Here is a 57257-nt window from a genome sequence, read left to right on the forward strand (position 1 = left end):
CTGTTTGTGCCAACGATTAGAGCCTTTCTTTCTGCGTGATAGAATACGCTGTTCCTTCGCTAATTTTCCCAAGGCTTGGCGATAGAAACGAGGGTAATTGGCTGTCTTACCTTCTTCGCTATCGACGAATAAGCCATTCATGGAAAAATCTAATCCAACAACAGCTTGTACTTCTTTTTGTGTAGGTTGATGTTCGTATTCAGTGAGAATAGAAACATAGTATTTTCCTGTTTTTGTTCGAGAAACCGTACAAGACTTGAGAATATGATGTGACGGGATTTCCCGATGTTGTTTCATTTTTACAAGTTTCAGTTTCGGTAATTTGATATAGCCATCCAAAAGCATAATGTTTCCGTTGACCACGTTGGTTGTGTAGGACTGTCTCGCCTTGCGGCTTTTGAACTTAGGAAATTCAACACGACCAGAGAAGAAGTTTTGGTATGCCTTCTGTAAATTCAGTTGAGCGTTTGCCAACGCAAGGCTATCGACTTCTTTGAGCCATGCAAACTCCTTTTTGTACTTGGCAGGAGTCGGAAATTTTTGCTTTTTCAAGGCTTCTTTGTCGTCCTTGAACTTCTCATATGTTTCCTTTCGTTCAGCCAACATTTTATTGTAAACGAAACGAACGCAACCGAAGGTTTTCGCAAGAAATTGCTCTTGTTCTTGTGTTGGGTACAGACGGAACTTATATGCTTTGTTTGCCATATCGAATCACCTCACTTCAATGGGCGCATCACCCGTTGTGAGTAAGCAAAAGCTTCTCAACATCGTGATTCCATTCTACTTATATCATAGCAAAAAAAGACAACTTTAGGCTACGCCTAACCGAAATTCATCTCCCACTTTCACTGGTGCTGGCACACCTTCACGTTTAGAAGTGGGAGACTTCTTTCGGAGGGAAGTTAAAATTCCTGTTGATGATAAAACTTTTAGACATTTCTATATTAAAAATTTTAGTAGAAAAAAGAAGGAAATGATCGAATAATGGAGAATATTATTTAATGGTAAATTATGCTTTTCTTTTTTAATCATGATTATTATTTAAGAAGGAAGATTATCTATGAATATAAAAGAAGTATCTATGGAATTAGAGAGACAATTTCGTGCCATCAAAAATGTAACAGGTGCCCATGTAGACTTTGATGAGCAGGGAGAGGTTCATGCGATTGGGGTCTTTAGTGATGGGTTACGTCATCCAAAGGATATCAAGCGTGACGTAGAAGAAACCTTTCGCAATGTAGCTGGATATCGCGTTAACCATAATAAGATTAGTATCGTAGAACAGCAATTTGTAGAAAATCCGATAGAGGGTAATCGCATTCGTTTTTTGACCGCTTACCAGGTTCAAAAGACAAATGGTCTTATCGAAGGAACGGTTCAATTAGAATATAACGATCAAATTATAGTTGAGAATGTTACTGCCCATTATTTTGAGATGGAGTTAGAATATATTATCGCAAATGCAGCTGCCTCTGCGTTGATGAGGGTGGCGACGGATTATAGTATACGGATTGATCAGGTTCGTGAAGTTGCTATGGGTCAAGTCGATGTCATTGTTGTCACACTTACTGTGATTCATCGACCATCTGGAGCAGGGAATCTATTTGTAGGTTCTGTCGTCAAAACTAAAGATTTATTATCTTCGGTTGCTAAGGCAACCTTAGATGCATTAAATCGAAGAATCTACCACATGATTTAGTTTTTCAGTTTGCATAGCATAACAAGAGCAGAGCAGAACAACGAGATGAGCCGAACTTGAAATGGGAAAAAATCTATTTTAAGGGAGGTCATCGCCATGTTAAAAGTGATCAAAAAGATCGTTAAATCCAACAATGATACAAAAGTTTCTGTTGGAGATCGTTTGGGTTGGGCTTAATTTTTTAAATTATTATGTTATGCTATGCATTTCTATAAATTGAGGTGTTTTTATGAGATTAAACTTAAAAATATATTTAACAGGTATTTATAGCTTGTTTCTTATTTTGTTACTTATTACATGGAATGGTTTAAATATTAAACAAATCATTGAAATGATAGGTTTTGTTATTTTAATGGTTTTATTTAATTCTGAAATTGTTAGAGATTTGCAAAGCAATCTTTATTTTTTAATTGTTTTACCATTTGTCACGCCTGTAATGGTTTTTTTGGATCCTTTTTATGCAATGGTTTTTATTTCCGTTTCGGCAATGGCTATTTATCATAAACAAGTATGGTATAAAAAATTATTTAATGTTACGATGTACGGAATATCAATTGCAATTCCTACGTTAATTTTCCATTCCATATATCCAGATGCTAATAGCAATCAAACTATTTTTACTTTTGGATTTTTCCTAACAATATTACTGCTTTCCTATCTTAATACTTTATTAAATAATATTTTTATCTTTATTGTTGTGTCCTTAGAAAAAGGGAAATTTGATATAAATGGCTTTATTAGCCTTATATCATCCACAAAATCTGCACTATTAACAGTTTTTATTGGTCTAATCAATGTCGTTTTATTTTATTATACAAATCTCGTAGGCGTCGCTATTTTTACCTTTCTCGTCTATTTTATCAAACCTGCCTTACAGTACAGAGAGGTCTTTGATAACGAGCTTTCTACCTATACTAATTTTGTATTACATGTACTTAAACAGATGGATCCGATTACCCACACCCATTCAGAACGTGTAAAATTCTGGACAGTATTATTAGCGACCAAAATGGAGTTACCTCAATCAGAGATACGTCAGCTTTCTCAGGCTGCATCTTGGCATGATATTGGTAAAATTGAAGTTCCTATAGAAATTATAGATAAACCATGGAAATTGACACAGGAGGAATATGAAATTATTAAGAGTCATCCAGAAAGAGGATATCAATTAGTGAAAGATATGCACTTTTTTAAAAAGTTCTTACCTGTCATCCGCCACCATCATGAAAAATATGATGGGACAGGCTATCCTTTGGGATTAAAAGGAGAACAGATTCCGTTGCATGCTAGAATCATGGCAATCACGGATGCCTTTGATGCGATGACAGCTGATCGATCCTATCGTATGGGTATGTCGATGAAAGATGCGGTTGATGAATTGCTTCGATATTCTGGAACCCAATTTGATGCCAAAATCGTTAGTATTTTTGTAGAGGCGTTACAAGACGAATACGGTGAAAACTATGAGAAATTTGACAAAAAAATCTTGATGAACCTGAACGTCTCATGACAGGCGTTCTTTTTTATTTTATAAACTTTTGTGGTAAAATATGCATAATATAAAGAATAAGGGAGCTGTAAAAATGAACGATTGTATTTTTTGTAAAATTGTAGATGGTCAAATTCCAGCAAACAAAGTATATGAAGATGAGAACTTTGTCGCATTCCATGATATTCATCCAAAGGCAAAGGTTCATGTGTTGGTGATTCCCAAAAAACACATTCCAACATTTATGGATGTTCAGGAGGAGGATCTTCCTTTAATTGGCCAATTGCACCAGACCATTCAAAAAATAGCGAATCAACTTGGAATTGCAGAGAGCGGTTTTCGATTGGTAAATAATTGTAGAGATCATGGAGGCCAAGAGGTGTTCCATATTCATTATCATGTTTTGGGTGGAGAGAAATTGCCTGTCTGATGATGAAAGGTTGACACTACTAAATTTACTATAATATAATTAAATTTGTTAGACTTTGCGAAAACAAGGTCTGTTGCATGGTAATTGTGGAGGGAGGGAAAGTGAATGTCAGAAATTCGCGTTAGAAAAAACGAATCATTAGATAGTGCTCTTCGTCGTTTTAAACGTACAATTTCAAAAGATGGCGTATTGGCAGAAGTTAAAAAACGTAAACACTATGAAAAGCCAAGCGTAAAGCGTAAGAAAAAGTCTGAGGCTGCGCGCAAACGTAAGTATTAAGGAGGGCTAATCATAACATGTCGTTAATGGATCGTATAAGTGAAGATATGAAACAAGCGATGAAGAACAAAGATAAATTAAAACTATCTGTCATCCGTATGATTCGTTCTGCTATCAAGTATACCGAAATTGAAAAGCAAACAACGCTATCTGATGAACAAATACTTGACGTTCTGACTCGTGAAGTAAAGCAAAGACGCGATTCCCTCCAAGAGTTTGAAAAAGCAGGTCGACAAGATCTGGTTGAAAATGTGCAAGCAGAACTTGAAATTCTAAAACAATATCTTCCTCAACAGCTATCTGAACAAGAACTTCGAAACATCATCCAAAGTGTAATCGAAGAAATTGGAGCAAAAGGGAAATCAGATATGGGAAAAGTAATGAGTGCAGTGATGCCTAAAGTAAAAGGTCGTGCTGATGGGAAACTCATTAATCAGCTTGTACAGGAATATTTATCATAAAGAATAGAAAAAATGACGACTAGAACTCTCTAGTCGTTTTTTATTTCCCTTATTTTGTTGGGAAAGTGAAACCTAATTGAAAACCAAACGTATGTAAATTCATCAAGGAAAGGGGGATGTTTTTGAAACGAAACTTAAGTCTTTTTTTATCTATTATTTTTTTAGCTACTGTTTTAACATTTATTCCTAAATCATCAATCATTTCTGCAGAAGAAAAACAACTCGTTTATGTCATTCCTGTTGAGCAAGGGATTGAAAGAGGATTAGAGCGTTTTTTAGAACGTGCCTTTTCTGAAGCAGAAAATGCTTTTGCAGATGCCATTATTTTAGAAATCAATACATTAGGCGGAAGTGTGGATGCGGCGATAGGAATAGGTAAATTGATTCAAAAAGAACAGATCCCTGTATATGCTTATATTAAAGGAGAAGCCATTTCAGCGGGCTCTTATATATCTTTAAATGCCGACAAAATTTATATGGAACCTAATAGCCATATTGGTGCTGCAGCAGTGAGAACCATTTCCGGGCAACAAGTAGACCCTAAGATCACTTCTTGGTGGGCTAGTCATATGATTGATGCAGCTAAACAGAATAATAAAAATGAAGAAATTGCAAGGGGAATGGTAGATCCTGCTGTTGAGATCCCAGGTCTGTCTAAAAAAGGCCAATTGATCACATTAGATTCAGACCTAGCACTAAAATATGGAATTGCCGACGGGATCGTTCAAAGTCGAAAACAGCTTTTAAATACCATTGGTTTGGGGTCGGCAGATACTTATGAGGTTGGTTTAACACCTGCTGAAAGATTAGCTCGGTTTTCTACGAACCCCTATGTGATCCCTATTTTATTGATCATTGGATTAGCAGGGATTTTAATTGAACTATTCATTCCTGGATTTGGTATCGCTGGGTTAATCGGAATATCCGCATTTAGCCTCTACTTTTTTGGGCATTATTTTGCTGGTTTTGCTGGCTGGGAAGATATCATTTTCTTTATCGTTGGATTTATTTTAATGGTGGTTGAGCTATTTGTTCCAGGCTTTGGCATTTTTGGCGCGCTAGGCGTGATTTCTCTTTTTGCAGGCATTATTTTTGCTGCTTATGAGACTTCTTATGGTTTAATAAGCTTAGTTATAGCTGTTGTAGTTAATTCCATCCTCTTCTTTATTCTATTTAAATACTTTAAACACCGAGGATTATGGAATCGATTTATTTTAAAAGATGAACAGAAAAAAGAAGGAGGTTATATTTCTCATACAAAGGATAAAACAATAGTTGGTCATAAAGGAAGAACATTAACTAAATTAAGGCCATCTGGGGTAGCATTGATTGATAATAAAAGATATGATGTGGTTAGTGAAGGGGTTTGGATTGAAGCGAACCAAGAGATTGAAGTGATTTTTGTTGAAGGAACTAGAATCATTGTTAGAGAAGTAAAAAAATAGTTTTAGGAGGTTTGTCGAATGGGTTTTGGTCCAGAAATTACATTACTCGTATTTGTTGCCTTTGGGATTATTATCTTATCTGTATTTTTCACCTTTGTTCCAGTGATGTTATGGATTTCTGCTCTAGCTTCAGGGGTTCATGTAGGAATCTTTACACTAGTAGGAATGAGACTGCGTAGAGTAATTCCCTCAAGAATTGTAAATCCCCTCATTAAGGCGAGAAAAGCAGGGCTAGTGTTAGGAACAAATCAATTAGAAGGACATTATCTTGCTGGGGGAAACGTGGATAGGGTCGTAAATGCTTTAATTGCTGCTGAAAGAGCAGATATAAGTTTAAGCTTTGAACGAGCAGCGGCCATTGATTTGGCTGGTAGGGATGTATTAGAGGCTGTTCAGATGAGTGTTAACCCTAAAGTGATCGAAACACCAATTGTGGCAGCTATGGCTAAAGATGGAATTGAAGTAAAAGCAAAAGCGAAAGTAACAGTTCGGGCAAATATTGATCGCTTAGTGGGTGGAGCTGGTGAAGAAACCATTATCGCTAGAGTTGGCGAAGGAATCGTCACAACAATTGGTTCCTCTGAAACTCATAAACACGTCTTAGAAAATCCAGATGCAATCTCTCATACAGTTCTTCAAAAAGGACTTGATGCTGGAACAGCTTTTGAAATCCTATCCATCGATATCGCTGACGTGGATGTAGGCAAAAATATCGGTGCTCAATTACAAACAGACCAAGCTGAAGCAGATAAACGTATCGCACAAGCCAAAGCAGAGGAAAGACGGGCGATGGCAGTTGCTTCAGAACAAGAAATGAAGGCAAAGGTACAAGAAATGAAGGCAAAAGTAGTTGAAGCTGAAGCACAAGTTCCATTAGCCATGGCAGAAGCCTTACGCAATGGCAAACTTGGTGTAATGGACTATATGAATATGCAGAATATTAACGCAGATACTGAGATGAGGGAAGCATTTAGTAAGTTAAATGACCCAAATCAAACGCCTCCCAGTGGGAAATAGGTGATCAAAATGGATCAATTTGTGAAGGACAAAATGTTGAAGAAGCAATGGACTGAGAGGGAAATTGAAAAAGAAATTGAAAGTGAAAAAGAAAATTTAAAGAAGACTACTGAATACCCAACCTATACTCATCCTGTTATTCAAGGAATCATTTGGTCAGAAATATTGAACCCACCACGGGCAATTAGACCCTATTCACCCCTACACCGTACAAGATCATAGATTGAATTTAAGAAGCTGTTGAGAAATCAACAGCTTTTTTAAATATTATAAAAAGTATAACTTTGTTCCCCTTATCATTTGAATTTGTATATTCCATAAGCAGCGACCTTTGGGAGTATGTTTTCTTACAAATTAATCGGAATAAGCTTCAAAGGAAATCTTCGCTTTTGTGGGATTGTTATATTCATAAATTCCAAAAAAAAAGCATATGGGTGTAACAAGGAAGAGAGGGGGCAAAGCATTGAGAAAGTTAAGACAAAAAATTAAACAATTGACTGCAAATCAATTGGAACTTCCAAAAGATGTTATATTTGATTTGCCTCGCATCACCATGATTGGTTCCTATCAAATCTATATTGAAAATCATAGAGGAGTTATTCAATTTACTGATCAATTTTTACATCTACGCTTAAGTAAAGGTGAATTAAGATTAGTTGGAAAACAACTTGTGATCCGAACCATATTACCTGAAGAGGTACTAGTAGAAGGTATTATAAATGAAATTCACTATATTGATTAGGAGGAGTCTTTTTGAATGTTCGTGGATTAAAATGGACTAGAGGTTACGTCGTATGCTCACTCAAAGGAAAACATATTGAATTATTTATTAACATGACAATCAAAAAACAATTAAAGATTTGGAACATAAAAATCGTAAATGATTCACAGGCCGTATTCTCGATTAGCCTTGAGGACTTTTTTAAATTAAAACCGATATTGCAAAAAACCTATACTCGAATCCATATTCTGCGTAAGGTAGGGTTACCTTTCCAACTAGCCAAGTTAAACAAAAGAAAGGGAATCGCTACCGGCTTTTTATTATTTTTTGTGATGATTTATCTTTTATCTTCTATGGTTTGGACGATCGAAATAGAAGGCAATCAAACTATGACAGATGAAGAAATATTTCAAGCGATTGAAAAGCTAGGGATACATAGAGGAATGTTTAAATTTCAACTCCCAGAAGATACAGTGATTCAAGAACAACTAGGTTCAAATTTAGAACAAGCCTCATGGATTGGGGTAAAATTAAAAGGAACTCATTTATTGATCACCATAATGGAGAAGGTGAAACCAGATGAAAAGCCATTAGTTGGCCCAAGGCATATTATATCTAGCAAAAACGCAGTTATTTATCGCATTTTAGCTGAAAAAGGAATCCCACAGGTAAAAGTGAATGATCGCGTAAAAAAGGGTGATCTTTTAATCTCTGGAATTGTGGGAAATGTTGAAAACCAAGAGGCTCAAGAACTAGTAGCAGCAGAAGGGGAAGTCTTAGGAGTGGTTTGGTATGAATCCACCGTTACGATTCCATTAAAGCAGGAGTGGAAGGAATATACGGGTAATCGGGTTGAACGGAAGTATCTTATGCTTGGGAATCGAGTATTAAGAGTAAAGGGAGCGAAGGAAATTCCTTTTTCACAATCTCAAAAACAGTATGATTTAAAACAGATATCATGGAAAAACTATGTTTTACCAATCGGTTTTCTTGATGAGACCATTTTAGAATACCATAATCAACAACGAGTTTTATCTGTCTCTGAAGCGATCAAATTAGCAAAAAATCAAGCAAGACAGGATTTACGAACGAAAATTGATGAAGACAGCAATTTTAAAAGTGAAAAAGTTTTGCACCAAAGCACAGAGAATGGTAAAGTAACAGTAAAGATACTTTTTGAGGTGTTAGAAAATATCGCAACAACACAACCAATAGTTCAAGGAGAATGAGGGCATTTGCAAGTAGACGTATATACAAATCGAATTGCGCTAGGAGATATGGAAGAACGACAAAATTTATTTGGGCCACAAGATCAATGGTTAAAAATTATTGAAAAAGAAACAAATGTTCATATCTTAACTCGGCATGAGAATCTTGTGCTTCAAGGGGATCAAAAAGAAGTAGACCGTTTGACAAAGTTATTTGAAGTTCTGGTCGTTTTAGTAAGAAAAGGATACCGACTCTCTGAAAGAGATATTTATTATGCATTAGAACTCGCAAAAGATGATTTATCAAACGAATTATTAGACCTTTATGATGAAAAAATCATGGTAACCTATAAAGGAAAAGAGATTCGAGTAAAATCTTTGGGACAGAAGCATTATGTTTCAACGATTCAAAAAAAAGATATTGTCTTTGGAATAGGTCCAGCAGGTACTGGGAAAACGTACTTAGCAGTTGTCATGGCGGTGTCGGCATTAAAAAAGGGTGAAATACGGAAGATTGTTTTAACTCGCCCAGCCGTTGAAGCTGGGGAAAACTTAGGCTTTCTTCCTGGTGATTTACAGGAAAAGGTGGACCCTTATTTAAGGCCAATTTATGATGCGTTATATGATTTACTAGGTGTAGAACAAGTAAATAAACTGTTGGAGCGAGGAATGATTGAAATTGCCCCTTTAGCATATATGAGGGGTAGAACATTAGAAGATTCATTTATTATTCTAGATGAAGCGCAAAATACTACACCTGAACAAATGAAAATGTTTTTAACACGTTTAGGGATAGGTTCTAAAATGGTAGTAACCGGAGATATTACACAAGTCGATTTACCAAGTAAAACGAAATCAGGTTTACGTGAAGCGGAAAGAATTCTTAAATCTATAGACGACATTGGTTTTATTTATTTAACTGAACATGATGTGGTTCGTCATCATCTCGTTCAAAAGATAATTCTTGCTTATGAAAGAGATACACAAAGTCCTTCCTAAAAAGGGGCGAAAACGAAATGGGAAAAAAGCAAAAAGTGAAATGGAATATGGTTAAAATGATGGAAGGTTGGGGGAATCATCCTTCCATTCGTTTCTTCATGTATATTGGGTTAGGAATCATTATGTATTTGTTACTAATTGGACAAGTTATACCTGAAACCTATGAACTAAAAGAGGGGCAGATTAGTCAGGTTACTTTAACTTCACCGATTCGTGTAGAAAATCAGTGGGCGACTGAACTTGCAAAGGATAAAGCAGCAAAATCAGTTCCTGATCAATATACAAAGGACGAAAATATTGTTAATGACCAAATTAGCCGATTGGAGCAAATGTTTACAGACATTTTAACGATAGCAGAAAATAAAGATCTATCTAAAGAAGAGAAGGAAGCTGCTTTAAGAGACCTAACTAGCTTATCTTTTTTAGACGACGCTTTATTCAAAGAACTATCTAGTTTAAATGTTGAAAAGATAAAAAATATTCAATATATCTCTAAATCTACGTTGGATATTGTGATGAATGATGGAGTGAACATTAAAAAATCAAATGAAGCTTTTGAAGAAGCGGCTCAAATCATTCAAAACAATCCGTTTGATAATGAAGATAAAATCAAACATTTGGCCAATGAAATGACAAAATATTTTATTAAACCGAATGTATTTTATAATTCGGATCAAACTTCCCTTTTACGAGAAAAAGCAAAAAGTGAAGTCGAACCTGTTATCATTAAAAAAGATGAATTGATCGTAAAACAGGGCCAATATATTGATAAAGAAATTTATGAAAAATTAAAAGCAGCAGGACTATTAAAGGATACTTCAACATTATGGCCCTATTTTGGGTTATTGATGTTCATTTTACTCATTTTATTGCTTCTTTTCTTTAGTATTGAACGGATGAATCCTTTCTTACATCAAGATAACCGTGCACTTCTCTTATTATTTACGATCTTTATTTTAACATTTTCAAGTATTAGTATTTTGGGATTGATTGGTTTAGGTAAAGACCTTTTAACCTCCCCTAAGGGTTATTTAGCACCAGTCGCTTTTGGTGTGATGTTAATTACCTTACTCATTAATATGAAGATGGCGATTCTGAGTGGTGTTATTTTTAGTATTTTTACTAGCATGATCTTTAGTACGGATCAAAGCTTCATTTTTGATTTTAGATATGGATTTGTTGCCTTGATCGGTAGTGTTGCTGGTGCATTTGCGATTGGAAGAATTAAGCAACGTTCCGCCATTTTAAAAGCTGGATTAGTGGTTTCGTTGTTTAATGTAATTGGAATTGCCGTGATCGTGATGTTGACGAGCCAAAGTTATTCATTGAGACAAATGTTTGCAACCCTTTCATATGGTGCAATAGGAGGATTCTTTTCTTCCGTGCTTACGATTGGTTTCTTACCATTTTTTGAAGCTGTTTTTGGGATTCTATCTCCTACTAGATTAATTGAATTATCGAACCCAAATCATCCTCTTTTACGGAAATTGTTAATTGAAACGCCAGGGACTTATCACCATAGTGTGATTGTAGGAAATCTGGCAGAGGCAGCAGCTGAAGCAATTAATGCAAACGGATTATTGGCTAGAGTAGGTGCCTATTATCATGATTTAGGAAAAACAAAACGGCCTAGTTTTTTTATTGAGAATCAATTAAATATGGAAAATCCTCATGATAAAATTTCACCAAGTTTGAGTAAAAATATTATCTTGGCTCATCCAAAAGATGGGGTAGAGATGTTAAAGGCTTATAAAATCCCTAATGCCATTCAGGATATTGCTGAGCAACATCATGGAACTTCTTTACTTAAATATTTTTATCATAAGGTTTCTAAAGATTCTGAACAACCTATTCTAGAGGTTGAATATCGTTACCCTGGGCCAAAACCACAATTTAAAGAGGCAGCGATTGTAGGAATCGCAGACAGTGTTGAAGCGGCTGTAAGGTCAATTAAACATCCTACCAATGAAATCATTGAAGAAATGGTTAGAAAAATTATTAAATCCAAATTGGATGATGGTCAGTTAAATGAGTGTGACTTAACATTAAAAGAATTAGAAATTATTGCAATTTCGATGTTGGAAACCTTGAAAGGTATTTTTCATTCGCGAATTGAGTATCCTGATGATAAGGATTTAGAAGAAACAAAAGGGGCGAGATCTAGCTAATGATAGATGTTGATGTCTTAGATGAGCAAGAAGAAAGGGAAATCCTAGAGAAAGAAATTGAATTAGTCAATCAAGTAATTCAAACTGCTGCAGAATTAGAAGGGATCACTGAAGGAGAAGTGGTTGTTACACTGGTTGATAACAAGCGAATCCATGAACTAAATCGAGACTATCGTGGAATCGATCGACCTACAGATGTATTATCCTTTGCATTAAATGAACCGGGCGAAGATGATCTAGATATTGTTTATGATGAAGAGATGGATATGCCGACTATGCTTGGAGATATAGTGATTTCAATTCCAAAGGTGATCCAGCAAGCAGCTGATTATGGCCATTCCTTTGAACGGGAGTTAGGGTTTTTAACAGCTCATGGTTTCTTGCATTTATTAGGTTATGATCATGAGACAAAAGAAGATGAAAAAGTAATGTTTACAAAACAAGAGTTGATTTTAGAGAAAATGAAACTATCAAGGTGATGATGAATGTGATCTGGGGGAAATTCCTTCGAAGTTTTGTCTATGCAAGTGAGGGAATTACATATTCCTTGGCAAGCCAAAGAAATATGAAAGTTCACTTCACGATTGCTTTCATCGTTCTTTTGTTGGGAATGTGGTTTCACTTTAATACGATGGATACCCTTATTATTCTTTTTACCATTGGACTGGTGATTGGTTTTGAAATGGTAAATACGGCAATTGAAGCGACGATAGATTTAGTAACGCAAGAATTTCATCCCTTAGCAAAGATTGCAAAGGATGTAGCCGCTGGAGCTATTTTAATGGTTACTTTTACAGTTGTTTTTGTTGGATTGGTTGTGCTATTTCCCTATTTAACATTGATCTATCAAGAGGGATGGAAAGGTAGGTTGCCATCCCAACCCTCTTTCTTTATTTTACAGGGATTCTTTCTGTTATTATTTACCTATGTTGTAAAAGCATATTGGTATAAAAAGCAATCCAATTACGAGCCTAACGTATTAGTAGGTATTTTGTTTTATTTATTTGTTCTTTTCTATTTTATAAATGTTTTATTTTCTTTACTTGTTTTTTTTCTTTTAACCAACTATTTAATCATGATTTTATTTAAGAAGAAGTTTACCTGGGTTGGATTTGTGCAAAATGGACTGATCTCAATCGGGGGTTTTTTTCTCTTATACTATCTTTTTTACTGATAACCTTTTTCTATATTCATAAATGGAGGAGAATAAGAAATGAAAAAAGAGGAATTAATTGAGTTAGCAAAGGAAGCAAGAAAAAATGCTTATGTTCCTTATTCAAAATTTGAAGTTGGCGCTGCGATTTTAACTAAAAGTGGGAAAATATATAAAGGGGCAAATATTGAAAATGCCTCATATGGCTTAACCAACTGTGCGGAAAGAACAGCGATCTTCAAAGCAATCTCAGAAGGGGATCATGACTTAGACGAAATTGCTGTTATTGCTGATACAGAAGATCCTGTAGCACCGTGTGGTGCTTGTCGCCAGGTCATGGTTGAGTTTTTCAATCCTAAAGCAAAAGTATATTTGGCTAATTTAAAAGGGGATGTATTGGAAACAACCGTAGAGGGGTTACTTCCAGGGGCATTTACACAGGAGGATTTAGATGAATCAGGAAAGTAAGCAAATAAAATCTGGCTTTGTTGCCATTATTGGTAGACCAAATGTAGGGAAATCCACATTACTTAATGAAGTGATTGGTCAAAAAGTGGCAATCATGTCCGACAAACCGCAAACGACCCGAAATAAGATTCGTGCTGTTTTTACCAATGAGCAAGGACAAATTGTTTTTATTGACACACCAGGTGTACATAAACCAAAAACGAAATTGGGTCAGTATATGATGAATATTACTTTGACCTCATTACAAGAAGTAGATCTCATTTTATATCTCATTGATGTGACTAATAAATTTGGTCTAGGGGAGCAGTTCATCTTAGAACAATTAAAGGAAGTACGTTCTACCCCTGTATTCCTTATCTTAAATAAAATTGACTTAGTGACTCCAGAGCAATTATTACCGATTATTGAACAATATCGATCATTATTTGATTTTAAAGAAGTGATTCCTATTTCTGCGTTAAAAGGGAATAACGTGCAAACTTTACTAAGTGAGATTTTTGAAGAGCTACCAGAGGGGCCTTACTATTTCCCACCAGATCAAGTTGTAGAATCACCTGAAAGGTTTATCGTTGCTGAATTAATTCGGGAAAAAATTTTGCATCTAACAAGGGAAGAAGTTCCACATTCTATTGCGGTTGTGGTTGAATCGATGAAGCCAGGTGAAGAAAATCCCAATACCGTCGTGATCCAAGCCGTAATCTATACTGAGAGACCCTCTCAAAAGGCAATTATTATTGGCAAAAGTGGCAGCATGTTAAAGGAAATTGGGAAAAAGGCACGGGAGGATATTGAAAGATTATTGGGAACCAAAACTTTTATAGAATTATGGGTGAAAGTGAAAGAAGACTGGAAAAATCGCGATTACTTATTAAAGGATTTTGGTTATTTTGAAGAAAATGATTAGATTATTCCTGAAATTTTTTTCCTCGGATAGAAAAGAAGTAGTTAGCTTATCCTAATAGATATAAATACTTCAATCTGTGAGGAAAGGGTGAAAAGCCATGAAAAACTTTTCATGGAACTATTTTTGCAATACAGGACAGATTGACGCTTATCTTTTATACAAGGATTGTGAAAAAGCAAATCAAGTAGAGGATGACTCTGCAATAAAAGAGCGAAAGGCATTAGAACAGACCTAAAGGATAAATAAGTGAATGGGAGAAACTGGAGCATAAAAATGTTAGTAAGAACTGAAGGTATCGTGATCAGAACCGTAGATTACGGAGAGACAAATAAAATTATTACCTTATATACAAGAACACATGGAAAAGTATCGCTTATGGCTAGAGGCGCAAAGAAAACAAAAAGTCGTTTTAGTTCCATGTCACAGGTTTTTAGTTATGGAGAATATATATTTTTTTTGGGAAAAGAGATGGGATCTTTAAATCAAGCTGAACATATTCGTATGTTCCCCACCTTTCATACTGATATTGAAAAGACTGCATATGCAGCATACCTTATTGAACTTATTGATAAAATGACAGAATCAAATGATCCAAATCCATTTTTATTTCAACAATTATTAGCTGGCCTTGAATTAATTGATGAGGGAAAAGATGAAGAAGTGATTGCCAGAATTTTTGAAATGAAAATACTATACATTTCTGGTTATCGCCCTCATCTACACTCATGTGCAATTTGCGGTAGTGAGGAGGCACTTAGTGGTTTTGACATTAGACATGGTGGTCTTGTTTGTTCTAAACATTTTGACCAGTATCGAACGATTGCTTTACAACCAATTACCATTAAATTATTACAAATGTTTGAAATGATTGATATGAAACGAATTGGTCAGGTCAATATCAAAGATTCAACAAAAATTCAACTTTCACATGTGATGAAGTCATTTTTTGATCAATATATAGGTATAACTTTAAAATCTAGACAATTTCTAGATCAATTGCACAAGTACAAAGAATAGGAGGGATACCATGGAGCCCAAAAAGGAAGATGTGCTAATAGAAATTATCCAACATCGAGTACATTGTAGTCGCGAAGAAGCACGTAATTTTCTAAAAAAACACCATTATGATTTGGTATCCGCTATGAATGAAATCAACGGAATAAAAGATGGGCCAAAAGAACATGTTATCGAAGAAGTTTTTCATGTCTCTGGAGAGAAATTATTAAAAATGTTAAGGAGTCTTCTAAAACAAACGAATTTGGTCCATTTAACTCTACAAAAAGACCAGAAAGTTCTCTTATCTATTCCCATAGCTTTTGGGGTGTTCATGTTTTGGTTATATCCTTTCATTTCTACATTAACAACTCTTTACTTAATAAAAAGTAATTACACGATTAAGATATTGAAAAGAATCGCGTAATGATTTCATAGGTTCCCACAAAGGTAGTTGGAATAGCTTTTAAGGAAGTCTTTACTTTTGTGGGTTTTTTTAGCTCTCATGTATCCCATTTAGGAATAGAGGGCTTTTTCTTTTAAACCTTTAATTAGTTCTTGCAGAAGTTGGAATAACAATATAGTATATACTATATAAAGAAAAAATATAAAAAGTATAACACAATTACTTGAAGGTGGTGATAACGATAGAACTAACAAATCGACAAGAATTGATTTTAAAAATTGTAAAAGATGAAGGACCAATTACTGGAGAACAGATCGCTGAAAGATTAAACCTTACACGTGCCACTTTACGCCCTGATTTGGCGATCCTCACCATGTCAGGTTTTTTGGATGCTAGGCCAAGGGTTGGTTATTATTATACAGGAAAAAAGGGTAACCAACTGATCAGTGAAACACTTAACAAAATACTTGTAAAGGATTACAAGGCAGTTCCTGTTGTCATTAAAGAAGAAGCTTCTGTTTATGATGCGATTGTGATGATGTTTTTAGAGGATGTTGGAACATTGGCAGTGATCAAGAATAAGGGGATATTAGCAGGAATCGTATCCAGAAAAGATTTGTTAAAAGCCGCAATAGGGAAACAAAATTTACAGGAAATCCCTATCTCCATTATTATGACAAGAATGCCGAATATCATTACCTGTCAATTGGATGACCCACTGGTGAATGTAGCAAACAAATTAATTCATTATCAAATTGATTCGATTCCGGTTGTGCGTCCATTTGATGGGCTTGATGGCCTTGAGGTAGTGGGTCGGATAACAAAAACGACGATAACAAAGGCATTTGTTGAACTGGTCAATGAAAAAGATATTTAGAGGAGGGAATAACCATAAGTAGCCAAAACGAAAAACCAATTATCTATGTTATTTCTGATTCAATTGGAGAAACTGCTGAATATGTGGTAAGAGCTGCTGCAAGTCAATTTAATGGGGGAACAGCTGAAATTCGAAGAATTTCTTATATTGACGACCATGAATCAATTGACGAGGTTGTTCAATCAGCGAAAGAAGTCAATGGATTAATTGCTTTTACCATTGTTGTAGCTGAATTGAAGGAATATCTTCTGAAGATTGCAGAAAAGAAGCAAGTCAAAACAGTAGATATTATGGGTCCAATGATCGATGCTTTACAGGGAATTTATAAAATGCCTCCAAAAATGAAGCCAGGATTGGTTAGGAAATTAGATGATGAGTATTTTAGAAAAGTTGAAGCGATTGAGTTTGCAGTTAAATATGACGATGGAAGGGACCCAAGAGGTATCTTAAAAGCAGATGTTATTTTGGTTGGTGTATCAAGAACCTCTAAAACCCCATTATCCATGTATTTGGCTCATAAACGTTTAAAGGTAGCAAACGTACCACTCGTTCCAGAAGTACAACCGCCAGATGAACTTTTTGAGGTTTCTAGTAAAAAAGTAATTGGTCTAAAAATAAATCCTGACCAATTAAACAGTATACGTAAAGAAAGATTAAAAGCATTAGGGTTAACCGCTCAAGCTAACTATGCCAATTATAAAAGAATTTTAGAGGAATTAGAATATTCAGAAAGAGTCATGAAAAAGATAGGTTGTCCCGTGATTGATGTATCTAGTAAAGCAGTGGAGGAGACTGCCAATATTATTTTAGATATGTTTCGTAAAGGTGGGGAAAGATAAAATGGCCGAAAAATATGTCTATCTATTCCATGAGGGGCATGCAGGAATGAAAGAACTGTTAGGTGGAAAAGGAGCCAATCTGACGGAAATGACCCGTGTCGGGCTACCTGTTCCTCCTGGATTTACGGTTACAACACAAGCGTGTAATCAATATTATGAAAATAGTAAAGAATTATCAAATGAAATCAAAGACCAGATTGTAAAAGCTCTACATGTTCTGGAAGAGAATACAGAGAAAAGACTTGGGGGGTTGGAAAATCCTTTATTAGTATCTGTAAGATCTGGTTCAGTCATTTCGATGCCCGGAATGATGGACACTGTACTTAACTTAGGTCTAAATGATGAAACAGTTCAAGTGCTTGCTAATTTAACGGGAAATCCTCGTTTTGCTTATGATAGTTATCGCCGTTTTATTCAAATGTTTTCAGATGTTGTATTGGGAATTGAGCATTACCTATTCGAACAAGTAATTGAAGAAGTAAAAGAAAAAAAAGGATTAAAGGAAGATCCTGAATTAAGTGCATTAGATTGGCAAGAAGTCATTGCTGGTTATAAAAAAATCGTCCTCCAAAAAACAAAAGATCCATTTCCACAAGAACCTATGGTTCAATTAGAAATGGCAATCCGTGCTGTTTTTGATTCTTGGAATAATCAAAGGGCAATTGTCTATCGTAAAATCAACAAAATCCCTGATGATTTGGGTACTGCTGTCAATGTACAAATGATGGTTTTTGGAAACATGGGCGAAGATTCTGGAACAGGGGTAGCCTTTACGAGAAACCCATCTACAGGAGAACGGACTTTGTATGGAGAATTTTTAATGAATGCTCAAGGAGAAGATGTTGTAGCAGGCATTAGAACACCTAAGTCCATTCATACATTAGCAGAAATAAATGCTGAAGTATATGAATCTTTTAGTCGTATTGCAGAACGATTAGAACGGCATTACAAAGATATGCAGGATATTGAATTTACGATTGAAAAAGGAAAACTTTATTTATTACAAACCAGAAATGGAAAGAGAACTGCCCAATCAGCAGTAAAGATCGCTGTTGATATGGTAAAGGAAGAAATTATTGATAAAGAGACAGCTATATTAAGAGTGGACCCTGATCAACTAAATCAATTACTACATCGTCAAATTGACTTATCTGCGAAGTTTGATCAGATCGCAAAAGGTTTGCCAGCATCTCCAGGGGCTGCAACCGGAAAAATAGTATTTGATGCGGATATTGCGGAAAAGTTGGGAATGGCAGGTGAAAAAGTGATTTTGGTTCGTCCAGAAACCACCCCAGAAGATATTCATGGGATTGTTGCAGCCCAAGGGATACTGACAAGTCGTGGTGGTATGACAAGCCACGCAGCAGTTGTTGCTAGAGGAATGGGGAAACCTTGTATTACAGGCTGTGAAGAATTAAAAATAGATTTAAGAAAGAAAGAAATCGTCTTAAGTAACGGTCAAGTTCTTAAAGAAAAAGAGGTCATTTCTATTGATGGAAGTACAGGTAGAGTCATCGCTGGGGAAGTTAAATTGATTGACCCTCAGTTATCTAAAGAACTAATTGAATTGTTAGAGTGGTCTGATCGGATCAGGAAAATTGATGTTAGAGCAAATGCAGATAACCCGGAAGATGCGATGAAATCAAGAGAATTTGGTGCAACAGGAATTGGCCTTTGCCGAACAGAGCATATGTTTATGGAGGCTACGAGGATTCCAATTGTACAAGAAATGATCCTCTCAGAAACGGTGAAAGAACGGGAGGCAGCTCTAGCCAAACTTCTCCCAATGCAAAAATCTGATTTTAAAGGAATTTTGAAAGCGATGGCTGGTTTGCCAGTAACAATACGATTACTAGATCCACCTCTTCATGAATTTTTACCTAATGTTGAAGAATTAGTGGTAGAAATTACAAAATTAAAAATGGTGGATGAAGATTCTAAACAGTTAAGGGAAAAGGAACGACTTATGCGGAAGATTCGTCATTTGTCAGAATTTAATCCAATGCTTGGTCATAGGGGATGTCGTTTAGGCATTACCTTCCCAGAGATTTACCAAATGCAAGCAAAGGCCATTTTTCAAGCAACGATTGAATTAGCAGAAGAAGGGATCAAAGTAAAACCAGAAATTATGATTCCGCTTGTAGGACATGTGAACGAATTAAAATTGCTGAAAGAATTAGTCATAGAAACAGCGGAACAGATAAAAAGAGAAACAGGAAAATCCTTTAATTATACAATCGGTACAATGATTGAAATCCCAAGGGCAGCCTTAACTGCAGATGAAATCGCTGAACACGCAGAATTTTTCTCATTTGGAACCAATGACTTAACCCAAACTACATTTGGATTTAGTAGGGATGATGCAGAAGGTAAATTCTTGCACTATTATGTTGATCATAAAATTCTACCTGATAATCCCTTTGTCACCATCGACCAAGATGGGGTAGGAAAATTGATTCAAATGGGAACAAAATTAGGCCGTAACACAAAACCTACTTTAAAAGTAGGTATCTGTGGTGAACATGGTGGAGAAAAAAAATCAATTGAATTTTGTTATCAAACAGGGCTAAACTATGTGAGTTGTTCCCCATATCGCGTTCCTTTAGCGAGATTAGCGGCAGCTCAAGCAACGATTAAACAGAAGAGAGCATAAAAGTGAATAGGTAGTTGGTAGTCAAAAATACACCAATTTATTCATTCGGTGTATTTTTTTTTGCGAAAAAATAAATTTGCTACTTATTTTTTCTTGTATTTTTGTTATAATATAGATCGTTTATTCGACAAAATTCTCCTTTTATTTAAAAACTTTGTCGAGAAGGATTTTTTGTGTTTTTGTAGAATAAGTTAGATAGGAAATGAAAATGATTAAAAGATTAATTGTTGATGCAGATTCCTGTCCTGTAAAGGATGAAATCGTACAAGTAGCTAAAGAATATGTGATCTCAGTCATCTTTGTGGCATCCTTTGCTCATTTTATGAGTCGAATAGAGGGTGCCCAGATTATTTATGTTAGGCTTATACCATGCAAGATAGGGAAAATTTTGTCGAAACACTACGAAAAATTTTAAATTCTTAGCAGGAAATTTTAAACCGATGAAGAATGTAATGTGATGGAATTGAGGGTGCTTCTATGTCATCTAAGTTGATACCAGATGAAATTCTACATAATATTAGACGCCATTTTGATATAGTTGATGTGATTAGCCAATATGTTCAATTAAAAAAGAGTGGGAGGAACTTTGTTGGGCTTTGCCCTTTCCATTCTGAGAAAACACCATCTTTTTCTGTTTCTCCTGAAAAACAAATTTATCATTGTTTTGGCTGTGGTGCTGGCGGTGATGTGCTTCGTTTTATAATGGAGATCGAAAACTTTAGCTTCAGAGAAGCTGCTCTGCATTTAGGTCAACAAGCAGGTATTACGATTCCTTTGGAGCATGAGCAAACCTATTATGATCCTTTGGAACAACAAAAACAACAAATGATCCAAGTCCATGAATTAGCTAGTAAGTTTTATCATTATCTTCTGCTTGAGACAGAACATGGGCAGGAATCTTTACGTTATTTAATAGATAGAGGGTTTACAAGGGAGTTGATTGAGACTTTTTATATTGGATATGCACCCTCAGCTTGGGACACATTAAAAAACTTTTTAGTAAAAAGGGGTTTTGCTATAGAGATATTGGAGAAGGCGGGGTTAATTATTCAATCCGATGAAGGGAACTACTATGATCGGTTTAGAAATCGTGTGATGTTTCCTATTTTTGATGCTCATGGAAGAGTGATTGCCTTTGGTGGAAGGGTTTTAGATCAAAGTTTACCTAAATATTTAAATAGTCCTGAGACCCTTATTTTTAACAAAAGTAAAACACTATATAATTTACATTTAGCAAAAAAACAGATTCGAAAAAAAAGGCAAGCTATTTTATTAGAAGGTTATGTAGATACCATTGCTGTTTGGAATGCAGGCGTTGAGCAAGGGATTGCTACACTTGGTACTTCATTAACAGAAGAACATGCAAAAATCCTGCGAAGAGATGCGGATGAGGTGGTCATTAGTTATGATTCTGATTCAGCAGGACAATTGGCCATATTTCGTGCTATAGACACACTTCAAGAAGTTGGGTGTCAAATCAAGATAGTTCAAATGCCAAAGGGACTTGATCCTGACGATTATATTCGTAAATTTGGGGCTGAATCATTTAAACAAGAGATTCTTGGGAATACTGTAACTGCAACAGCTTTTAAAATCCAATATATTCGAAAAGACTATAACTTAAATGTTGAATCTGATCGAATGAAATATCTTACTCATGCGATAGATATTATAGCTGACTTAACACATGCGATTGAGCGTGAACATTATTTGAAGGGACTGGCAGATGAATTTCAGCTATCATTTGATTCCTTAAAAAATGACCTCCAGCTCATTTATTATGAAAAACGGAAAAAAAAGGAGAAAACAAGGGATAATCTGGCAGTCAAGTGGAATAATAATATAAATAATGGCAATCATCTGGGTAGATCTAAAACTTTATATCCAGCTTACTATAATGCTGAAAAATATTTAATCTATTTCATGATGAAAGATCGCCAAATTGCTGAGAAAATCCAACAGGAGATTGGAAGTGGATTTCATGTGGAGGATTTTGCAGTATTAGCGGCGTATATATATTCATATTATGGTGAAGGAAATCCAGCAGATATTAGTCGGTTTCTTTCCACCCTTCAAGACCAACATGATATTCAACTTGCAACAGAAATGGCTATGCTTGATGTGAATGAAGAGATCACAGAGGATGAGTTAAATGATTATATTATGCAAGTTAAAAAATATAATATAGAGATTATGATTAAGCAAAAAAGGGAAGAACAGCTGAAGGCAGAGCGTTCAAACGATTTTGTTAAAGCAGCCCAAATTGGACAGGAGATCATCCAATTACGTAATAAATTGAAATGGGGATAATCAGGAAATTCAGGGAAGGAGGGAATTATTATGGCGAAAGATAAGAATCTGAATGTGGAAAATAATCATGTTGATCCTGAACTTACATTGGATCAAGTAAAAGACCAGATTGTTGAAGCTGGTAAAAAACGAGGATCCGTTTCGTACAAAGAAATGATAGCTAAATTATCCACATATGACCAGGACTCCGATCAAATTGATGAATTCTTTGAATATTTAACAGATCAAGGAATTGAAATAGTCAATGATTCAGATGATGATGACCATGATAATACATTAATAATAGAGGATGATAGGGATGAAGATCTAGATGATGAGTTTGATCTAGAAGATTTAACTATTCCCTCTGGTATAAAAATTAATGACCCCGTAAGAATGTATCTTAAAGAAATTGGGCGTGTTCCGTTATTATCTGCGGAAGAAGAAATTGAATTGGCCAAACGAATTGAAAAAGGTGATGAAGAAGCGAAACGTCGCCTTGCTGAGGCTAATTTAAGATTAGTTGTAAGTATTGCTAAACGTTATGTTGGCCGTGGCATGTTATTTTTGGATTTAATCCAAGAAGGAAATATGGGATTAATTAAAGCAGTTGAAAAATTTGATTACCGAAAAGGATACAAATTTAGTACCTATGCAACTTGGTGGATTCGCCAGGCAATTACAAGAGCGATTGCAGACCAGGCAAGAACGATTCGCATCCCAGTCCATATGGTTGAAACGATCAATAAATTGATTCGAGTTTCAAGACAATTACTTCAAGATTTAGGACGTGAACCTTCTCCAGAGGAAATTGCCAAAGAAATGGATCTAAGTACTGAAAAAGTACGTGAAATTATGAAAATTGCGCAAGAGCCAGTTTCTTTAGAAACTCCTATTGGAGAAGAAGATGATTCCCATCTAGGTGATTTCATTGAAGATCAAGATGCTCTAGCTCCATCCGATGCAGCCGCATATGAATTATTAAAAGAACAATTAGAAGATGTTCTAGATACGTTAACAGAACGAGAAGAAAATGTACTCCGTTTACGCTTTGGACTTGATGATGGTCGTACAAGAACATTGGAAGAAGTTGGTAAAGTTTTTGGTGTAACAAGGGAAAGGATTCGCCAGATTGAGGCAAAAGCCTTACGAAAACTTCGTCATCCAAGCCGCAGCAAACGGTTAAAAGATTTCTTAGAATAATTCTTGCGTATTTGTTTTTTCGGACCTACAAATCTAATTTGTGGGTCTTTTTCTTTCAATAAATATAACTAACTTCTTGTTGTTTTCAATTTTACATTTTTTAATAACCTAATGCAAATTTCCAAATAAAACTTTTTTTGGATGAATGCCTCCTTATTTGCGTATTCTATGTAAATGAGGAGTGATATCTTATGTTCCAAAAAGGTAAGCTATGGGTGATTAGTCTTTTGACCCTAGCAATATTAGGTACTGTAATTAATCTTCAAGGAATGAGTTCAAAAAGTACACCAACTTTACGTTCTTTTGCACCTTATATTACTATAAAAAGAGACCAAATTCCCAGTTATCTAATCGATATGATTTATCATGAAAATACGAAAAAAGTGACGGGAAACATGAAAGTGATGGTTCCTAATCGCACAACTAAACCATTAGATGAGCTTTATTTTCATCTATATCCAAACGCTTTTGCTAATTGGAAATGGGAAGAAGTGACCAAGCCCAAAACGAACGGTTATTTAAAAGTGATTAAAGCTTCAATCAACCAGATAGAAGCTTTTCCTCATCAGAAAGATACATTGCTAAAACTTAATTTACCTATTCCTTTACAACCGAATAAAGCAGCAATGGTGGAAATCACTTTTGAATTAAAGCTGCCAACAAGAGGGTTACGTTTAAATCAAACACCCTATTCTGCCTATTTAGCCCAATGGTATCCAATGCTAGCAGTGGTGGATAATCAGGGATGGCATATTGACCCCTATACGACAACAGGTGATCCGTTTTTTTCTGAAATTGCAGATTTTAAAGTACATGTTCAAGTACCAGAAGGATATACTGTTATTTCCTCTGCAAACGATCCACATCATGAAGTTGCAAATGAGAAACAAGTCACTTTGTCTCAACAAAAAATTAGAGATTTTGCCATGGTTATCACAAAAGAATACGAATCGATTTCTGGGATAACAAAAGATGGGGTAAAAACAAACCTTTGGTACCTATCAGATCAACAGGCGGTGGCTCCATTACTCTTAGGTGCTGCTACCGATGCAATGCAATTTTTTAATGAATCGTTTGGATCCTATCCGATGAAAGAAATAGATATTGTGCTAGCTAACTCAGGATATGGAATAGCTGGTATGGAATATCCGGGACTGGTTACATCTGATGCCTACATTGAGGAAGGGAAAAAAAAGTGGCCTGCTTATCACGTTGTGGCCCATGAATTAGCTCATCAATGGTGGTATAGTACGGTAGGAAATAATCAAATTGAAGAACCATGGTTAGACGAAGGGTTAACTTCTTTTTCCGAATATCTTTATACCGAACAGGTCTTAAAGCGAAAAAATATCGATGTTTTAATGAAAAAAATCAAACAAACGACAGATCAACTTTCAGCTGAGCAAAATGTGAGTGTACTACAATCGATTTATTCTTATGGTGATTTATATGGACTATTTATTTATGCTAGACCAGCAGCTATGTTATGGGAATTAAAGGAAGAGTTTGGGGATCAGAAAGTTAAAGAATTATTACAAACCTATTATAAAAATTACCGATTCAAAATCGCTTCAACAGAGGATTTTATCCAAACGGCAAATACAGTATTCAATAAGGATATGAGCCCTTTTTTTAATCAGTGGCTCATTACTCGTTAAGAAAAATCCACAAAAGTGATAACTTACCTATGTTATTAGCATAGGTTTCTTTTTGCCTATGTATGGGTTGGAATGTATAATGGTTATGTACATAGTTTGATAAGAAAAGGTGAAATCATGGAATCAATCCAGTTATCTGAGCGTTTATTAATGATTGCACAAAATATCCCTGTAGGAAAAAGAGTAGCAGATATTGGTTCAGATCATGCCCTCTTGCCAAGTTATCTTATCCTTAATGAAATCTCTCCATTCGTCATTGCTGGTGAAGTAAATGAAGGACCTTACCAAGCTGCGAAAAGGCAAATTGAAAGTTTAGGGCTTGAAGATAAGGTTTCAGTCAGAAAAGGAAATGGTCTACAAGTGATAGAACCAAACGAAGTTCAAGTGGTTACAATTGCTGGAATGGGAGGATCATTGATTTCTCAAATTTTAGAACAGGGAAAAGAAAAAATAGATCAACTTGAACGGTTCATTTTACAGCCTAATGTTGGTGTAGATCAGGTTAGAAGATGGCTGGATCAGCATAATTGGGACTTGATAGCCGAAGAAATTTTAGAAGAGGGCGAAAAAATATATGAGATTATTGTGGCGGAAAAAAGAAGGGGAATGGAAGATCCGGTATATCGGTCAGAAAAATGGAGCAAAGACGAATTATATCGTTTAGGACCGATTTTAGTGAAAAAGCAGTCTGAGGTTTTAATTAAAAAGTGGATGATTGAATTAACAAAAGTAGAATATATCCTTGAACAGATTAAAAATTCAAAGAATGAACAAGAAAAATCTATAAAAGAAATGCAATTAAACCATGAGCAAAAATGGCTGAAGGGGGTTATCCAATGTTTGCAAAAGGACAAACCATTATTCAGTTAATGGAACAGTTTGCACCTAAACATTTTGCCATAGAAGATGATAAAATTGGTCTACAAGTAGGCACTTTAAACAAAGAAGTAAAAAAGGTAATGTTCACGTTAGATGTTTTAGAAAATGTGGTGGATGAGGCGATAGAGCATCAAGTTGATCTAATTATCTCTCATCATGCCGTTATTTTTAGACCGCTAAAAAACTTAAGAACAGATTTGCCTCAAGGACGCTTGTATGATAAATTGCTAAAAAATGATATAGCCGTTTATGTGGCTCATACTAACTTAGATTCAGTAAAAGGTGGAGTGAATGATGTTTTAGCTGAACGGCTAGAACTTCAAGAGGTAGAATTATTGGAGTCTTTCAATTCTTTAGAGTTATCAGAAAAAGCATATGGTATTGGAAGAATAGGTAAGCTTAAAGAAGTAATGTTACTTCAAGATTTCGCATTATTTGTAAAACAACAATTTCAATTGGATGGTGTAAGGATTGTTGGCGATTTAAAACGTTCTGTTAAAAAAGTAGCGATTGTTGGTGGAGATGGAAACAGTTTTGTTAGTAAAGCAGCATTTCGTGGTGCAGATGTTTTAGTAACAGGGGATATTTACTACCATGTTGCACATGATGCAATGGCTCAAAATTTAGCGATCATAGATGCTGGACATAATATTGAAAAATATGTGTTAGATCACGTAAAAGCTTATGTTGAAGAGGAATTTAAAAAAAAGGAAATATCAACTAAATTATTGGTTGCAAAAATAAATACGAACCCATTTCAATTTATGTAAACACGATTTCAGGGGAGAGGAACATGTTAATCGGGAGAAAGTTTTTCGAATATGAACAAGCAAATAGAAGAATACATGAAATAGAACAAAAAGAAGTAGAATATATGATACAAAAAGAAAAATACTTAAATGAACAAGAAATTGAAAAAAGCAATATCACTCAATTACAAGCTCAACCAATCAATGATGACATCAGAATAGAGCTTGCCCTTTGTAAGCAAAGGATTTTCTTACTACAAAAGGATTTAGATCGTTTAGAAGAAAAATGGCGTGAGGAAAGCCTTATTTTCATGCAAGAAAAATACGATTTAGAGCAAAAGATCAATGAGCTTAAAACGATCATTCCAAATCAACATTGGAAAATATATCAACGTATAAAAGAAACAAAGGAAAATCCAGTTGTTGAAGTAAAGCACCAAATGTGTACAGGCTGTTTTATGCCATTATCCCAAACTAACCTTAATCGATGGCGTCGTGGAAAAGATTTAGTTTTATGTGAAGTATGTGATCGTATATTGGCATAATATGGTAATACAACCATCTAAACACCATTGAACTGACCGCTAATTTTTGATATAGTATTATTTGTCGTTATTCAAGGTAACGTTTATTGTATAAGTGAAAATGGAAAGTAAGTTGGGTAATCGCTGGTGAATGATCGCAAGGTCTCACGAGAGGAAAGTCCGAGCTCCATAGGGCAGGGTGCTGGATAACGTCCAGTCAGAGTGATCTGAAGGATAGTGCCACAGAAATGGACCGCCTATGTATCATCATGTTTGATGCAGGTAAGGGTGCAACCGTGGTGTAAGAGACCACGAGGAGATATGGTGACATATTTCCTGGTAAACCCCACTTGGAGCAAGACCTGATAGGAATGCACATGGAGTTGCCCGCTCCGCATTCGGGTTGGTCGCTTGAGCTGTATAGTAATATACAGCCTAGATAGATGATTACCACTTCAATGGTGGGAGCTAGAAGCGTTTTACCACTAGAAGAACAGAACTCGGCTTACAGACTTACTTTCCAAACGAAAATAAAGCGAAATATAAAGATATTTTGTTAAACAAAGTATCTTACTATATCTCGCTTTTTTCTATTTTATTTTGGCAATAATATTGCAAAACCTTAACAAATTAAATAAAATGTGTGGGAAATCAACTATTATGATATAAAGAAGGGAAACCCATGACTCCAAATCAATCCTATACTAGAAACCTGACCTTACTCACTGACTATTATCAAATTAGTATGATGTATTCACATTTTAGAAACAAGCTATTTCATAAAGAAGTTGTTTTTGACGTTTATTTTAGAAAAAATCCATGTGGGACAGGCTATAGTTTGTTTGCAGGTTTAGAGCAAGTGATCGAATACATACAAAATCTCCATTTTACAGAAGAAGATATTGAATTTTTAGCTAAGACTTATAAATATGACAAAGAATTTTTAGGTTATTTATCCGACTTTAGATTTACTGGTAACATTTGGTCTGTAAGTGAAGGAACTGTTGTTTTTCCTAATGAACCGATTATGAGGATTCAAACGAATATCTTGGAAGGTCATTTGGTTGAAACGGCGATCTTAAATTTGATCAATCACCAAACTCTTATCGCTACGAAGGCATCTCGAGTTGTTTTTGCCGCGAATGGCGATCCAGTATTAGAATTTGGATTAAGAAGAGCTCAAGGCCCGGATGCAGGTGTATATGGTGCTCGCGCGGCCTATATTGCTGGAGTAGTAGGTACTTCTAATGTTCTAGCAGGAAAATTATATTCGATTCCTGTAAAAGGAACCCATGCTCATGCTTATATTCAAAGCTATTCTTCTGAATTAGAGGCTTTCCTTAATTTTGCTGAAGCATTTCCTAATAACCTCATTTTATTAGTTGATACATATGATACATTGGGAAGTGGAGTACCTAATGCGATTAAAACGTTTCAAATCATGAAGGGAAAATTAGGTGATCAATTTAAGAATTATGGGATTCGCCTTGATTCTGGTGATTTGGCCTATCTATCTAAGGTTGCAAGAAAAATGCTAGATGAAGCTGGATTTAATGATGCTCAAATTGTAGCGTCAAATGATTTGGATGAGAACCTGATTAGAGATTTAAAATTACAGGGGGCTAAAATTGATGTTTGGGGGGTAGGCACGAATTTGATTACTTCAAGTGATTGTCCTTCTTTAGGTGGTGTTTATAAATTAGTTGCCGAAAAAGAAGAAGATCAATTCATACCAAAAATCAAAATCAGTGAAAATCCTGAAAAGATTACCACCCCTGGATGTAAAAAAGTAGTCCGTTTTTATAATAAATACACGAAGATGGCAATATTGGACTTAGTAATGTTACAAGAGGAAGAAATACCAACCCATGATTTTATTGCCTTTGATCCGATCAATATTTGGAAAAAGAAAAGGGTTAAGGATTTTGTGGCAAAGGAAATTTTAATTCCTATCTTCGAAAATGGGGAGTTAATCTATACATTACCATCTATTGAGGAAATTAGGGCACATGCAAAAAGTGAATTAAGTACTATTGATGATGAAATGAAACGTCTTAGTAATCCTCATATTTATCACGTTGACTTGTCAAGGAAACTATGGGATTTAAAATATGATCTGATCAACAAAGAGAGGAAAAGATAACCATCATGATACTTACTGCGTTAATTCACAATTATCCCCTGATAACTGCATTTGTGTCGATGTTAATAGCTCAAATCATTAAATTTCCTCTCCTCTACATCATGGAGAAAAAACTGGAGCCAATGATTATGTTTAGTAATGGGGGAATGCCTAGTTCTCATTCTGCATTTGTTACTTCCTTGACCACAGCACTTGGCATCAAGTATGGAGTTGAATCACCTTATTTTGCAATTGCTACAGTATTTGCCCTGATTACCATGTGGGATGCGGCTGGTGTTCGTTATCAGGCGTCTGAACATGCTAGAATCCTGAATATTCTTGTACAGGATTTTCAGAATTTAGTCGAACATGTTAAATACAAAACAAAAAGAACTAGAAATCAAGTTCCATTAAAAGAGCTTTTAGGCCATAAACCATTTGAGGTTTTGGTTGGTTCGTTTCTAGGGTTTCTTATCGCTTTTATCATAAAATACTGGGTTTATCAGTGACGTCAAAAGAATCCCACAAAGGTGCAGTTAATATGTCTAAAGCAGATATAGTAAACCAATTTTTTTTTTGCCAATATTTTGGAACGAATTGTTTTATCTTTAGGAAAAGGGAGAGAGGATTATTTCCGTATGGCCCATTTCATCTACTCAAGTGGATATTCGTTCGATCGATATAGGTAATCCAATGCTTGCCATGTATTCAATTAGAGAACTGGCAGGGGTAAAAGACCATGATTATGTGATTCAGTCTTTTAAAGCATTTTATAAATTATAAGAATAACTTCATAAGTTATTTAAAACTTTTCAAGCCTAGACCATATTTAAACATGGTAGAGGCTTTTTTTTATGCCTTTCCAAAATTATTCATGTTAGAAAATCTAACATGAATAATAATTTATAAGAGATAAAATCGGAATTTAAATTATTAAAATAATTAAAAAATACGAAAAAACAAGGGAAAGCGCTTTAAATAGAAGAAATAATCAGCTTTTATATATGTGAGGTTTTCTTACATAATTTGAAATAAAAACTTACATTTATTATGATGTTATCAAATTTTAAGTTTTTCTTTAGAAAGGAGATGAATTGATGAAAAAAATAGAAGCGATTATTAGGCCGGAAAAGTTGGAAGAGATGAAAAAATCTTTAAGTTTGTTGGGGGTTCATGGAATGACGGTAACAGAAGTAAAAGGATGTGGTAATCAACCTAAACAATCTGGATATTATAGGGGACAGCAATTTACTGTGGATCTATTACCTAAAGTAAAAATAGAAGTCGTGATACCCGATGCAATGGAAGATATGGTCATTGATGAATTTTTTAAAGTGGCACGAACTCTTCAGGTTGGCGATGGGAAAATATTTGTATCTACAATAAGCGAAGTATATCGAATTCGAACCGGAGAATCAGGTGAAAATGCTTTATAAAAATAGAATTAAAGGGGAGAAAATAAAATGGAAAATTTAACAATTTCATTAGATACTTTACTAGTTTTCATTTCTACAACTCTTGTTTTAATCATGCATGCAGGATTTATTATGGTTGAAGTTGGTTTTAACAGAGCAAAGAACGCATTAAATATTACAATGAAGAACTTTTTAACCATTGCATTAGGGCCATTAGCATTTTATTTGATTGGATTTGGCTTAACATTTGGAGAAGATTTCAATGGCTTTTTGGGAACAACGGGATTTCTCATGAAAAACATTAGTGTAGATTTATCGATTCCTTTGGCAGCTTTTTTCTCTTTCCAAGCAGTATTTGCTGCTACAAGTGCTACTATTGTTTCAGGTGCTGTAGCTGAGCGAATAAAATTTAGTGCTTATGTCATGTTTTCTGTATTATTAGTTGCAATTGTTTACCCAATTGTTGGTCATTGGGCTTGGGGAGGCGGCTGGCTTTCTAAATTAGGATTTATCGATTTTGCTGGTTCAACTGTCGTTCATTCAGTTGGGGGCTGGGCTGCATTAGTCGGGGCATCAATTCTAGGGCCTCGTATAGGGAAATATGAAGATGATAAGGTTCATGCTATTCCTGGGCATAATATACCTTTAGGTGCTTTAGGAGTCATTATTCTTTGGTTTGGATGGTTTGGGTTTAATACAGGTAGTGCTTTAACAGCTAGTGATGCTCGTATTCCTGATATATTTACAGTTACCTTATTAGGTGCTTCTGCAGCAGTTTTAGCCACTATGATTTTTACATCTATTCGTTACAAAAAAGTTGATGTTAGTTTGACGTTAAATGCTGCTTTAATAGGTTTAGTAAGTATTACAGCAGGTGCTGCTTCATTTTCTCCACTTGGATCAGTTATTGTTGGAGTTATTTCTGGCATTATACTCGTCTTTGCTGTAGAGTTTCTTGATTATGTAAAAATAGATGACCCTGTGGGTGCTTTTCCTGTTCATGGAATTGGTGGCATTTTTGGAACACTTGCAGTTGGATTGTTTGCTACAGATGGAGGACTATTTTATGGAGGAGGTTTTAAGTTATTAGCTGTTCAAGCTTTAGGTGTAACTACTGTAGCATTGTGGACGATCTCTACAAGTTTTATTATTTTCAAGGTAATAGAAAAAACAATTGGGCTAAGAGTGTCTGAACAAGTTGAAAAAGAGGGTTTAGATATTACAGAACATGGAAGTTACGCTTATTCTACATTATTTCTTCGTGATCAAATTCCTGTCATCAACAATAAATAGAATACTTTCTATTGAAAAATGGAGGAGGAAGTCATTTGATTCAATGTCCTCCTTTTTTTATGCACCTTTTTAGATATTAGGCGTAGAATAAAAAGTGAGAATGATAATTTTTTTCACTTAGAATAGAGTGTTGAATGATGATCGAAGAAAGGATGAATAGATAATGTGTGGAATTACGGGTTGGATAGATTGGGAAAAAGACTTATATCAATTTGAAGAAACAGTAAAAAGAATGGGGATGACAATGCTCCACCGTGGTCCTGATGCAAGTGGCACTTGGGTATCTAGACATGCGGCCCTTGCTCATACACGCTTAGTTGTGATCGATCCAGAAGGCGGTGGCCAACCTATGGTTCGTCAATATGGTGATAATAAATATGTGATTACCTATAATGGAGAATTATACAATACGGAAGAGTTGAGAAAAGAATTAAAATTACTAGGACATCGATTTTTCTCCTATTCAGACACAGAGGTTTTGTTGATCGCTTATATTGAGTGGGGAGAACATTGTGTTGATCATTTGAATGGTATCTTTGCTTTTGGTGTTTGGGATGATTATAAACAACGTTTATTCTTGGCAAGGGATCGTTTAGGAGTAAAACCACTTTTTTATATCAAAGATAAAAATAAACTTTTATACGCATCAGAATTAAAAGCATTATTGGCTCATCCAGATGTCTTACCTGAAGTTGATGAGGAAGGCCTTGCAGAAATATTTGCATTAGGTCCTTCTAGGACACCTGGCCATGGTGTTTTTTTCGGAATTTCTGAATTAAGATCAGGTCATTATTTAATTTTTGATCGCAATGGAATGAGAATTCGCCAATACTGGAATGTAGAGAGCAAACCTCATTTAGATGATTTAAAAATAACATTGGCAAAAGTACGGGAACTTGTATTTGATGCAGTGGAAAGACAATTGGTCTCCGATGTTCCTTTATTTACGTTTTTGTCCGGAGGACTTGATTCTAGTCTGATTTCAGCTATTGCCGCTAATCACTATAAAGAAAGGGGTAAAATGCTAGATACCTATTCGATTGATTACGAAGGAAGTCAAAAATATTTTAAAGTGAATGAGTTTCAACCTAATTCAGATGCACCTTATATAAAACAAATGTCAGAATTTATTGGTTCTCACCATCATTATGTAGAAATCAATACGATTGATTTAGTAGAAGCTTTAAAAGATGCAGTTATGGCTAGGGATTTACCAGGGATGGCGGATGTAGATTCTTCTCTCTTATTATTTAGTAAGGAAATTAAAAAAAATGCGACAGTTGGTTTATCAGGAGAATGTGCTGATGAAATTTTTGGTGGTTATCCATGGTTTTATCGTAGAGATGATCTGGCATCTAATACTTTTCCTTGGTTACGTTCTATTTCCGAAAGAGAAAGTATTTTAGCAAAAGAGGTAAGAGAGCAACTTCATTTGAAAGATTACTTAAACAAACGTTATCAACAAACATTAAATGAAGTACCAAAGCTGGTTGGAGAATTACCACTGCAAAGCCGTATGCGTGAATTGTTTTATTTAAATATGACGTGGTTTATGCAGACTTTATTAGAACGTAAAGATCGCATGACGATGGCAACAGGCCTTGAAGTTCGCGTTCCTTTTGCTGATCACCGATTAGTAGAATATTTATGGAATATTCCTTGGGAAATGAAAAATCTTGAAAATAGGGAAAAAGGGCTTTTACGTAAAGCGTTAAGAGGTGTATTGCCGGAAGAGGTCTTAATCAGGAAAAAAAGCCCATATCCAAAAACTCATAATCCCGAATACACAGTTGCTGTAAGCAAGATAATCTTAGAAATTCTCCATGATCCAGCTTCTCCTATTCTTCAATTAATTGATAAAGAAAAAGTGGAAAATATTGCAAACTCAGGAGGTGAAAGTTTTAAAGTGCCATGGTTTGGACAATTAATGACTGGACCACAGTTATTAGCTTATCTTGTGCAAGTTAATTTTTGGTTAAAAGAGTATCATGTAAAGATCCGTTAAACAGGAATAAAGATAGGAAAAAACTATTCTCATTTTAGGAGAGAATAGTTTTTTCTTTGGGGAGTAGTCAATTGTTATAGTTTTTCTGAATGTAATTTTTCCTTTGATACATTTTTTCTAAATATAAATCCAACACCGAGAATCAGAGCTAACGTAATGAAATTAAGATAAAGGATTAAAGAATCTGGCAAATGGCGATAGAGTCCAGCTAGACCAAAGAAAATGAAGATGAATGCTGAAATCCATTTGATCATCTGGGCAGATAATTTTTGGTTTAACCAAGTTCCAAACCAGATTCCAATTCCATCAGCAATTAACATTCCCAATGTGGTACCAGCCAATACAAAATAAGGCGATTGATATTTAGCAGCCAAAGCAATAGTAGCTAATTGAGTTTTATCCCCTAATTCAGCGATAAAAAAAGCCATGGTAACAGCCATAATTGGGCCAAATGTCTTAAAACGATTTTCTTCTCCGTTTAATTGATCCCCTCGAATTGTCCAGATTCCGAATAATACGAATAAAACCGCTGCACCAATTTGGATCATATCTAAGGAAATTTTAGAAGTTAAAAAATCGCCAAATGCCACTGCTAAACCATGATTAAAAATAGTGGCTAGGAACACACCTAACATTACTTGTTTGCTTGAATATCTTGATGCAAAGGCAATTGCCAATAGTTGAGTTTTGTCCCCCATCTCAGCTAAGGTTACAAATACAGTTGCAACAAGAAAAGAAATCAAAAAATCACCCCTTCATTTCATGAAAAAAAGACTTTCAATACATCTAAGTGATAAATATCACAAAGAAGTATTAAAAGTCTCGCTTTTTGGTTCAACCAAACAATGAGGCCAGATGATCAAATCATCATCAGTGTGTTGACCCCATACAACGCCATATGTAGACGTTAGCTACTCCCCTTTAATTACATTTATATTTTATCAAATGAATGATGGTGATACAAGGAATAAATGAAATTTGTCGTTAATATTCTACATTTTATACTTATTAAGTTTTATATGTTATAAAATAATATTAGCGTTAATAACCTTCACAAATTATACATAATAAAATATTAAAAAAGTAGTGATATTTGTCACAAGTCGTAGTAAAATAAAATGGAAAATATTCTATACATACTAAATAAATAGATGTAAAAAGGGGGAAAGGTAAATGGATGTTGTTACATTAAGTAGACTTCAATTTGCGATTACAATTGGATTTCACTTTTTATTTGTACCACTCACATTAGGACTTGTTATTTTAGTTGCTATCATGGAAACTTTGTATGTAAAAACCAATGAAATCATGTACAAAAAGATGGCCAAGTTTTGGGGGAAGCTATTTATTATCAATTTTGCTTTAGGTGTGGTAACAGGTATCACAATGGAATTCCAGTTTGGGACAAACTGGAGTGAATACTCTAAATATGTTGGCGATATTTTTGGTGCACCTTTAGCAATTGAAGCGACTGTTGCTTTCTTTTTAGAGTCCACTTTCTTAGGTGTTTGGATATATGGGTGGGATCGTCTTTCAAAAAAACTACATGCCTTCGCCATATGGATGGTAGCGTTAGGAACGAATCTTTCTGCTGTCTGGATTATTATTGCTAATGGTTGGATGCAACACCCTGTAGGTTATGTTCTTCGTAATGGAAGAGCCGAGTTGGTTGATTTTATGGCGGTTGTTACTAATAAATATGCATGGTTAATGTTTTTTCATACTGTTTTATCTGGATACGTGCTCTCGGCATTCTTTGTTTTAGGAATTAGTGCTTATCATTTATTGCGACATCAACATCTAGACTTTTTTAAAAAATCATTCCGCATTGCTTTAATATTTGCTATTTTTTCTTCAATTGGCGTAGCAGTATTAGGCGATTTGAATGGTAGCAATGTAGCTGATGTACAACCTGCTAAATTTGCTGCAATGGAATCGATTTGGGAAACACAACAAGGTGCACCTATGTATCTTTTACAAATTCCTGATGAGAAGAATGAGGGGAACCGTATCGAAACATTAGGAATCCCTAAATTGACCAGTTTTCTTGCGTTTAAAGATCCAAACGCTACGATAAAGGGATTAAAAGATTTTCCTTTAGAGGAAAGACCACCAGTCAATTTAACCTTTTATGCATTTCGAATCATGGTAGGACTAGGAGTCTATTTTATTCTTATGTCCTTTATCGGATGGTATTTGCAGCGAAAAAATAAATTATTAGATTCAAGACTATATTTAAAAATGATGCTTTATTCTATTCCTTTACCTTATATTGCAATTAATTTAGGATGGGTTGTGGCAGAGGTCGGAAGACAACCATGGATTGTTTATGGCTTAATGAAGACCGCAGATGCAGTTTCTCCTATTCCTGCTTCAAATGTTCTTACTACTTTAATAGGTGTTGTTGTTTTCTATACGATTTTAATTGTTGCCGATCTTTATTTGCTGGTGAAATATGCAAAAATGGGTCCGGATTTTGAAAAGCCTACTAAGATACATATCGATCAATCGCCAGGCTTTCAGGCATAGTATTTTGATTGGAATAAGGGAGGAATGAAAAATGTCATATACGGCATTGGCCATCACTTGGTTTGGATTATGGGGGACTTTATGGGCAGTCTATTTTATGCTAGATGGATTTGATTTAGGCGTAGGAATTCTTTATCCATTTATTGCGAAAGATGATTCAGAACGTAAACTTTTATTAAATACCATTGGACCTTTTTGGGATGGAAATGAAGTATGGTTGATTACAGCTGGTGGTGCTACCTTTGCAGCTTTTCCAACCACTTATGCTTTGATGTTTAGTTATCTTTATTTGCCTTTGATGCTCATTTTATTGGGATTGATATTTAGAGGAACGGCCATTGAATTTATGAATAAAAGCGATCATCAATCTTGGAGAAAAGCTTGGAAGTGGGCGTTTTTCTCAGGTAGTTTGTTAGTTACTCTACTTTTTGGAGTTGCATTTGCGAATATCTTCCAAGGGTTAGCCATGGATGATAGTGGCTACCATGGAACGTTACTCTCATTGCTTAATCCATACGGTCTCTTAGGAGGATTAGTATTTATTGCCTTATTTTCATTAACAGGTGCGATATGGATTGCTGCTAAAACAATGGGTTCTTTATCTGAAAGGGCATTAACCTATGCTTCAAAGTTGTGGGTCATTGCCTTAATCCTTGCGGGTATCTTTTTAATCTATACTAGTGTGGCAACAAATCTCTATAGGAATTATCTCCAACAGCCGATCTTGTGGATCGTGCCAGGGTTAGCTGTTGTGGCATTATTATTTACGAGACGATTTTTACAAAAGAAGGATGCGATTCGTGCATTTTTTGCAAGTTCTGTTACGATATTAATGACGATTTATATTACCATTATTGGTTTGTATCCAAATATGATCCCATCTAGTATTGATGAGAAGTATAGTTTAACGATATTTAACTCTTCTTCCAGTGAATATACGTTAAGAATTATGTTCTATGTGGCTATTATCTTTGTACCCATTGTGATCGCCTATCAAATTTTTGTTTATAAAATATTTTCTGATAAAGTAACAGAACAAGATAGCCATTACTAAGATGAAATGAAAAGTAGAAATATTTAAAGATGCAAAACGGTACCCTTAATGAAACAGGGTACCGTTTGTTTTGGTTTGTATAATCATCGCTTCAATAATTTCCATCATATCATCGACCGTGACTGAGTCGATTCCATTTTTTAATACTACAGGTGATTCTAATTCATGCTTTGTTAAGATATTCTCTAAATCGGGAGATACAAATTTAACAATCGTTGATAATTTTACAGTTTCCATATGGCTCACCTCATTTTTTAGTATGGTAAAACTAAAAATGAATCGTAATGCCTGAAAAACCTGTATCAATATTATTATAGTAGATTTAAGCTCAATTGACTACCATATCTTCTCCCGTATTAAATTAATTAAAGAAAGAGTTCGTATAGAACTCTTTCAAAATAAGATTATAGCATCGTTCCAGTTTCACGTAATTTCTGGTGCCAGGATAGTGCTTTTTCAAGAACATGTGGTGTATGACCACCGCGTTCTAATGCCTCATTATAATATTCTCTCATTTTATCTTTATACATTGGGTGAACACATTTTTCAATAATCAATTCAGCTCTCTCTCGTGGAGCTAAACCTCTTAAATCAGCCAACCCTTGCTCAGTGACAAGGATTTGTACATCATGTTCTGTATGGTCAACATGGGAAACCATGGGGACAATACTGGAAATTTTGCCATCTTTTGCAATAGATTTGGTTACAAAAATGGAAAGTCCTGCATTACGAGCAAAGTCTCCAGAACCGCCAATACCATTCATCATATGGGTACCAGCCACATGTGTTGAGTTGACGTTTCCATAAATATCAGCTTCCAATGCAGTATTGATTGCAATCAAACCCATTCTACGAATTAATTCTGGATGGTTACTGATCTCTTGAGGGCGGAAGACTAATTTGTCTCTATATTGATCGAAATTCTCAAATAATTCTTTTGTCCAACTAGGTGAAAGAGTGACTGAGGTAGCCGCTGCGAATTTAACTTTTCCTGCTTTGAATAATTCGAAAACTGCATCTTGAAGAACTTCTGAAGCCACGATTAAATCTTCAAATGGAGAATGGACTAAACCTTCTAAAACAGCATTTGCAATCGTTCCGACACCTGATTGTAATGGCATTAAGCTGTTTGGTATACGCCCTTGATTTACTTCCTCTTTTAAGAACTCAATGATATGGTTCGCCATAATTTTTGTTTCTTCATCTGCAGGAAGAATATTTGAAGGGACATCCATTTGGTCAGTGATGACGATAGCTACCACTTTTTCTGGATCTACTTTAATGTAAGGGGTTCCAATTCTCTCCATAGGTGTTTTTAACAGAATAGGTTCACGGCCAGGACGTTTTTCTGGTAAATATATATCATGTACCCCTTCTAGAAGTGGAGTATGCGCCATATTGATTTCAATGATTACTTTTTTTGCTTGGTCAACAAAAATTGGGGTATTCCCTACTGATGTCGTAGGAATAATGTATCCATCTTCTGTAATCGTAACAGCCTCAACAAGAGCAATATCAATTGGACCCATAACCCCATTTCGAATCCATTCATTTGTTAAGCTAAGGTGTTGATCTGTAAATAAGATTTCACCTTTGTTAATCAAATCTCTCATACTTCTTGTTGCCTGAAAGGGAAGTCGATGACTTAAAGCACCAGCCTCAGCAAGACCACCATCTACTTCGTCACTTAAAGATGCACCTGTCCAAAATTTGATTTTAATCTTTTCTTTTTTTGCTCTTTCCGCCAATGCCAAAGTTACGGCTTTTGGATCTCCCGCTCGAGTAAAACCACTTGCCCCCACAATCATGCCATCTTTAATAAAATCGGCTGCTTTTTCTGCATCCATGACCCTGTTTAAATAAGGTGCATATCGGATCCTTTCTTTGTACATCTCTTCACTCACCCCATTAAATTTTTCTTTTTTTACTAAGCGTTTCCACTAATCGTTAGAAACGTTTAGCGATTAAACTCCTTTTAGCACAATAAGGAATGATTAGAATATTCAGTTAAATTATATCATGTTCATTTCATTTAGAATACATAATTTTTAAAAAATTATTAATTTTTTATTCATTATCGATAAAGTTAAACAAAGAAGGATGCAAGTTTTGCATCCCTTTGATTCTTATTCACATGTTACATAAAAGGTGGATAAAATCCTTTCTTTTCATAAGGATCATATAACCATTTAAAGAGTGTACCTTTCTCTAGTGCCTTAGGTAAAGAGTATTGGTCTAAGTAATCTCTTCCAGGGCCTGGCATAGGTTTCACAGGAGGAATCGATATAGGAGGATAGGGTCGTCTTCTCACTCGCAATGCTCCCTTCTTTAAGATTTTCTTTCTTTATTAGTCTAAAATTTCGTCAGGGGTTACATTCGTATCTGAAAATATATCTTTTGTTTCATAAACTTCAGCTGGCCTAATTTTTTTTGCTCTTCTATGTTCGCTTAACATATATAGAATTTCCCTAAATCTTTGTGAATGAACGACTTCACGTTCTCTCAAAAATTTAAGCGCGTGAATCACTCCTGGATCATCAGAAAGATTGATTAGATTTTCATAAGTTGCTCTCGCTTTTTCTTCTGCAGCGATATCCTCTGCTATATCTGCGATCGGATCTCCTTTTGCTTGAATATAAGTAGCAGTCCATGGATGTCCGTTTGCATCCACATAGAATAAGGCTTTTTCATGGTCTGCATAATGGCCACCTAAACCAGCAGCGATCATTTGCTCTGGAGTGGCACCTTTGACCAGTTTATGAACTAATGTTGCAATAATCTCTAAATGTCCTAATTCTTCTGTTCCGATATCAGTTAGGAGTGCTTTAGCTCTTCTATCTGGCATACTATACCTTTGATTTAAATATCTCAATGCAGCCGATAATTCTCCATCTGGACCACCGTATTGGGTAATTAAGAATTTAGCAATTCTTAGATCAGGCCTTTCCACTCGAACAGGGATTTCAAGTTTTTTTTCATAGATCCACATGCTTTAACACTCCTCTCCTAGTAATTTAATTCCCATGGCCATGGTTCATCAATCCAACGTGCAGGATTTTCATAAGAAAATCCTTGCTGTAAAGGGCCAAAATGACGTTCCAAATGTGGTCTTAACATCATCATTTGATAGGTGTAACGCTTAAAATCACATTGCGCTCCTTGGTCAAATGGATGGGTATCTAAGTATAATCTAACTTCTACGGCTGCAAATTCTAATTCTTGATATTGGCGCAATAAGGCAAAAGCTTTATCCATTAAAGATTCCTCCTCTAGGTCTTCTTCCTTAACACCTTATTCAAATAGGCAATTATCAGTAACGGGGACAATTGCCCAAATTTTGGGTAATGAACTAGTTGAAGAAAAAAAGTTGACTTCTTTATCAAAGCATATTCGGATGGCCAAAGAATCGACCATCCGAATATGCTTTGATCTCACCGACAACAATGGTGTGGAATCCTGCCATAAATGCAGGATCAACATCCTTTTTCATTCCTACTTTTACCTCACTTAAATTTAGCATGGCTAAATCTAGTAAAAACTATATGCTAAAAATCGCTTAAATCATTTAACGGGTATAGTTATTAGAAATGTTGGTAATCATGGGAATAGTTGTTTTTTTTTAAAAATCAATGAAAGGAGTATTCTATGATTACAAGAAAAGTAATAACGTTTATTCTAGTATTTTTCATTTTAATGAGTACACAGGTAAATGCTAGAATGATTCTATCAGATGATTATAATAAACAGATTACGCCCCTAAAAACAAAACAAATCGTCTACACCATAAAAAAAGGGGACACCTTATATCAAATTGGAATAAGATATGGAATTGACTGGAAAGATATTGTGAAAGTAAACCCTAGCCTTAATTTTAAAGCTTTAAAGATTGGTTCTACGATAACGATTCCGTACCTTAAAAATTTAGATTATTCTTTAATAGACAAAGCATTTGCAGAACAAAATGAAATGATGCTATCTGAAACCCAAGTTTATCAAATTCAAAAGGGCGATACGCTATGGGCAATTTCAAGGAAATATCATACATCAGTAGATTCTCTTTTAAACTTGAACCAAAATTTAAATCCTAAACAATTAGTAATAGGAACAATGATTAAATTACCAAAAGTCGATCGTGTGAAAATTGCTTCAGTGAGTACAAGTAGAACCCAAATAAGAAAATCAGGATTATTCACATTAACTGCTTATACTGCTGGATATGAATCGACAGGTAAAAGACCAGGGGATCCAGGATATGGGATAACTTCAAGTGGAGCACGTGTACAAGAAGGGATTACGATTGCGGTAGATCCGAAAGTGATACCTATTGGTACAAGAGTTTATATTGAAGGGATAGGCTATCGTATGGCACAAGATACAGGCAGCGCAATTAAAGGCAATAAAATCGACATCTATTTTGAAGATGTAAATGAAGCTTTAAAGTTTGGGGTAAAAAAAGGAGTAAAAGTAGATGTGTTATACAATTAGCTTTGGTATTTTTGCCAAAGCTTTTTTGAAGGAACTTTACAAGGGGAGGATTAGTAAAAAAAAGATAAAAAAATATGATAGATTCTTAAAAATAGCATTGCATAGTTTTGGATAATTTACTATTCTTAAGGTAGTACAAGTTTGTGAAGAATTTTGCAAACAGAAATCTATTTTATATTAAAGAAATGTACACCAAGAAATGTAAATATTCAGGGAGAGGATGTGAAATTGATATGCATTATGTAGTATGTGTGAAACAAGTACCGGATACAAGTGTAGTAAAATTGGATCCAGTAACAAACACACTTGATCGGAGTAGTGCTCCATCAATTATTAATCCATATGATGCACATGCAGTAGAAGAAGCTGTTCGCTTAAAGAAACAATCTGGGGGCAAAGTGACTGTTGTTTCAATGGGTCCACCGATGGCTGTCAGTACCATCAAAAAATGTATTGAATTAGGTGCTGATGAAGGGGTGCTTATTTCTGACCGTGCCTTTGCAGGATCTGATACATTGGCAACAAGTTATGCGCTTACGCAAGCAATTAAAAAAATTGCAGAGAAAGAACCAGTGGATATTATTTTTGCCGGAAAGCAAGCAATTGATGGCGATACAGCCCAAGTAGGCCCTGGTATTGCTAGACGTCTAGGCATACCAGTATTAGCACAAGTCAATCAAGTTGAACATTTCTCAGCTGAAGAAAAGATGATTCGTGTTCGTCGTAAAATTGAAGATGGACATGAAGTAGTAGAATCTAAATTACCATGTCTAATCACAGTAGAGAAAGAAATTAATGAACTAACATATGCTCCTCTACCAAATATGATCAAAGCTGCGAAATATAATCCAATCGTATGGACAACAAATGACATTGAGGTTGACCGTAGTCAGTTAGGTTTAAAAGGTTCTCCAACCGTTGTTGGTAAAATTTTTGCTCCACCAAAACAATCAGGGGGAGAGAAGATCCAAGGAACTGCTGATGAAGTTGTTAATCATGTCATGGATAAATTATTGAACGTTCATGGATTGTTCGCTAAGGGAGGAGTATAAGATGGCCGTTTCAATTTCTAGTGCATGTATTTCTTGTGGTGCTTGTATCGATACTTGTCCCCATGATGCTCTTTTCATGGGAGCAACGCAAGCAGAAGTGATTCCAGATAAATGTATCGAATGTGGAGAATGTATAGAAGTATGTCCTACTTCAGCTATTACTTTGCCTTTTGGTGTGAAAAAAGAAGTGGTTGAAGAGCCAAAAATGGAAGAAAAAACTGAAGAGGTTTCAAATAAGGAAGAAGTTAAATCTAAAGAGGTAAAACCACTATCCAAAGAGGAAAAGAAACCAGAAGTTGTTTTACCAGAATCTGAGTATCAAGGTGTATGGGTTTATATTGAGCAACGTAGTGGTAAAATTGCCCCAGTATCCCTTGAATTATTAGGTGCTGGTCGTAAATTAGCTGACAAATTAAATGTTGAATTGGCTGGTGTTCTTTTAGGCCATAAGGTTGATCAGATTGTAAATGAACTTTATGAGTATGGAGCTGACACAGTCTATTCTATCGATCATCCAGTATTAGAACATTACCGTTCAGAGGCTTATCAAGTTGGTGTTGTTGATTTAGTAAAAAAATATAAGCCTGAGATTTTATTATTTGGTGCAACCGTTATCGGTCGTGATTTAGCAAGTACTGTTGCGACAGAATTAGGGACAGGATTAACTGCTGATTGTACTCGTTTAGATATTGATCTGAAAAATAGATTATTAGAGGCTTCTCGTCCAGCGATGGGTGGAAACATTATGGCGACGATTCTATGTAAAAATCATCGTCCACAAATGGCATCCGTTCGTCCAAAGGTGATGAAAGCCATTGATCCAATTAAAGGTCGTACAGGTAAATTGGTTGAACATCCAATTAACATTGACGAAAATCAATTGCAAACAAAAGTAATTAGTGTTGTTCAAGAATTAGGAAATAAGATTCGCTTAAGTGATGCTAATGTGATTGTTGCAGGTGGTAAAGGTTTACAAGATGAAAAAGGGTTCCAGTTAGTCAGAGAATTGGCTGATGTTTTAGGTGCTGCTGTTGGCGCTAGTCGTGACGCAGTTGAAGCAGGCTGGGCTGAACACTCAGAACAAGTTGGCCAAACAGGAACAACGGTTGCCCCTAAATTATATTTTGCAATAGGGATTTCAGGTGCCGTACAGCATACGGTTGGAATGGAGAACTCAGAAATCGTTGTCGCCATTAACAAAGATCCAAATGCTCAAATTTTTGAAAAATGCACCTATGGTATTGTTGGTGATGCATTTGAAGTTGTTCCAAAATTTATTAATGAGTTTAAGAAACTAGTGCAGAGTGGGGAGAGAAAACATGGCTGAAAAATTTGATGTGATTGTTGTCGGTGCCGGGCCTGCTGGATCTTCTGCTGCCTATACATTAGCTAAAGCAGGACTTAATGTAATTATGTTTGAACGTGGTGAATATCCTGGTTCAAAAAACGTAATGGGTGGTGTGATGTACCGCCATCAATTACAAGAAATTATTCCAGATTTTCTTAATGAAGCACCATTTGAAAGACCAGTTGTAGAGCAAAGATTTTGGATGTTAGACCAAAGATCGGCTTTCCAAGTGGGATACAAAGGTTTAGAATGGGCAGAAGCACCGTATAATAACTTCACTGTGTTACGTGCAAAATTTGACCAATGGTTTGCTAATAAGGCTGTTGAACAAGGAGCGCTATTGATCAATGAAACCGTAGTAAAAGAAGTGATCGTGGAAGATGATCGAGTACTAGGAGTTAGAACAGATCGTCCTGATGGAGATGTTTATGCTGACCTTGTTATTTTAGCTGATGGTGTAAACTCATTACTTGCTAAACAATTAGGTTTCCATAAAGAGTTAAAACCAAATGAAGTCGCTTTAGCTGCCATGCAGGTGATTAATTTACCACCTGAAAAAATTGAGGATCGCTTTAATTTAGAGCCTAATCAAGGGGCCACCATTGAAATATTTGGTGATTCAACAAAAGGGATGCTTGGTACTGCATTTATTTATACGAATAAGGATAGTATTAGTATTGGTGTGGGAACACTTCTTTCAGGTTTAATGAAAACAAAAATGCGCCCACATGAACTTTTAGAAACCTTAAAACAGCATCCGATGGTTCGTAAATTGATTGAGGGTGGAGAACCTAAAGAGTACTTGGCGCATTTAATTCCTGAGGGTGGGTATCATTCCATTCCAAAACTTGTAGGACATGGAGTTATGCTAGTTGGGGATGCAGCCCAACTCGTTAATGGGATACACCGTGAGGGTTCAAACCTTGCAATGGCTTCAGGGCGCCTAGCTGCAGAAACAGCGATTTTAGCTAAACAAGTAGGAGACTTTTCTGAAAATATGTTAGATACTTACAGAACAAAACTAATGGAGAGTTTTGTAGGCCAAGACTTGAAAAAATATAAAGATGCTGCACATGCATTAGATCGCCATCCTCAGTATTTTAAAGAGTTCATCCCAATGATAAATCGTGCTGCAAGTGAAATGTTTACAGTTGATGGTGCTTCAAAATGGGATAAACAGAAGAAGATTTTAGGTATGGTTCAAGATAGGGGAACAATAAACACAATTCGCGACCTATACCGCGTATGGAAGGTGATGAAGTGATGGCAGAACCATTAAAAAAGGTTAAAATAGAAGATTTACAGTATCTTACACGATTTGTATCTGATAAAGAATCTCATCTAATTATTAAGAATCACCAGGTTTGTGCTGATTGTGAGGGAAAATACTGTACGTTTTTCTGCCCAGGTGAAGTTTACAAATGGGAAGGAGACCGAATGTTTGTCGGCTTTGAAGGCTGTCATGAATGTGGAAGCTGCCGTATCGGTTGTCCAGAAGACAATATTGAATGGCGATATCCTAAAGGTGGTTTAGGAGTTATCTTCAGATTAGCATAAAATTTTTTGATAGGGAGACGATATACCTTATGGGAACGTTTCCCTTTTTGCATTTAGGACTATTGAGACCATTGCTTTTTTTTACTTTTTAGTATAATATACCTATTGGGGTATATGTTTCCGAATGTTAGGGGGTGTAATCATGAAAGTAGCAGTTGCTGTGTTACCAAATGGGATGGTCAACGCGCATTTTGGTAGAGCGAACAAACTTGCTTTTGCTACCATTGAGAATAAGCAGATTATTTCTTGGGAAGAGGTAGCAGCTCCATTTGCGGAAACGCATGGTCATGATCATCATCATGAGCATGAGCATGGTTATCATCATCACGATCACGACCATAATCACGAACATGGTCACCATCATCAAGCAATAAAGAATTTTTTAGTAGAGCATCAAGTTGATTTAGTTTTGCTTGATCATGCTGGGCCAGGGATGCAAAAGGTGATCAATGAAACTGATATTAAGATTGTTATTGGTGCAAAAGGTAATGCAAAGGATGCAGTTCAAGCATTAGCTGACCAAGGGTTTGTAGAATAATACATACAATTTGTAACCTTTATGTACTGAATGTACCGATAATAAGTTTTAATATATTGATGTTAATTTAACAGTTAAATAGGGAAAGATATAAATAGTTCTTTTCCATATGACATGAAAAGGAGATGAGAAAATGGCAAAAATCGATGAAAAGGATAAAGAAACGATACGTAATATGTTTAATGAGCAAATGCAAGGAACTGCACACATTCGTTTCTTTGGATCTAAAACTGGCTGCGATTATTGTGATGATACAAAGGAAATTTTAGAAGAACTTGCAGCACTTTCTGATGGTATTGATTTACAAGTATTGGATAAAGATGAACATGCGGAGGAAGCAAATCGTCTAAACGTAGACAAAGTTCCAGCCATTGTTTTTGTGAAGGAAGATGGAACAGATACTGGGGTTCGCTTCTATGGGATCCCTTCGGGTTATGAATTTAGTACTTTGATTGAGGATATTATTGATATTGCGAATGAAAAGACTGGGTTATCACAAGCAACGATAGAGCAATTAAAAAATATTACTGAAGATGTAACCATTTCTGTTTTCGTAACCCCTACCTGACCATATTGTCCTCGCGCGGTTCGCGTGGCTCATCATATGGCTATGGTTAACCCACATATTCGTGGAGAAATGATCGAAGCAATGGAATTTCCTGATTTGTCTGGAAAGTATAATGTGTATGGTGTACCAAAAACGGTAATTAACGATGGAAAAGCAGAACAAGAGGGAGCAGTTCCAGAAGAAGTGATTCTAGAAAAAATTATGGAAGCGATTCGCTAATAAAGGATCGTTGATTACAAAAAGGCCTAGGTTAAACATGTTAACCTAAGGCCTTTTTTTACTTTTATTTTTTCCATAATTGAAAGTTTGCTAAATTTTCAAGCCATCGTTGAAAAAAACTTTTAGGCTTTGTTTTACTTTGAGGATGAGTTTTGATAGGTGTAACATTTACCGAACTTGTAGTGATGGCTTTTAAAATATTAATCTCCCCGTAACCATAATATTCATCTTTCCCTTTGGCCCCTAAGTCTGTAGTGGTGTTTTTAATAATGTCTATCACTTCCTTATTTGTTAAATTAGGGTTTCTGGAACGAATTAAAGCTGCTAATCCTGTAACATGAGGACTAGCCATCGATGTACCTGATAACGCTGCATATCGGTTTCCTGGATAGGTACTAGCGATATTTACTCCGGGTGCAACCACATCTACATATGGGCCATAATTAGAAAATTCTGCTCTGTTTTGTTGAGCATCTACAGCAGATACCGCAATCACTTCAGGATAGGCTGCTGGATAACCTAATTCATCAATATTATCATTTCCAGTAGCTGCAACAAGGACAACATCTTTGGAATAAGCATATTGAATTGCATCGTGTAAATATTTTGATTCTGCATAATTGCCAAGGCTAAGGTTGATGATTTTTGCTCCATGGTCTGTAGCCCATATCACTCCCTCAGCTACATCAAATAGGGTACCTGCTCCAGATTGATCCAAAACTTTAACTGGCATAATTTTATTATACCAGGTAATACCGGCAATCCCTTCATAATTATTTGTATTTGCCGCGATTATTCCCGCAACATGTGTACCATGACCATCATCATCCATGGGAGGAAGGGAAGGGTTAATCACATTATAGCCCTTAACCAACTTTTCTTTGAATTCTGGATGATTTAAATCTATCCCTGTATCAATCACGGCTACAATCATATTTTCTTTGCCTCTTGTCAGCTCCCAACCTTGTTCTGTGAAGATGGTAGGTAAGTTCCATTGATAATCTATATAAAGGCTATCATTAGGTATAAGCGGTTTAAGCTGTGTTGGTTTCTGATTAGTTAAATAAATAAAATGAGGCTCCACATATTCAATTGCGGGATCTTTTTCTAACAAGCGAATAAGTGTTTTAGTTGAACGTTTAGGACAATGGGCAATAATCGTATGGTCTCGTCTTTTTTTCGTTGTCAATTGGTATTTCTTAAGAAAAGCTTGGATATTCTGCTCATTCATTTGTTTTTTAAACTTTATAACAACCTCATTTTGTATGTAGTGACTGATCCCTTTTTCTTCTTGGTCTGGTCTCAAATCAGGCAAATTTTCCTCTAACCCCAGACTTAAGCGTTTTCTAGATGAATATTTAGTAGGTATTGTTTTCCATTTATTGTTTTGCAAATGGGTAACAGTAAACATTCGCAATTGTTGTTTCTTTTCAATTTCCGAAAAGATAGGGGTTCTTAATGTTAATTGATAGGTATTCCAGCGATTATTTTTAAAAATTGGGACTTCTATATAAACTAATGACTTATCTTTATTTGATTGAATAAAAATTTGATCTCTTTTAGGATCCAGGTTCTCCTTAACAGAAAGTGAAGTCTGTTTCATTAATCGAATCGATAAAATATTCGAATGATTTTTCTTTACTTGATCATAAGAGGAAGTAGAATCATCCATTTGCTTTAATTCTTGTTTTATGATTGGTATCAGTGATTGGATTTGCATTTTGGACGTAAGCCATGCATCTTTAGTTATATAATCTGTTTCGGCCATTTTTTCATTTAAGTTGGTTTTATGAAGGGAACGAGATTGAAATGTAAAAGGCGTAACAGGGGGCAAAGCAAGACTGATGACAATACCTAATAAAATACCAGAGGCAATGATTGAACGAATAAAACGGGTCACATTACATCTCTCCTGATCATTTACATATGTTTTAAAGAAATAGTCTCCCTGTCATATAAGCAGGGAGATTAAGTCCTTAAGATTAGTTTAAGGAGAATGCGACTATTTTATTCTCTATATATTGGACAATTTCTCTAGCAGCATGATCAAGGTTATCACTATTCACTTCAAAAAAAGGTCCTTGGTATTGATCTGTTGCAAACTGATAACGAGGATCATAATAATATTCAAGTAGGAGCTGAATCGCTTGATAAAACTCATTCTTTTCAACGGCAGCAAATAAAAGCGGTCTTACTTCTGTTGGTAATTTTCTTTCAATTCTTTTTAATCCATCTATAAATGGTTCTTTATACTGGTCTAACCGATATTCTTCTAGTATTCGTTGAATACGAATGGGTTGAGAGGCAGTAATCAAAATATGATGTCCGTGTTCCTTTGCATTCATAATATTGTCAGGCACGATAATTTTACCAATACGCTTACTTTCTGCTTCGATTACGACAGCTCTAGCCTGCCGAATTTCTTTTAATACTTCATATACTTGAGAATCAAACGTTTTTTGATTCACGGGCTCTAAACCAATCGCACCAAATGCTGAACCACGATGATGAGCCATTCCTTCTAAATCAATAATAGATAGGCCTAATTCCTTTAATTTATAAAGGAGGGTGGTTTTTCCAACCCCTGTCATTCCGTGAAGGACAAAAGTAGGGATGTTAAGATCCATTTTTGGAATCTCTTCGACGATATATTGTCGATAAGCACGATACCCTCCCTCAAGACGATAAGGTTCAGGGTAAATTAAACTATAAAATGTGGCCATTGACTTACTTCGCATACCACCACGCCAGCAAAAGAAAACAGGTACTTGGCCAGGTTGCAGGGCTTGTCTTACTTGTTTTACAAGCTGAGGGATCTTAGGAGAAACAATTTCTAACCCAAGTTCTCTTGCAATATCAGACCCTTTTTCCTTATAAACTGTTCCAACCAATGCCCTTTCTTCATTATCGAAAAGGGGAATATTGATTGCCCCAGGTATTGTTGCTTCATGGTATTCATTTGGTGATCTCACATCGATTAATAAATGATGTTTCTTATCTTCTATTTCAGTATATTGAATATCCTTAAACAAAAAGTTCACCTCTAGTTTCAAAATCAAGATTACACTAATTCCATTATAACCTATTATACATCAATTTTTATCCTAGGATAATTTAAGCTTCTTTGTACACTATAAAAAAAGAGGTCATATACAAATAAATTAAAAGAAAAAAGATAGCTACAAACACAAAAGGTTATGAAGAATTAACGCTTTATAACCTTTTGTGCATATTGACTAATTTTTTGTTTTGCTTCTTGCCATGAGTAAACCCTTGTTACTTGTTCTGGCAATGGTCCTTGATTATAAGGTGTATCAAATAATAAAATGGGAATGTTTAATTCTTGTGCCATTTGACAGGAAGCTACATAATGGTCTTCTAGAAATAAATCGATTTCATACTCAATTGCTTGTTGGATTTTGTTTGGGGAACCTGTTAAAACAACTCGATCAAAGGGAAGACCTTGAGATTCAAACCATTTCATAGTAGGTAACCTGTATTCCTCCTCTCGAGCACTAATATAGATTAAACGATAACTTTGTTTTAAATAGGAGAGTGTTTTCTTTGCATCTTTTGCTAATGGTGCTGTCTGATAAATGTCAGCTCCATAATGGCTATACCAATTTAAATATTCCTGTTCATCAATATTATAAAGCTTTGTTAAATCGTAGGTTGTAATTTCATTGTATAAAAAGTTTTTATTAAAATATTGGTTTAAATGAGGAATAAAGGTATATGGATCTGTTACTGTTCCATCAATATCAATCCCTAAAGTAAATTCCTTTTTTATCATTACTTGAAAGCCCCCTTATTTTGATACATACTATCTTCCTTTTGAAAAATTGTCAATATTTGATTAACATATTAAGCTTATATTGAAACAATAATAAGGTTAGGAACTGTATTCTGATTATTTTGGAATGGAGGAGTTCCATGTCGAAAAAGAAGAATATTACAGTTCTAAAGGAATTTAGGCCGTTAACAAAAGAGGAATTGGCAACAGAACTAACACCTCAATTACCAAAAAAAATAGTTCCCTTTAGGGGAAAGGTTAAAGAGGATATTCATGGGGAACAATCAAGTAAAGAGTCGGGACAATATTCTGGAACGGCTGTAATTGGGATCGTTTTATCTATATTATCCTTATTCTTTTTACCCTATATTTTAGCGCCTATCGGAATCGTGTTAGGATATCTCGCCTACCGAAGGGGAGATCAAGGCCTTGGGATTTGGGCAATGGGGCTAGGGGTAATTGGTTTGTTAGGTACTCTTATTGTTTCGACCTTTGTGTACTAATCAAAACAGCACCTATTGCAGGTGCTGTTTTTAAATGATAAAGAAAGCTTTAATTTAATGATCGAAGTTCACGGTAATTTTGCCCTTGCCTAAGAACCGTTACTTTCTCTTGGTCTAGAAGCTCCAATAAAGGGACTAAATATTTACGTGAAACATTTAGTAAATCCTTTGCTTGCTGGATGGTTATTTGCTTTTCCTTCATTAAAAAATCTGTAACCAATTTTTTTAACTTGTCAAAGGATTGAGCATGAATAACCATTTTATCCGTTAACTTATAAATTCTCCCTTGGTTTATCAAAAAGGAAAACAGCTCATTTTTTTCTTTGTCATTGATCCCAAATTCTTTTGTTAGGTCATCCCATGTATCAGGGTTAAATTCTTGCTGGATCAATTTTTTTTCTAATAACTCCGCTTTTTTCCGCAGTTCTTCGGGTAAATGAGGTGAAAAAGTAAAGAGAGAAATATAGTCATCCTTCACTTTTAATAAGGTTTTATCCTGCCAGTATTGAAGGATTTCTTGTGCCATTTTTGGTTTTATTTTAGGTAAAAACTGTTTAATCAATTCTGATTTTGCTTGTCCCTTGCGAATAGAATAAGTTGTATGGTAACCTTCGAGAAACGATGTAATTTTATTTTCTAGCTCTGCTAATCGGTCACTTGAAGCGTAAAATGGGACTGAACTTTGATTAAATGGGCTTACTTTATGATTTTGAATAAGCTTATTAACACCGACCAAGATTTCAGTGTCTGGTAAAACGAATAGATTTGATAAGTCGGTTAAAGACAAGAAAATCTGTGGAAGGGTTAAAAACTGATGTAAAAGCAAGTCTTCTAGAGTGCCTTTGCTTTTTTGCTTTAATAACTCTACGGTTTCTTGGCGATACTTATGTTTTTCTGCATTGGGTTCAATGATCATTCCTCCACCAATTGTCGCAGCTGGAGAAGGGCGTCGGATAATAAATCGTTCTTTACGCGATGAAATAATAGGCTCTTCTAATTTAATCTGACAATAGACTGTGTCACCAGGCAACGCTTCTTTACGATCATATAAAAGGAGCGTTCCTAAGACTTCTGAAGTCCCAACATGGAATTTTACTTCAGTATTTTGTTTAATTGAAAAGTCAATATCCTTAAGAATATGTAATTGAATATCCACCCGTTCACTTGGTTCCCATTGTTTTGGGGTAACCACAGAATCGCCACGTTTTAAATCTTCTATTTCAATTCCAGTTAGATTGATTGCGACACGTTGGCCTGCAAATGCTTGATCAACGCTTTCTGAGTGAACTTGTAGACTTCTAACACGTACTTTATGGTTGGAAGGTAGGATTTCTAGTTCTTGTCCCACTTCGACATTTCCAGAATAAACTGTACCTGTGACAACAGTTCCAATTCCTTTCAAGGTAAATACTCTGTCAATCGGCATGCGAAAAAAGCCAGTATAAGTACGTTCAGGAATTAGTTGTAATTGATTTTGTATCATTTGCTTTAATTCTTCAATTCCTTCATTTGTCGTACTTGAAACACAAATGATAGGTGCATCTTTAAGGATGGTATCCTCTATAGTTTCTTTTACTTCCTCCACAACAAGTTGTAAAAATTCATCATCAATTAAATCTTTTTTAGTTAAGACGATCACTCCATGTTCAATCCCTAGTAATTCTATGATCTGCATATGTTCTTTTGTTTGCGGCATAATCCCTTCGTCTGCTGCAATAACAAGTAAGACTAAATCAATACCACCAACACCAGCAACCATATGACGAATAAATTTTTCATGACCTGGTACATCAATTAAGGAAACTTGATCACCATTTGGTAGCAGAAAGGGGGCAAAGCCTAATTCGATAGAGATATTCCTTTCTTTTTCTTCTTTTAGACGGTCTGTGTCTTTTCCCGTTAAGGCTTTGGATAATGTCGTTTTTCCATGGTCAATATGACCCGCAGTACCAACAATATAATGCTTTTGCATAGATAAGGCTCCTTTACATGCAAAATAGTGTATCTTACGTCATTATATCAAAAAGTGAAGCGAATAGTTCGCTTCACTTTATCACTTACCACCAAAAACGGCGTCTCCACCATGGATAAAATCCAAACCATGGATAGCCAAATCCAGGATAACCAAACCAAGGGTATCCAAAGCCAAATTGTTCTGTCATTACATCATCTTCATCTTCTGTTTCGGCACCCTCATTTGTCTCTGAATAAGGTATGGGTGTACCATACCAAGGATAGGAGCCACTACCATACCACCAAGGTTGATGTCCCCACCATGGATGGCGTCCCCAACGAGGTCTGCGTCCATACCAAGGATATTGGCCATAACTAGGATATTGCCAAAACCAAGGATAAGTAAATTGTTGATCCTCAAGCATTGTAGGTTGTGTTGGTAATGCTGGTTGTTGATAAGGTGAATATAAGGGTTCTCTTTGTTGAATTTCCATTTTTTCCATTCTATTTTGTTCCTCCTTCGAGTTATTTGCCTATTACACCATCAATGTATGGCATAACACCCAATTTGGATACAAAATTTTGAAAAAATAGGTATATACCTAGAAGGAGATACCCGATAGGGTAAGCTTGCAATTGTAAACGAAACGTGTATAATATGTTATGTAACTCTTAAGGGAGTGGCTGAGATTCTGGTGTTCTCCCCGGTCTTCAAAACCGAGTGAGGGGCACGTGCTGTCCCTGGTGGGTTCGATTCCCATCCACTCCCGCCAATACTTAAAAAGCCAGCAACCACAAGGGTTTGTGGTTGTTTTTTAAAAAAATAAGAAAGCATAACTTTCTTCCACTTGTCATTTAGGGGTTTGTATATTCCATAAGCTGCGACCTTCAGAAGTGCCCTTCTCTCCGTAATCTTTATTTATAGAAGGGCACGGATGACGGAGCGCGATGGAATATACAAACCTTTTCTTATGGAAAGAAAGAATTGAAAATCGAACTATTGTTCGATATAATAAGATTACTTAAAATAATAGAGCAAAGGAAAATTTTTAGAAGGGGAGAAAAGATAATGGCAGAGATCAAATTTGAAATTAAAGAAACTGTGGGGGTTATTTCGGAAAGTGCAAAAGGATGGAAGAAAGAGCTAAACCTAATTAGCTGGAACGGCCGTGAACCAAAATATGACCTACGCGATTGGGATCCTAATCATGAGAAAATGGGAAAAGGAATTACACTAACAAAAGAAGAGTTAGTTCAGCTTAGAAAGATTCTAGAGAAACACTATTCAAAAAATAAATTAGAATAATTCTTGTCTAATACTAATGAAAAAAGTAAAATGAAAGATGGAAAAGGAAGGATCATTTTAAAAAATAGGGGGAGAAAGAAAATGAAACATTTTGAATATGTTGTACCATCGAATAAAGGATTTGAACAAACAATTGAAGCAATCGATGCTGAACTCAAGAAGATTGCGTTCAAAATTGTTGCTCGCATTGACATCCACAACAATATTCTAAATAAAGGATATGACTTTAAGAAAAAGGTAAGTGTTTTGGAAGTTTGCAATGCAGGAGAAGCATATGAAATTCTTAGTTTAGGAAATGAAGTTTCTATCTTCTTACCATGTAAAATTACAGTTACTGAAGAAGACGGAAACGTTAATATTAGAATGCCTAGACCTACATTCTTATTAAATCAATATGAAAAAGAAGAATGGAACAAAACTGCTGACCATGTAGAAAGCTTGATGATCAATGTAATGGATGAAGCAGCAAAATAAAATCAGAGTTAGGATAGTCGACAGCTTGAAATCAAAGAAATAGCCCATTCAAAATGAGAGGCATTTAACAACCTCTCATTTTGAATCTTATGATAGATCATTGATTTACATCAATCGTTTTTAACATTGCCCATAAACTAGGCGTAACTCCTTCCGCGGCTTCACCATTTGGGAAATTAAATTTAAATTTAAATAATGTTCCATCGATTTCAATCAGCATAATATTTTGTGTTAGTTGAGACGTAGAAGAAGTTAAGAAGAATTTAGCCGTTCTAAAGAATGGATCAAAAATCTCCTCAACATTTCTTTCATATACTTTACCGATGGTTTGTAATTCTAATGCTGCATTTTTTCTCATATCCTCTATATTTACATCATCAGGAAGCTTTTCGATACGGATGTAATAATTGCCATCATTATTCCAGAATAAAATATCTTTGCCAGGCTCTTCCCCGCTAAAAGTAAATTGAGGTTGGACATAAATAGAGTACCCTAAAGTACTTTCATTTAGATATGCTTTTCTTAATTCTTTAGTTCCTTCAACAAAGATTTCTATATCTTTTTCCTTAGGAAGTTTTCTTTGACTTGTTTTGTAAGAATTTATTTTTTCTAATTTCGTTAGAATCAATTGTCCAACTTTATTTTTCTCATACTCAAAAGTGACTTCATCATTCTCCACTAAAGTTTCAATCACTTGTCTAACCTCATCTGTCAATTGAAGTGCCATGATCTCATTTTTAGTTCTTATTTCCACAGAATTATTGTCAATTTGTCCAGTGTAAATTCCCTGGTCTTGAAAAGTTTCTGTTTGTTGGTTTGGTTCTTCAGTACCTGTTTTTAGCTCTTCGTTAGGCGTTGTCTGCTCATTTTTATTTGAACAAGAGACAGTAGAAAAAATGAGAATTAGAGAGATTAGAAGGATAACCATCCAATGTAATCTTGTTTTCATGTTTTTCCTCCTTGTTTTTATCAATCTATTAATAAGACGAAAATGAGAGCAAAAAGTTACAAAAGAATTAAAAATTTTGTAGAATTTCATTAACATCATTTTCATTGAAATACGCAAAAAATAGCAAGCGAAGGCTTGCTATTTTAATGGAAGGTATCAGTAATTATTTTTAAACGTTATCTTGTTGATTATGGACTTCATCTTGGATTTCACCTCTAAATCCGTCAATTGCCTCAATTCGATTTTGGTTTTTATCTTCGATTTGTGCGATTTCTTTTTCTGACATTTCATCTTTATGAGCTTTTCTCCAGTAGTTTGTGTAACTCTATTTTTAAATATGATTTGTTTCTTAATTTTCTTCTAATAGGTGCATGAAACTTAAGTTTAAAATCTCTTTTACGTGTTCATCTTTTAATGAGTATAAAACGGTAGTTCCTTGTTTTTTGGTTGAAGTAATTCCTAAAGTTTTCATTAAGCGAAGATGATGACTTGTGTTTGCAATCGAAAGGTTTAAAAGTTGGGAAATATCATGCACACATAATTCTTCTTGTCGAAGAAGAAGAAATCCAATTTTCACTCTGTT

The 57257-nt window shown here is 35.3% G+C and carries 62 protein-coding genes, 1 tRNA gene, 1 other RNA gene and 3 pseudogenes (1 of these 67 only partly in view); 51 read left to right on the forward strand and 16 right to left on the reverse strand.

Annotated elements, in window-relative coordinates; genetic code table 11:
• A partial coding sequence (locus TEPIDINF_RS02370) for an RNA-guided endonuclease TnpB family protein (RefSeq protein WP_421691294.1) occupies nucleotides 1-705 on the reverse strand: 705 nt, incomplete at its 3' end.
• A 355-nt stretch (nucleotides 706-1060) separates the two neighbouring features.
• Between TEPIDINF_RS02370 and TEPIDINF_RS02375 the strand changes: the two genes are divergently transcribed.
• From TEPIDINF_RS02375 to asnB, 36 genes are all read left to right on the forward strand, one after another.
• Entirely contained in the window at nucleotides 1061-1699 is a 639-nt protein-coding gene (locus tag TEPIDINF_RS02375; protein ID WP_421691295.1) for a hypothetical protein, read from the forward strand.
• A gap of 229 nt (nucleotides 1700-1928) precedes the next feature.
• On the forward strand, nucleotides 1929-3209 hold the full coding sequence (locus tag TEPIDINF_RS02380; RefSeq protein ID WP_421691296.1) for an HD-GYP domain-containing protein: 1281 nt from the start codon (nucleotides 1929-1931) through the stop codon (nucleotides 3207-3209).
• Between the two features lie 73 nt (nucleotides 3210-3282).
• Nucleotides 3283-3618, forward strand: coding sequence for a histidine triad nucleotide-binding protein (locus TEPIDINF_RS02385; RefSeq protein ID WP_421691297.1), 336 nt, complete (start codon nucleotides 3283-3285; stop codon nucleotides 3616-3618).
• A 105-nt stretch (nucleotides 3619-3723) separates the two neighbouring features.
• Nucleotides 3724-3897: a 30S ribosomal protein S21 gene (gene rpsU / locus TEPIDINF_RS02390; protein WP_068723355.1), complete on the forward strand. Its 174-nt coding sequence runs from the start codon at nucleotides 3724-3726 to the stop codon at nucleotides 3895-3897.
• Between the two features lie 17 nt (nucleotides 3898-3914).
• The gene (locus TEPIDINF_RS02395) at nucleotides 3915-4358 is read left to right on the forward strand and encodes a GatB/YqeY domain-containing protein (RefSeq protein WP_068723364.1); all 444 of its coding nucleotides are present in this window, start codon (nucleotides 3915-3917) and stop codon (nucleotides 4356-4358) included.
• 122 nt (nucleotides 4359-4480) lie between these two features.
• Complete coding sequence (locus TEPIDINF_RS02400; protein WP_161937275.1) at nucleotides 4481-5803, forward strand: NfeD family protein; 1323 nt, start codon at nucleotides 4481-4483, stop codon at nucleotides 5801-5803.
• Between the two features lie 18 nt (nucleotides 5804-5821).
• Nucleotides 5822-6820 carry a flotillin-like protein FloA gene (gene floA / locus TEPIDINF_RS02405; RefSeq protein ID WP_068723375.1) on the forward strand — a complete coding sequence of 333 codons (999 nt, stop codon included), beginning with the start codon at nucleotides 5822-5824 and terminating at the stop codon, nucleotides 6818-6820.
• Between the two features lie 9 nt (nucleotides 6821-6829).
• Nucleotides 6830-7042: a hypothetical protein gene (locus TEPIDINF_RS02410; RefSeq protein ID WP_068723378.1), complete on the forward strand. Its 213-nt coding sequence runs from the start codon at nucleotides 6830-6832 to the stop codon at nucleotides 7040-7042.
• Nucleotides 7043-7283: 241 nt separating this feature from the next.
• Complete coding sequence (gene yqfC, locus TEPIDINF_RS02415) at nucleotides 7284-7562, forward strand: sporulation protein YqfC (protein WP_068723380.1); 279 nt, start codon at nucleotides 7284-7286, stop codon at nucleotides 7560-7562.
• Between the two features lie 11 nt (nucleotides 7563-7573).
• A complete protein-coding gene (yqfD, locus tag TEPIDINF_RS02420; protein WP_068723381.1) occupies nucleotides 7574-8770 on the forward strand; it encodes a sporulation protein YqfD in 1197 nt (398 codons plus the stop codon).
• A gap of 48 nt (nucleotides 8771-8818) precedes the next feature.
• Nucleotides 8819-9748, forward strand: coding sequence for a PhoH family protein (locus TEPIDINF_RS02425; RefSeq protein ID WP_421692131.1), 930 nt, complete (start codon nucleotides 8819-8821; stop codon nucleotides 9746-9748).
• Nucleotides 9749-9765: 17 nt separating this feature from the next.
• Entirely contained in the window at nucleotides 9766-11916 is a 2151-nt protein-coding gene (locus TEPIDINF_RS02430) for an HD family phosphohydrolase (RefSeq protein WP_421691298.1), read from the forward strand.
• On the forward strand, nucleotides 11916-12395 hold the full coding sequence (ybeY, locus tag TEPIDINF_RS02435; RefSeq protein ID WP_068723386.1) for an rRNA maturation RNase YbeY: 480 nt from the start codon (nucleotides 11916-11918) through the stop codon (nucleotides 12393-12395). Before TEPIDINF_RS02430 ends, ybeY begins: the two co-directional genes overlap by 1 nt.
• Before the next feature lie 8 nt (nucleotides 12396-12403).
• Nucleotides 12404-13090: a diacylglycerol kinase family protein gene (locus TEPIDINF_RS02440; RefSeq protein WP_421691299.1), complete on the forward strand. Its 687-nt coding sequence runs from the start codon at nucleotides 12404-12406 to the stop codon at nucleotides 13088-13090.
• A 39-nt stretch (nucleotides 13091-13129) separates the two neighbouring features.
• Nucleotides 13130-13537, forward strand: a complete 408-nt coding sequence (locus tag TEPIDINF_RS02445; RefSeq protein ID WP_068723391.1) for a cytidine deaminase — start codon at nucleotides 13130-13132, stop codon at nucleotides 13535-13537.
• Nucleotides 13521-14441 carry a GTPase Era gene (gene era, locus TEPIDINF_RS02450; protein WP_069800215.1) on the forward strand — a complete coding sequence of 307 codons (921 nt, stop codon included), beginning with the start codon at nucleotides 13521-13523 and terminating at the stop codon, nucleotides 14439-14441. Before TEPIDINF_RS02445 ends, era begins: the two co-directional genes overlap by 17 nt.
• A gap of 97 nt (nucleotides 14442-14538) precedes the next feature.
• Nucleotides 14539-14676 (forward strand): YqzL family protein, encoded by a 138-nt coding sequence (locus tag TEPIDINF_RS02455; protein ID WP_084818863.1) that lies wholly within the window; start codon nucleotides 14539-14541, stop codon nucleotides 14674-14676.
• Nucleotides 14677-14714: 38 nt separating this feature from the next.
• A complete protein-coding gene (gene recO / locus TEPIDINF_RS02460; RefSeq protein ID WP_421691300.1) occupies nucleotides 14715-15458 on the forward strand; it encodes a DNA repair protein RecO in 744 nt (247 codons plus the stop codon).
• Nucleotides 15459-15468: 10 nt separating this feature from the next.
• Nucleotides 15469-15861 (forward strand): DUF4342 domain-containing protein, encoded by a 393-nt coding sequence (locus tag TEPIDINF_RS02465; protein ID WP_068723395.1) that lies wholly within the window; start codon nucleotides 15469-15471, stop codon nucleotides 15859-15861.
• A 214-nt stretch (nucleotides 15862-16075) separates the two neighbouring features.
• Complete coding sequence (gene ccpN / locus TEPIDINF_RS02470) at nucleotides 16076-16717, forward strand: transcriptional regulator CcpN (RefSeq protein ID WP_068727434.1); 642 nt, start codon at nucleotides 16076-16078, stop codon at nucleotides 16715-16717.
• Between the two features lie 14 nt (nucleotides 16718-16731).
• Nucleotides 16732-17556 (forward strand): pyruvate, water dikinase regulatory protein, encoded by an 825-nt coding sequence (locus TEPIDINF_RS02475; protein WP_068723398.1) that lies wholly within the window; start codon nucleotides 16732-16734, stop codon nucleotides 17554-17556.
• A 1-nt stretch (nucleotide 17557) separates the two neighbouring features.
• Entirely contained in the window at nucleotides 17558-20209 is a 2652-nt protein-coding gene (gene ppdK / locus TEPIDINF_RS02480) for a pyruvate, phosphate dikinase (protein ID WP_421691301.1), read from the forward strand.
• Between the two features lie 208 nt (nucleotides 20210-20417).
• Nucleotides 20418-20624 (forward strand): hypothetical protein, encoded by a 207-nt coding sequence (locus TEPIDINF_RS02485; RefSeq protein WP_235589059.1) that lies wholly within the window; start codon nucleotides 20418-20420, stop codon nucleotides 20622-20624.
• A 62-nt stretch (nucleotides 20625-20686) separates the two neighbouring features.
• Complete coding sequence (gene dnaG / locus TEPIDINF_RS02490) at nucleotides 20687-22519, forward strand: DNA primase (RefSeq protein WP_068723400.1); 1833 nt, start codon at nucleotides 20687-20689, stop codon at nucleotides 22517-22519.
• A gap of 30 nt (nucleotides 22520-22549) precedes the next feature.
• On the forward strand, nucleotides 22550-23701 hold the full coding sequence (gene rpoD, locus TEPIDINF_RS02495; protein WP_068723401.1) for an RNA polymerase sigma factor RpoD: 1152 nt from the start codon (nucleotides 22550-22552) through the stop codon (nucleotides 23699-23701).
• 191 nt (nucleotides 23702-23892) lie between these two features.
• Complete coding sequence (locus tag TEPIDINF_RS02500) at nucleotides 23893-25359, forward strand: M1 family metallopeptidase (RefSeq protein ID WP_421691302.1); 1467 nt, start codon at nucleotides 23893-23895, stop codon at nucleotides 25357-25359.
• 117 nt (nucleotides 25360-25476) lie between these two features.
• Complete coding sequence (locus TEPIDINF_RS02505; RefSeq protein WP_068723404.1) at nucleotides 25477-26229, forward strand: tRNA (adenine(22)-N(1))-methyltransferase; 753 nt, start codon at nucleotides 25477-25479, stop codon at nucleotides 26227-26229.
• The gene (locus tag TEPIDINF_RS02510; RefSeq protein ID WP_421691303.1) at nucleotides 26196-27008 is read left to right on the forward strand and encodes a Nif3-like dinuclear metal center hexameric protein; all 813 of its coding nucleotides are present in this window, start codon (nucleotides 26196-26198) and stop codon (nucleotides 27006-27008) included. Before TEPIDINF_RS02505 ends, TEPIDINF_RS02510 begins: the two co-directional genes overlap by 34 nt.
• 23 nt (nucleotides 27009-27031) lie before the next feature.
• Nucleotides 27032-27532 (forward strand): C4-type zinc ribbon domain-containing protein, encoded by a 501-nt coding sequence (locus TEPIDINF_RS02515; RefSeq protein WP_421691304.1) that lies wholly within the window; start codon nucleotides 27032-27034, stop codon nucleotides 27530-27532.
• 104 nt (nucleotides 27533-27636) lie between these two features.
• Nucleotides 27637-28035: RNase P RNA component class A (gene rnpB / locus TEPIDINF_RS02520), an RNA gene on the forward strand.
• A gap of 158 nt (nucleotides 28036-28193) precedes the next feature.
• On the forward strand, nucleotides 28194-29654 hold the full coding sequence (locus TEPIDINF_RS02525; protein ID WP_421691305.1) for a nicotinate phosphoribosyltransferase: 1461 nt from the start codon (nucleotides 28194-28196) through the stop codon (nucleotides 29652-29654).
• 5 nt (nucleotides 29655-29659) lie between these two features.
• Nucleotides 29660-30142, forward strand: coding sequence for a divergent PAP2 family protein (locus TEPIDINF_RS02530; protein ID WP_068723410.1), 483 nt, complete (start codon nucleotides 29660-29662; stop codon nucleotides 30140-30142).
• A 136-nt stretch (nucleotides 30143-30278) separates the two neighbouring features.
• On the forward strand, nucleotides 30279-30416 hold the full coding sequence (locus tag TEPIDINF_RS02535; RefSeq protein ID WP_421692132.1) for a hypothetical protein: 138 nt from the start codon (nucleotides 30279-30281) through the stop codon (nucleotides 30414-30416).
• A gap of 314 nt (nucleotides 30417-30730) precedes the next feature.
• Nucleotides 30731-31069 (forward strand): P-II family nitrogen regulator, encoded by a 339-nt coding sequence (locus tag TEPIDINF_RS02540; protein WP_068723414.1) that lies wholly within the window; start codon nucleotides 30731-30733, stop codon nucleotides 31067-31069.
• Between the two features lie 27 nt (nucleotides 31070-31096).
• Nucleotides 31097-32341, forward strand: coding sequence for an ammonium transporter (locus TEPIDINF_RS02545; RefSeq protein ID WP_068723417.1), 1245 nt, complete (start codon nucleotides 31097-31099; stop codon nucleotides 32339-32341).
• A 163-nt stretch (nucleotides 32342-32504) separates the two neighbouring features.
• On the forward strand, nucleotides 32505-34346 hold the full coding sequence (asnB, locus tag TEPIDINF_RS02550; RefSeq protein WP_068723419.1) for an asparagine synthase (glutamine-hydrolyzing): 1842 nt from the start codon (nucleotides 32505-32507) through the stop codon (nucleotides 34344-34346).
• Nucleotides 34347-34420: 74 nt separating this feature from the next.
• Here asnB and TEPIDINF_RS02555 read toward each other — a convergent pair whose 3' ends face one another.
• Complete coding sequence (locus TEPIDINF_RS02555; RefSeq protein ID WP_421691306.1) at nucleotides 34421-35089, reverse strand: TMEM165/GDT1 family protein; 669 nt, start codon at nucleotides 35087-35089, stop codon at nucleotides 34421-34423.
• 430 nt (nucleotides 35090-35519) lie between these two features.
• Between TEPIDINF_RS02555 and TEPIDINF_RS02560 the strand changes: the two genes are divergently transcribed.
• Both TEPIDINF_RS02560 and cydB read left to right on the forward strand, forming a co-directional pair.
• Nucleotides 35520-36875: a cytochrome ubiquinol oxidase subunit I gene (locus TEPIDINF_RS02560; protein WP_068723424.1), complete on the forward strand. Its 1356-nt coding sequence runs from the start codon at nucleotides 35520-35522 to the stop codon at nucleotides 36873-36875.
• Between the two features lie 31 nt (nucleotides 36876-36906).
• Complete coding sequence (cydB, locus tag TEPIDINF_RS02565) at nucleotides 36907-37929, forward strand: cytochrome d ubiquinol oxidase subunit II (RefSeq protein WP_421691307.1); 1023 nt, start codon at nucleotides 36907-36909, stop codon at nucleotides 37927-37929.
• 45 nt (nucleotides 37930-37974) lie between these two features.
• On the opposite strand, the gene TEPIDINF_RS02570 is transcribed toward cydB, so the two are convergent.
• The 6 genes and pseudogenes from TEPIDINF_RS02570 to TEPIDINF_RS02595 form a co-directional block, all read right to left on the reverse strand.
• Nucleotides 37975-38166: a hypothetical protein gene (locus tag TEPIDINF_RS02570; RefSeq protein ID WP_068723429.1), complete on the reverse strand. Its 192-nt coding sequence runs from the start codon at nucleotides 38164-38166 to the stop codon at nucleotides 37975-37977.
• Nucleotides 38167-38333: 167 nt separating this feature from the next.
• A complete protein-coding gene (locus TEPIDINF_RS02575; RefSeq protein ID WP_068723432.1) occupies nucleotides 38334-39821 on the reverse strand; it encodes an acetyl-CoA hydrolase/transferase family protein in 1488 nt (495 codons plus the stop codon).
• A 245-nt stretch (nucleotides 39822-40066) separates the two neighbouring features.
• Entirely contained in the window at nucleotides 40067-40240 is a 174-nt protein-coding gene (locus tag TEPIDINF_RS02580; protein WP_153011987.1) for a spore coat associated protein CotJA, read from the reverse strand.
• A 117-nt stretch (nucleotides 40241-40357) separates the two neighbouring features.
• Nucleotides 40358-40918: pseudogene (locus tag TEPIDINF_RS02585) on the reverse strand (manganese catalase family protein); the annotation flags it as partial.
• Nucleotides 40919-40935: 17 nt separating this feature from the next.
• Nucleotides 40936-41184, reverse strand: coding sequence for a spore coat protein CotJB (locus tag TEPIDINF_RS02590; RefSeq protein ID WP_421691308.1), 249 nt, complete (start codon nucleotides 41182-41184; stop codon nucleotides 40936-40938).
• Nucleotides 41185-41308: 124 nt separating this feature from the next.
• A complete protein-coding gene (locus TEPIDINF_RS02595) occupies nucleotides 41309-41449 on the reverse strand; it encodes a hypothetical protein (RefSeq protein WP_161937277.1) in 141 nt (46 codons plus the stop codon).
• A gap of 125 nt (nucleotides 41450-41574) precedes the next feature.
• Here TEPIDINF_RS02595 and TEPIDINF_RS02600 point away from each other — a divergent pair, with 125 nt between their 5' ends.
• From TEPIDINF_RS02600 to TEPIDINF_RS15225, 9 genes and pseudogenes are all read left to right on the forward strand, one after another.
• A complete protein-coding gene (locus tag TEPIDINF_RS02600; protein WP_068723436.1) occupies nucleotides 41575-42414 on the forward strand; it encodes a LysM peptidoglycan-binding domain-containing protein in 840 nt (279 codons plus the stop codon).
• Between the two features lie 233 nt (nucleotides 42415-42647).
• Nucleotides 42648-43466 (forward strand): electron transfer flavoprotein subunit beta/FixA family protein, encoded by an 819-nt coding sequence (locus TEPIDINF_RS02605; protein ID WP_068727438.1) that lies wholly within the window; start codon nucleotides 42648-42650, stop codon nucleotides 43464-43466.
• Between the two features lies 1 nt (nucleotide 43467).
• Nucleotides 43468-43623 (forward strand): annotated as a pseudogene (locus TEPIDINF_RS02610) (DUF362 domain-containing protein); the annotation flags it as partial.
• A gap of 180 nt (nucleotides 43624-43803) precedes the next feature.
• Nucleotides 43804-44793, forward strand: coding sequence for an electron transfer flavoprotein subunit alpha/FixB family protein (locus TEPIDINF_RS02615; protein ID WP_068727439.1), 990 nt, complete (start codon nucleotides 43804-43806; stop codon nucleotides 44791-44793).
• Complete coding sequence (locus tag TEPIDINF_RS02620; protein ID WP_068723439.1) at nucleotides 44786-46078, forward strand: FAD-dependent oxidoreductase; 1293 nt, start codon at nucleotides 44786-44788, stop codon at nucleotides 46076-46078. Before TEPIDINF_RS02615 ends, TEPIDINF_RS02620 begins: the two co-directional genes overlap by 8 nt.
• Nucleotides 46078-46371 carry a ferredoxin family protein gene (locus TEPIDINF_RS02625; protein ID WP_068727437.1) on the forward strand — a complete coding sequence of 98 codons (294 nt, stop codon included), beginning with the start codon at nucleotides 46078-46080 and terminating at the stop codon, nucleotides 46369-46371. The genes TEPIDINF_RS02620 and TEPIDINF_RS02625 overlap by 1 nt, the downstream gene beginning before the upstream one ends.
• A 142-nt stretch (nucleotides 46372-46513) precedes the next feature.
• Nucleotides 46514-46909 carry a NifB/NifX family molybdenum-iron cluster-binding protein gene (locus TEPIDINF_RS02630; RefSeq protein ID WP_421691309.1) on the forward strand — a complete coding sequence of 132 codons (396 nt, stop codon included), beginning with the start codon at nucleotides 46514-46516 and terminating at the stop codon, nucleotides 46907-46909.
• 133 nt (nucleotides 46910-47042) lie between these two features.
• Nucleotides 47043-47477, forward strand: a complete 435-nt coding sequence (locus TEPIDINF_RS02635; RefSeq protein ID WP_220126409.1) for a thioredoxin family protein — start codon at nucleotides 47043-47045, stop codon at nucleotides 47475-47477.
• A gap of 12 nt (nucleotides 47478-47489) precedes the next feature.
• Nucleotides 47490-47696 (forward strand): annotated as a pseudogene (locus tag TEPIDINF_RS15225) (thioredoxin family protein); the annotation flags it as partial.
• A 64-nt stretch (nucleotides 47697-47760) separates the two neighbouring features.
• On the opposite strand, the gene TEPIDINF_RS02640 reads toward TEPIDINF_RS15225, so the two are convergent.
• From TEPIDINF_RS02640 to TEPIDINF_RS02650, 3 genes are all read right to left on the reverse strand, one after another.
• A complete protein-coding gene (locus TEPIDINF_RS02640; protein WP_421691310.1) occupies nucleotides 47761-49596 on the reverse strand; it encodes a S8 family peptidase in 1836 nt (611 codons plus the stop codon).
• Nucleotides 49597-49678: 82 nt separating this feature from the next.
• The gene (mnmH, locus tag TEPIDINF_RS02645) at nucleotides 49679-50728 is read right to left on the reverse strand and encodes a tRNA 2-selenouridine(34) synthase MnmH (RefSeq protein WP_421691311.1); all 1050 of its coding nucleotides are present in this window, start codon (nucleotides 50726-50728) and stop codon (nucleotides 49679-49681) included.
• Nucleotides 50729-50901: 173 nt separating this feature from the next.
• Nucleotides 50902-51489 (reverse strand): 5' nucleotidase, NT5C type, encoded by a 588-nt coding sequence (locus TEPIDINF_RS02650; RefSeq protein ID WP_421691312.1) that lies wholly within the window; start codon nucleotides 51487-51489, stop codon nucleotides 50902-50904.
• Between the two features lie 140 nt (nucleotides 51490-51629).
• Here TEPIDINF_RS02650 and TEPIDINF_RS02655 point away from each other — a divergent pair, with 140 nt between their 5' ends.
• Complete coding sequence (locus TEPIDINF_RS02655) at nucleotides 51630-51992, forward strand: DUF4190 domain-containing protein (protein ID WP_068723446.1); 363 nt, start codon at nucleotides 51630-51632, stop codon at nucleotides 51990-51992.
• A gap of 49 nt (nucleotides 51993-52041) precedes the next feature.
• On the opposite strand, the gene selB is transcribed toward TEPIDINF_RS02655, so the two are convergent.
• Nucleotides 52042-53964 carry a selenocysteine-specific translation elongation factor gene (gene selB, locus TEPIDINF_RS02660; RefSeq protein ID WP_068723448.1) on the reverse strand — a complete coding sequence of 641 codons (1923 nt, stop codon included), beginning with the start codon at nucleotides 53962-53964 and terminating at the stop codon, nucleotides 52042-52044.
• Between the two features lie 85 nt (nucleotides 53965-54049).
• The gene (locus TEPIDINF_RS02665; RefSeq protein WP_068723451.1) at nucleotides 54050-54448 is read right to left on the reverse strand and encodes a hypothetical protein; all 399 of its coding nucleotides are present in this window, start codon (nucleotides 54446-54448) and stop codon (nucleotides 54050-54052) included.
• A 173-nt stretch (nucleotides 54449-54621) separates the two neighbouring features.
• On the opposite strand from TEPIDINF_RS02665, the gene TEPIDINF_RS02670 reads away from it, so the two are divergent.
• The 3 genes from TEPIDINF_RS02670 (at nucleotide 54622) to TEPIDINF_RS02680 (ending at nucleotide 55725) form a co-directional block, all read left to right on the forward strand.
• A tRNA-Sec gene (locus TEPIDINF_RS02670) sits at nucleotides 54622-54718 on the forward strand.
• Between the two features lie 296 nt (nucleotides 54719-55014).
• Nucleotides 55015-55251: a YdbC family protein gene (locus TEPIDINF_RS02675; RefSeq protein ID WP_421691313.1), complete on the forward strand. Its 237-nt coding sequence runs from the start codon at nucleotides 55015-55017 to the stop codon at nucleotides 55249-55251.
• An 81-nt stretch (nucleotides 55252-55332) separates the two neighbouring features.
• On the forward strand, nucleotides 55333-55725 hold the full coding sequence (locus TEPIDINF_RS02680) for a DUF302 domain-containing protein (RefSeq protein ID WP_068723453.1): 393 nt from the start codon (nucleotides 55333-55335) through the stop codon (nucleotides 55723-55725).
• Between the two features lie 97 nt (nucleotides 55726-55822).
• Here the strand turns inward: TEPIDINF_RS02680 and TEPIDINF_RS02685 are convergent, their stop codons facing one another.
• The 3 genes from TEPIDINF_RS02685 to TEPIDINF_RS02695 form a co-directional block, all read right to left on the reverse strand.
• Complete coding sequence (locus TEPIDINF_RS02685) at nucleotides 55823-56674, reverse strand: hypothetical protein (protein ID WP_421691314.1); 852 nt, start codon at nucleotides 56672-56674, stop codon at nucleotides 55823-55825.
• A gap of 169 nt (nucleotides 56675-56843) precedes the next feature.
• Entirely contained in the window at nucleotides 56844-56960 is a 117-nt protein-coding gene (locus TEPIDINF_RS02690; protein WP_268807434.1) for a hypothetical protein, read from the reverse strand.
• Between the two features lie 63 nt (nucleotides 56961-57023).
• On the reverse strand, nucleotides 57024-57257 hold the 3' portion of the coding sequence (locus TEPIDINF_RS02695) for an ArsR/SmtB family transcription factor (RefSeq protein ID WP_068723460.1). The gene runs 75 nt beyond the window's last position; only the last 234 of its 309 coding nucleotides appear in the window; its start codon lies off the right edge, out of view; it ends in the stop codon at nucleotides 57024-57026.

Source organism: Tepidibacillus infernus (assembly GCF_048898065.1).
GTDB classification, from domain to species: domain Bacteria; phylum Bacillota; class Bacilli; order Tepidibacillales; family Tepidibacillaceae; genus Tepidibacillus_B; species Tepidibacillus_B infernus.

Bases quoted from the DNA above. Each gene is read 5' to 3' on its own strand.
- TEPIDINF_RS02375 (WP_421691295.1), top strand. From the start codon at position 1,061: ATGAATATAAAAGAAGTATCTATGGAATTAGAGAGACAATTTCGTGCC.
- TEPIDINF_RS02380 (WP_421691296.1), top strand. From the start codon at position 1,929: ATGAGATTAAACTTAAAAATATATTTAACAGGTATTTATAGCTTGTTT.
- TEPIDINF_RS02385 (WP_421691297.1), top strand. From the start codon at position 3,283: ATGAACGATTGTATTTTTTGTAAAATTGTAGATGGTCAAATTCCAGCA.
- rpsU (WP_068723355.1), top strand. From the start codon at position 3,724: ATGTCAGAAATTCGCGTTAGAAAAAACGAATCATTAGATAGTGCTCTT.
- TEPIDINF_RS02395 (WP_068723364.1), top strand. From the start codon at position 3,915: ATGTCGTTAATGGATCGTATAAGTGAAGATATGAAACAAGCGATGAAG.
- floA (WP_068723375.1), top strand. From the start codon at position 5,822: ATGGGTTTTGGTCCAGAAATTACATTACTCGTATTTGTTGCCTTTGGG.
- TEPIDINF_RS02410 (WP_068723378.1), top strand. From the start codon at position 6,830: ATGGATCAATTTGTGAAGGACAAAATGTTGAAGAAGCAATGGACTGAG.
- TEPIDINF_RS02425 (WP_421692131.1), top strand. From the start codon at position 8,819: ATGGAAGAACGACAAAATTTATTTGGGCCACAAGATCAATGGTTAAAA.
- TEPIDINF_RS02430 (WP_421691298.1), top strand. From the start codon at position 9,766: ATGGGAAAAAAGCAAAAAGTGAAATGGAATATGGTTAAAATGATGGAA.
- ybeY (WP_068723386.1), top strand. From the start codon at position 11,916: ATGATAGATGTTGATGTCTTAGATGAGCAAGAAGAAAGGGAAATCCTA.
- TEPIDINF_RS02445 (WP_068723391.1), top strand. From the start codon at position 13,130: ATGAAAAAAGAGGAATTAATTGAGTTAGCAAAGGAAGCAAGAAAAAAT.
- era (WP_069800215.1), top strand. From the start codon at position 13,521: ATGAATCAGGAAAGTAAGCAAATAAAATCTGGCTTTGTTGCCATTATT.
- TEPIDINF_RS02455 (WP_084818863.1), top strand. From the start codon at position 14,539: ATGAAAAACTTTTCATGGAACTATTTTTGCAATACAGGACAGATTGAC.
- recO (WP_421691300.1), top strand. From the start codon at position 14,715: ATGTTAGTAAGAACTGAAGGTATCGTGATCAGAACCGTAGATTACGGA.
- TEPIDINF_RS02465 (WP_068723395.1), top strand. From the start codon at position 15,469: ATGGAGCCCAAAAAGGAAGATGTGCTAATAGAAATTATCCAACATCGA.
- ppdK (WP_421691301.1), top strand. From the start codon at position 17,558: ATGGCCGAAAAATATGTCTATCTATTCCATGAGGGGCATGCAGGAATG.
- TEPIDINF_RS02485 (WP_235589059.1), top strand. From the start codon at position 20,418: ATGATTAAAAGATTAATTGTTGATGCAGATTCCTGTCCTGTAAAGGAT.
- dnaG (WP_068723400.1), top strand. From the start codon at position 20,687: ATGTCATCTAAGTTGATACCAGATGAAATTCTACATAATATTAGACGC.
- rpoD (WP_068723401.1), top strand. From the start codon at position 22,550: ATGGCGAAAGATAAGAATCTGAATGTGGAAAATAATCATGTTGATCCT.
- TEPIDINF_RS02500 (WP_421691302.1), top strand. From the start codon at position 23,893: ATGTTCCAAAAAGGTAAGCTATGGGTGATTAGTCTTTTGACCCTAGCA.
- TEPIDINF_RS02505 (WP_068723404.1), top strand. From the start codon at position 25,477: ATGGAATCAATCCAGTTATCTGAGCGTTTATTAATGATTGCACAAAAT.
- TEPIDINF_RS02510 (WP_421691303.1), top strand. From the start codon at position 26,196: ATGTTTGCAAAAGGACAAACCATTATTCAGTTAATGGAACAGTTTGCA.
- TEPIDINF_RS02515 (WP_421691304.1), top strand. From the start codon at position 27,032: ATGTTAATCGGGAGAAAGTTTTTCGAATATGAACAAGCAAATAGAAGA.
- TEPIDINF_RS02525 (WP_421691305.1), top strand. From the start codon at position 28,194: ATGACTCCAAATCAATCCTATACTAGAAACCTGACCTTACTCACTGAC.
- TEPIDINF_RS02530 (WP_068723410.1), top strand. From the start codon at position 29,660: ATGATACTTACTGCGTTAATTCACAATTATCCCCTGATAACTGCATTT.
- TEPIDINF_RS02540 (WP_068723414.1), top strand. From the start codon at position 30,731: ATGAAAAAAATAGAAGCGATTATTAGGCCGGAAAAGTTGGAAGAGATG.
- TEPIDINF_RS02545 (WP_068723417.1), top strand. From the start codon at position 31,097: ATGGAAAATTTAACAATTTCATTAGATACTTTACTAGTTTTCATTTCT.
- asnB (WP_068723419.1), top strand. From the start codon at position 32,505: ATGTGTGGAATTACGGGTTGGATAGATTGGGAAAAAGACTTATATCAA.
- TEPIDINF_RS02560 (WP_068723424.1), top strand. From the start codon at position 35,520: ATGGATGTTGTTACATTAAGTAGACTTCAATTTGCGATTACAATTGGA.
- cydB (WP_421691307.1), top strand. From the start codon at position 36,907: ATGTCATATACGGCATTGGCCATCACTTGGTTTGGATTATGGGGGACT.
- TEPIDINF_RS02570 (WP_068723429.1), bottom strand. From the start codon at position 38,166: ATGGAAACTGTAAAATTATCAACGATTGTTAAATTTGTATCTCCCGAT.
- TEPIDINF_RS02575 (WP_068723432.1), bottom strand. From the start codon at position 39,821: ATGTACAAAGAAAGGATCCGATATGCACCTTATTTAAACAGGGTCATG.
- TEPIDINF_RS02590 (WP_421691308.1), bottom strand. From the start codon at position 41,184: ATGGATAAAGCTTTTGCCTTATTGCGCCAATATCAAGAATTAGAATTT.
- TEPIDINF_RS02595 (WP_161937277.1), bottom strand. From the start codon at position 41,449: ATGCTAAATTTAAGTGAGGTAAAAGTAGGAATGAAAAAGGATGTTGAT.
- TEPIDINF_RS02600 (WP_068723436.1), top strand. From the start codon at position 41,575: ATGATTACAAGAAAAGTAATAACGTTTATTCTAGTATTTTTCATTTTA.
- TEPIDINF_RS02605 (WP_068727438.1), top strand. From the start codon at position 42,648: ATGCATTATGTAGTATGTGTGAAACAAGTACCGGATACAAGTGTAGTA.
- TEPIDINF_RS02620 (WP_068723439.1), top strand. From the start codon at position 44,786: ATGGCTGAAAAATTTGATGTGATTGTTGTCGGTGCCGGGCCTGCTGGA.
- TEPIDINF_RS02625 (WP_068727437.1), top strand. From the start codon at position 46,078: ATGGCAGAACCATTAAAAAAGGTTAAAATAGAAGATTTACAGTATCTT.
- TEPIDINF_RS02630 (WP_421691309.1), top strand. From the start codon at position 46,514: ATGAAAGTAGCAGTTGCTGTGTTACCAAATGGGATGGTCAACGCGCAT.
- TEPIDINF_RS02635 (WP_220126409.1), top strand. From the start codon at position 47,043: ATGGCAAAAATCGATGAAAAGGATAAAGAAACGATACGTAATATGTTT.
- TEPIDINF_RS02650 (WP_421691312.1), bottom strand. From the start codon at position 51,489: ATGATAAAAAAGGAATTTACTTTAGGGATTGATATTGATGGAACAGTA.
- TEPIDINF_RS02655 (WP_068723446.1), top strand. From the start codon at position 51,630: ATGTCGAAAAAGAAGAATATTACAGTTCTAAAGGAATTTAGGCCGTTA.
- selB (WP_068723448.1), bottom strand. From the start codon at position 53,964: ATGCAAAAGCATTATATTGTTGGTACTGCGGGTCATATTGACCATGGA.
- TEPIDINF_RS02665 (WP_068723451.1), bottom strand. From the start codon at position 54,448: ATGGAAAAAATGGAAATTCAACAAAGAGAACCCTTATATTCACCTTAT.
- TEPIDINF_RS02675 (WP_421691313.1), top strand. From the start codon at position 55,015: ATGGCAGAGATCAAATTTGAAATTAAAGAAACTGTGGGGGTTATTTCG.
- TEPIDINF_RS02680 (WP_068723453.1), top strand. From the start codon at position 55,333: ATGAAACATTTTGAATATGTTGTACCATCGAATAAAGGATTTGAACAA.
- TEPIDINF_RS02685 (WP_421691314.1), bottom strand. From the start codon at position 56,674: ATGAAAACAAGATTACATTGGATGGTTATCCTTCTAATCTCTCTAATT.
- TEPIDINF_RS02690 (WP_268807434.1), bottom strand. From the start codon at position 56,960: ATGTCAGAAAAAGAAATCGCACAAATCGAAGATAAAAACCAAAATCGA.